Annotated in this window: 37 protein-coding genes and 11 pseudogenes (1 of these 48 running past the window's edge); 18 read left to right on the top strand and 30 right to left on the bottom strand. The window is 68.3% G+C overall.

Annotation, left to right across the window (positions count from 1 at the left end):
- From R2D22_RS00240 to R2D22_RS00225, 4 genes and pseudogenes are all read left to right on the top strand, one after another.
- Positions 1-99 carry the 3' portion of a hypothetical protein gene (locus tag R2D22_RS00240; RefSeq protein ID WP_318099985.1) on the top strand. It extends 78 nt beyond the left edge of the window, so 99 of the gene's 177 nt are visible here — the last part of the coding sequence; the start codon falls outside the window, past its left edge; its stop codon occupies positions 97-99.
- A gap of 511 nt (positions 100-610) precedes the next feature.
- Positions 611-721: pseudogene (locus tag R2D22_RS00235) on the top strand (IS5/IS1182 family transposase); the annotation flags it as partial.
- Positions 722-1,039: 318 nt separating this feature from the next.
- Positions 1,040-1,660 (top strand): flavodoxin family protein, encoded by a 621-nt coding sequence (locus tag R2D22_RS00230; RefSeq protein ID WP_318109511.1) that lies wholly within the window; start codon positions 1,040-1,042, stop codon positions 1,658-1,660.
- A gap of 95 nt (positions 1,661-1,755) precedes the next feature.
- The gene (locus R2D22_RS00225; RefSeq protein WP_318099983.1) at positions 1,756-2,286 is read left to right on the top strand and encodes a nucleoside deaminase; all 531 of its coding nucleotides are present in this window, start codon (positions 1,756-1,758) and stop codon (positions 2,284-2,286) included.
- 31 nt (positions 2,287-2,317) lie between these two features.
- Here R2D22_RS00225 and R2D22_RS00220 read toward each other — a convergent pair whose 3' ends face one another.
- On the bottom strand, positions 2,318-3,271 hold the full coding sequence (locus R2D22_RS00220) for a helix-turn-helix domain-containing protein (RefSeq protein ID WP_318099982.1): 954 nt from the start codon (positions 3,269-3,271) through the stop codon (positions 2,318-2,320).
- Positions 3,272-3,362: 91 nt separating this feature from the next.
- On the opposite strand from R2D22_RS00220, the gene R2D22_RS00215 reads away from it, so the two are divergent.
- On the top strand, positions 3,363-7,586 hold the full coding sequence (locus R2D22_RS00215) for a S8 family serine peptidase (RefSeq protein WP_318099980.1): 4,224 nt from the start codon (positions 3,363-3,365) through the stop codon (positions 7,584-7,586).
- Between the two features lie 473 nt (positions 7,587-8,059).
- Here R2D22_RS00215 and tnpA read toward each other — a convergent pair.
- Positions 8,060-8,421 (bottom strand): annotated as a pseudogene (gene tnpA / locus R2D22_RS00210) (IS200/IS605 family transposase); the annotation flags it as partial.
- 35 nt (positions 8,422-8,456) lie between these two features.
- On the opposite strand from tnpA, the pseudogene R2D22_RS00205 reads away from it, so the two are divergent.
- The 3 genes and pseudogenes from R2D22_RS00205 to R2D22_RS00195 all read left to right on the top strand — a co-directional run.
- Positions 8,457-9,452: pseudogene (locus R2D22_RS00205) on the top strand (RNA-guided endonuclease InsQ/TnpB family protein); the annotation flags it as partial.
- Positions 9,453-9,495: 43 nt separating this feature from the next.
- A protein-coding gene (locus R2D22_RS00200) for an IS5 family transposase (protein ID WP_318099972.1) occupies positions 9,496-10,340 on the top strand; the annotation gives its coding sequence in 2 pieces (ribosomal slippage) (positions 9,496-9,826 and positions 9,826-10,340; 846 coding nt in all).
- Between the two features lie 71 nt (positions 10,341-10,411).
- Positions 10,412-10,768: a hypothetical protein gene (locus R2D22_RS00195; protein ID WP_318099978.1), complete on the top strand. Its 357-nt coding sequence runs from the start codon at positions 10,412-10,414 to the stop codon at positions 10,766-10,768.
- Positions 10,769-10,849: 81 nt separating this feature from the next.
- Here R2D22_RS00195 and R2D22_RS00190 read toward each other — a convergent pair whose 3' ends face one another.
- Complete coding sequence (locus tag R2D22_RS00190) at positions 10,850-12,043, bottom strand: barstar family protein (RefSeq protein WP_318099976.1); 1,194 nt, start codon at positions 12,041-12,043, stop codon at positions 10,850-10,852.
- 104 nt (positions 12,044-12,147) lie between these two features.
- Here R2D22_RS00190 and R2D22_RS00185 point away from each other — a divergent pair.
- Positions 12,148-12,431, top strand: a pseudogene (locus R2D22_RS00185) (HNH endonuclease); the annotation flags it as partial.
- Positions 12,432-12,480: 49 nt separating this feature from the next.
- On the opposite strand, the gene R2D22_RS00180 reads toward R2D22_RS00185, so the two are convergent.
- The 3 genes from R2D22_RS00180 to R2D22_RS00170 all read right to left on the bottom strand — a co-directional run bounded on the left by R2D22_RS00180 (position 12,481) and on the right by R2D22_RS00170 (position 16,940).
- Complete coding sequence (locus R2D22_RS00180; protein ID WP_318099974.1) at positions 12,481-14,667, bottom strand: HEAT repeat domain-containing protein; 2,187 nt, start codon at positions 14,665-14,667, stop codon at positions 12,481-12,483.
- Between the two features lie 220 nt (positions 14,668-14,887).
- Positions 14,888-15,732, bottom strand: a protein-coding gene (locus R2D22_RS00175) for an IS5 family transposase (RefSeq protein WP_318099972.1) whose coding sequence is annotated in 2 segments (ribosomal slippage) — positions 14,888-15,402 and positions 15,402-15,732 — 846 coding nt in all. Because the reading frame shifts where the segments join, the coding sequence is not laid out codon by codon here.
- A gap of 316 nt (positions 15,733-16,048) precedes the next feature.
- Positions 16,049-16,940, bottom strand: a protein-coding gene (locus R2D22_RS00170) for an IS5 family transposase (protein ID WP_411976954.1) whose coding sequence is annotated in 2 segments (ribosomal slippage) — positions 16,049-16,601 and positions 16,600-16,940 — 894 coding nt in all. Because the reading frame shifts where the segments join, the coding sequence is not laid out codon by codon here.
- A 228-nt stretch (positions 16,941-17,168) separates the two neighbouring features.
- On the opposite strand from R2D22_RS00170, the gene R2D22_RS00165 reads away from it, so the two are divergent.
- Entirely contained in the window at positions 17,169-19,172 is a 2,004-nt protein-coding gene (locus R2D22_RS00165; protein WP_318099971.1) for a tetratricopeptide repeat protein, read from the top strand.
- A gap of 709 nt (positions 19,173-19,881) precedes the next feature.
- Here the strand turns inward: R2D22_RS00165 and R2D22_RS00160 are convergent.
- Positions 19,882-20,412 carry a hypothetical protein gene (locus tag R2D22_RS00160; protein ID WP_318099969.1) on the bottom strand — a complete coding sequence of 177 codons (531 nt, stop codon included), beginning with the start codon at positions 20,410-20,412 and terminating at the stop codon, positions 19,882-19,884.
- 332 nt (positions 20,413-20,744) lie between these two features.
- Here R2D22_RS00160 and R2D22_RS00155 point away from each other — a divergent pair, with 332 nt between their 5' ends.
- Together R2D22_RS00155 and R2D22_RS00150 are read left to right on the top strand one after the other, a co-directional pair.
- Complete coding sequence (locus R2D22_RS00155; protein ID WP_318099968.1) at positions 20,745-20,900, top strand: hypothetical protein; 156 nt, start codon at positions 20,745-20,747, stop codon at positions 20,898-20,900.
- A 155-nt stretch (positions 20,901-21,055) separates the two neighbouring features.
- Positions 21,056-21,295 (top strand): hypothetical protein, encoded by a 240-nt coding sequence (locus tag R2D22_RS00150; RefSeq protein WP_318099967.1) that lies wholly within the window; start codon positions 21,056-21,058, stop codon positions 21,293-21,295.
- Here the strand turns inward: R2D22_RS00150 and R2D22_RS00145 are convergent.
- The 6 genes from R2D22_RS00145 to R2D22_RS00120 all read right to left on the bottom strand — a co-directional run bounded on the left by R2D22_RS00145 (position 21,261) and on the right by R2D22_RS00120 (position 26,861).
- Positions 21,261-22,337 carry a hypothetical protein gene (locus tag R2D22_RS00145; protein ID WP_318099966.1) on the bottom strand — a complete coding sequence of 359 codons (1,077 nt, stop codon included), beginning with the start codon at positions 22,335-22,337 and terminating at the stop codon, positions 21,261-21,263. The genes R2D22_RS00150 and R2D22_RS00145 overlap by 35 nt on opposite strands.
- Before the next feature lie 607 nt (positions 22,338-22,944).
- On the bottom strand, positions 22,945-24,012 hold the full coding sequence (locus tag R2D22_RS00140) for a CU044_5270 family protein (RefSeq protein ID WP_318099965.1): 1,068 nt from the start codon (positions 24,010-24,012) through the stop codon (positions 22,945-22,947).
- On the bottom strand, positions 24,009-24,641 hold the full coding sequence (locus tag R2D22_RS00135; RefSeq protein WP_318099963.1) for an RNA polymerase sigma factor: 633 nt from the start codon (positions 24,639-24,641) through the stop codon (positions 24,009-24,011). The genes R2D22_RS00140 and R2D22_RS00135 overlap by 4 nt, the downstream gene beginning before the upstream one ends.
- Before the next feature lie 80 nt (positions 24,642-24,721).
- The gene (locus R2D22_RS00130; protein WP_318099961.1) at positions 24,722-26,035 is read right to left on the bottom strand and encodes an MFS transporter; all 1,314 of its coding nucleotides are present in this window, start codon (positions 26,033-26,035) and stop codon (positions 24,722-24,724) included.
- A gap of 159 nt (positions 26,036-26,194) precedes the next feature.
- Complete coding sequence (locus tag R2D22_RS00125; RefSeq protein WP_318099959.1) at positions 26,195-26,377, bottom strand: hypothetical protein; 183 nt, start codon at positions 26,375-26,377, stop codon at positions 26,195-26,197.
- Positions 26,378-26,717: 340 nt separating this feature from the next.
- Entirely contained in the window at positions 26,718-26,861 is a 144-nt protein-coding gene (locus R2D22_RS00120; protein ID WP_318099957.1) for a hypothetical protein, read from the bottom strand.
- Between the two features lie 533 nt (positions 26,862-27,394).
- Here R2D22_RS00120 and R2D22_RS00115 point away from each other — a divergent pair.
- Positions 27,395-27,580, top strand: a pseudogene (locus R2D22_RS00115) (SpoIIE family protein phosphatase); the annotation flags it as partial.
- On the opposite strand, the gene R2D22_RS00110 reads toward R2D22_RS00115, so the two are convergent.
- Together R2D22_RS00110 and R2D22_RS00105 are read right to left on the bottom strand one after the other, a co-directional pair.
- Positions 27,495-30,056 (bottom strand): DEAD/DEAH box helicase, encoded by a 2,562-nt coding sequence (locus R2D22_RS00110; protein WP_318099955.1) that lies wholly within the window; start codon positions 30,054-30,056, stop codon positions 27,495-27,497. The pseudogene R2D22_RS00115 and the gene R2D22_RS00110 overlap by 86 nt on opposite strands.
- A gap of 294 nt (positions 30,057-30,350) precedes the next feature.
- Positions 30,351-31,406 carry a hypothetical protein gene (locus R2D22_RS00105; RefSeq protein ID WP_318099953.1) on the bottom strand — a complete coding sequence of 352 codons (1,056 nt, stop codon included), beginning with the start codon at positions 31,404-31,406 and terminating at the stop codon, positions 30,351-30,353.
- A gap of 207 nt (positions 31,407-31,613) precedes the next feature.
- Here R2D22_RS00105 and R2D22_RS00100 point away from each other — a divergent pair, with 207 nt between their 5' ends.
- On the top strand, positions 31,614-33,845 hold the full coding sequence (locus R2D22_RS00100; protein WP_318099951.1) for a hypothetical protein: 2,232 nt from the start codon (positions 31,614-31,616) through the stop codon (positions 33,843-33,845).
- Positions 33,827-34,659: pseudogene (locus R2D22_RS00095) on the top strand (IS5 family transposase). Before R2D22_RS00100 ends, R2D22_RS00095 begins: the two are co-directional and overlap by 19 nt.
- Positions 34,660-34,826: 167 nt before the next feature.
- Here R2D22_RS00095 and R2D22_RS00090 read toward each other — a convergent pair.
- The 5 genes from R2D22_RS00090 to R2D22_RS00070 form a co-directional block, all read right to left on the bottom strand.
- Positions 34,827-35,957 (bottom strand): AAA family ATPase, encoded by a 1,131-nt coding sequence (locus tag R2D22_RS00090; RefSeq protein WP_318099949.1) that lies wholly within the window; start codon positions 35,955-35,957, stop codon positions 34,827-34,829.
- Positions 35,954-38,263 carry a transposase gene (locus R2D22_RS00085; RefSeq protein ID WP_318099947.1) on the bottom strand — a complete coding sequence of 770 codons (2,310 nt, stop codon included), beginning with the start codon at positions 38,261-38,263 and terminating at the stop codon, positions 35,954-35,956. Before R2D22_RS00085 ends, R2D22_RS00090 begins: the two co-directional genes overlap by 4 nt.
- Positions 38,260-38,964 carry a TnsA-like heteromeric transposase endonuclease subunit gene (locus tag R2D22_RS00080; RefSeq protein WP_318099945.1) on the bottom strand — a complete coding sequence of 235 codons (705 nt, stop codon included), beginning with the start codon at positions 38,962-38,964 and terminating at the stop codon, positions 38,260-38,262. Before R2D22_RS00080 ends, R2D22_RS00085 begins: the two co-directional genes overlap by 4 nt.
- A gap of 169 nt (positions 38,965-39,133) precedes the next feature.
- On the bottom strand, positions 39,134-39,517 hold the full coding sequence (locus R2D22_RS00075) for a hypothetical protein (protein WP_318099943.1): 384 nt from the start codon (positions 39,515-39,517) through the stop codon (positions 39,134-39,136).
- A gap of 34 nt (positions 39,518-39,551) precedes the next feature.
- Positions 39,552-40,160 (bottom strand): TniQ family protein, encoded by a 609-nt coding sequence (locus tag R2D22_RS00070; RefSeq protein WP_318099942.1) that lies wholly within the window; start codon positions 40,158-40,160, stop codon positions 39,552-39,554.
- A 185-nt stretch (positions 40,161-40,345) separates the two neighbouring features.
- Between R2D22_RS00070 and R2D22_RS00065 the strand changes: the two genes are divergently transcribed.
- From R2D22_RS00065 to R2D22_RS00055, 3 genes and pseudogenes are all read left to right on the top strand, one after another.
- Positions 40,346-42,652: a DEAD/DEAH box helicase gene (locus R2D22_RS00065; RefSeq protein WP_318099940.1), complete on the top strand. Its 2,307-nt coding sequence runs from the start codon at positions 40,346-40,348 to the stop codon at positions 42,650-42,652.
- Between the two features lie 923 nt (positions 42,653-43,575).
- A complete protein-coding gene (locus tag R2D22_RS00060; protein WP_318099938.1) occupies positions 43,576-44,343 on the top strand; it encodes a hypothetical protein in 768 nt (255 codons plus the stop codon).
- 572 nt (positions 44,344-44,915) lie between these two features.
- A pseudogene (locus R2D22_RS00055) lies at positions 44,916-45,447 on the top strand (hypothetical protein); the annotation flags it as partial.
- Between the two features lie 550 nt (positions 45,448-45,997).
- Here the strand turns inward: R2D22_RS00055 and R2D22_RS00050 are convergent.
- The 10 genes and pseudogenes from R2D22_RS00050 to R2D22_RS00005 all read right to left on the bottom strand — a co-directional run.
- Positions 45,998-46,681 (bottom strand): annotated as a pseudogene (locus tag R2D22_RS00050) (helix-turn-helix domain-containing protein); the annotation flags it as partial.
- 21 nt (positions 46,682-46,702) lie between these two features.
- Entirely contained in the window at positions 46,703-47,236 is a 534-nt protein-coding gene (locus tag R2D22_RS00045) for a DUF6879 family protein (RefSeq protein WP_318099935.1), read from the bottom strand.
- Positions 47,205-47,470 (bottom strand): annotated as a pseudogene (locus R2D22_RS00040) (hypothetical protein). The gene R2D22_RS00045 and the pseudogene R2D22_RS00040 overlap by 32 nt, the downstream one beginning before the upstream one ends.
- A gap of 1,627 nt (positions 47,471-49,097) precedes the next feature.
- Positions 49,098-49,864: pseudogene (locus R2D22_RS00035) on the bottom strand (IS5 family transposase).
- A gap of 1,157 nt (positions 49,865-51,021) precedes the next feature.
- The gene (locus R2D22_RS00030; RefSeq protein WP_318099934.1) at positions 51,022-52,434 is read right to left on the bottom strand and encodes a serine/threonine-protein kinase; all 1,413 of its coding nucleotides are present in this window, start codon (positions 52,432-52,434) and stop codon (positions 51,022-51,024) included.
- A 311-nt stretch (positions 52,435-52,745) separates the two neighbouring features.
- Positions 52,746-53,122: pseudogene (locus tag R2D22_RS36050) on the bottom strand (restriction endonuclease).
- Positions 53,123-54,311: 1,189 nt separating this feature from the next.
- The gene (locus R2D22_RS00020) at positions 54,312-55,061 is read right to left on the bottom strand and encodes a hypothetical protein (protein WP_318099931.1); all 750 of its coding nucleotides are present in this window, start codon (positions 55,059-55,061) and stop codon (positions 54,312-54,314) included.
- Between the two features lie 960 nt (positions 55,062-56,021).
- Entirely contained in the window at positions 56,022-56,276 is a 255-nt protein-coding gene (locus tag R2D22_RS00015) for a hypothetical protein (protein ID WP_318099929.1), read from the bottom strand.
- Between the two features lie 295 nt (positions 56,277-56,571).
- A complete protein-coding gene (locus tag R2D22_RS00010; protein WP_318099927.1) occupies positions 56,572-56,931 on the bottom strand; it encodes a TIGR02391 family protein in 360 nt (119 codons plus the stop codon).
- The coding region (locus tag R2D22_RS00005) for a helicase associated domain-containing protein (RefSeq protein WP_318099925.1) at positions 56,922-57,671 on the bottom strand (750 nt) is incomplete at its 5' end. The genes R2D22_RS00010 and R2D22_RS00005, both read right to left, overlap by 10 nt.

The following is a 57,671-nucleotide window of genomic DNA, read 5'->3' as shown; positions in this document are numbered from 1 at the left end:
CACCTCACCCTGCTGCGCGCCCACCTGCTCACCTCGCACCGCTTCAGCGCCCTTCTGGCTACGATGCGCCGGTTCGGTGTCAGTGAGGGTTGGCGGTGACGGCCCGTCAGGCTGGTGGGTTTGTGCTGGTCAGGTGGTTAGGGGCGGAGTCTGCTGCTGACGCGGAAGAGGCGTCCGGATGGTTGCCGCTGTCATGGGGTGGTGCACCGTCACGGTCGCCACTGTCATGGAAGCGGTGCTTCTCACCGAGGCCGTGCGCGCGGCGCTGCGGGGCCCGATCGGTGCCGGGGCGGCAGCAGACCGCCTGACGCAGGCCCTGGGGGTGCCGCTCCTGATCCTCCGGCCGCGGGTGACCGCGGCGGCCGTCGGCCACCTCGTCCGTGCCGGCCTGCTGTCTACCTCGGCGGCGACACGCAGTTCCCCGACGTCCACCTGGACCAGGTGGCCGCGCTCGCCCGCCGCCGGACCTGCTCGCCTTGCTCGACCGGCACGTCCCCCTGGGCCCGGACCAGGCCGCGCGCCGGCTCGGTGTCCGCCGAACGGACTTCGACCTGATCACCGGCCGGCTCGGGTTGTTGGCCCCGGTCGGCTCCGTGACCGTCGACTATGCGAGGAAGAGGACAACGCCGATCACCGACGGGTGCGAGCCCGCGTCGAGCACGCCTTCGCGCGCATGAAGCACTACAAGATCCTCCGCGCCTGCCGGCAACGCGACAACGGCGGGCCGGCCGGAGCGCGAGCATCGTCTCCTCTTCTGGTGACGGGACATGCCCGAATGATGCGTACGCTTTCACGTTCTCGTCGGCGTGCGACGCGAGCGACCCCAGCCAGATCAGCAACTCCGCGCGCAGCGAGCGCTGACGGATCTCGTTGGGCGGGTGCCCGTACGCACCGATGGCCGCGGTGCGCGGATCGGAGAGGATCGCGGCGATGTACTGCGCGGCGGGTACCGCGGCGGAGTAGATGGCCGATGGTTCCGGAATACTCCCAGGCGGGGCGCAGTTGGCACCGGAACACCCCTGACGACACCGGAGCAGACATGACCCTCGACGCCGCGAGCGGCACGGACCGCTCGTTCCTCTTCGTCCTCGGCAGCTCCCGCGCCGACGGAAACTCCGAGATCCTGGCCCGGGCGGCCGCCGCGCACCTGCCCTCCGACATCCCGCAGCGCTGGGTCGACCTGAACCGGCTGGACCTGCCGGACTTCCAGGACGGGCGGCACGAGGTGGCCGGTCGGCAGGCGGACGAGGTCGAGGAGTTGCTGCTGCGAGCCACGGTGCAGGCCACCGACATCGTCATCGTCTCGCCGCTGTACTGGTACAGCCTCTCCGCGCAGACCAAGCGCTATCTGGACTACTGGTCGGGCTGGCTGAACGTGCCGGGCTCGGACTTCAAGGAGCGTATGGCAGGCGGCACGCTGTGGGGCGTGACGGCCATGGCGGACGACGCCCACGTCGTCGCGGAAGGCCTGGTGACCGGCCTGAGCCACTCGGCGGCCTACCTGCGGATGCGGTTCGGCGGCGTCTTGACGGGAACGGCCTCCCGCCCGGGCCGGGTCCGGGCCGACGAGAGCGCGATGACCCGCGCCAGGACCTTCTTCGCGAGCGAGACGCCACTCGCCCGCTTCCCCTACGAGGAGGCGGCCGACGCCGTCGCGTGACGGCCCGGCCCCGTCCGCGGTCCCTCCTGCCCGCCGCCGGGCAGAGCAGCCCTCCGACGGAGGCGTGAGCCCGGCGCCTCGGGAAGGCTCCCCGCATGGATCAGGAACTGGCCCGGCAGTGGCTCGGCATCGCCCTCGCGGAGGCGCGGGCCGGGCGGGACGAGGGCGGGATCCCGATCGGGGCGGCCCTCTACGCCGCCGACGGAACGCTCCTCGGCCGCGGCCGCAACCGCCGGGTACAGGACGGCGACCCGTCCCTGCACGCGGAGACCGCCGCCTTCCGGGCCGCCGGCCGGCAGCGCTCGTACCGCGGCACCACGATGGTGACGACCCTCTCCCCCTGCTGGTACTGCTCCGGCCTGGTCCGCCAGTTCGGCATCTCCCGGGTCGTCGTCGGCGAGGCCCGCACCTTCCACGGCGGCCACGACTGGCTGGCCGAGCACGGGGTGCGGGTCGCCGTCCTCCCTCAGGATCTGCAGGCACGGCCCTCGCTGGCTCCCTCACGGGCCCGGACGTGCGGCTGCCTCTCCTCCTCGGCATCGCTGGAACAGCGGCGGCCGACAAGGGAACGGGGAGCAACAAAGGTTCTTCGTCTGCTGGTGGTACAGCCGATGAACCCGCGCTGACCAGCGAGATCGGCTCCGGCTCAGCGGAGGGTCAGATCCAGCCACGGCGTGCCGCGACGACACCGGCCTGGAAGCGGTTCACCGCGCCCAGAAGGTCGTGCAGGCGGCTCATGCGCCGGCGCATGGTGCGGACCGACCAGCCGAGCTGGCGGGCTATGGCCTCGTCCTTGAGGCCGCTGACCAGCAGGGTGAGCACCAGACGGTCCTCCTCGCCGAGCGGGTCCTGGGCGGGGGCGTCGAGCGGCAGAGCCTGTTTCCAGCACAGTTCCCAGTAGTCGGTGAGGGCGTCCAGCAGGCTGGAGGGGCGGATGACCGCAGCGCGCACCCCGTCGAGGTCCAGGGAGAGCGGCATCAGCGCCAGCCGGCGGTCCGCGATGGCCAGTTTGATCCGCAGGCCCGGCATCACCCGGGCCTGCTCGCCACGGTTCACGAGTCCTCGGATGTCCTCGAGCACCCCCGGCCACTCCAGCGCCTCGGGGGCGTAGACCGCGCGGTAGCGCACGCCGCGCCCCAGCGCGTTGCTCTCCACCGGGTTGGAGGTGGTCAGCGCGTACGGCGGCCGATCCAGTGTCATGACGTCCTCGCGCGCCTCCTGTTGGAGGCGGACGAACCACCGGCCGAGCGCCTCGCGGCCGGTGGCGATCTCCACCTCGTCCTCCCCGGCGGTGCCGGCCTGGGCCGCCGTGAAGAGGCGGGACAGCTCGCCCGCCGCCGAACGGACCCGGTCCAACTCCGCGGTCCTGGTTCGCACCAGTGACTCGACCGCGGCTCCCGGCTCGATCGCCGCGTACCGGCGTCGGACGCCCGCGAGCCGCCCGACCAGGCCGTGGTCGTGCAGTCGGTCCAGCGCCCTGGCGACGCGGAGAGGGGAACAGCCGAGGTCGGCGGCGAGCTCGGTCGGGGCCGCCGTACGCCGGGTCAGCACAGCCCGGTAGACGCTCTCGTCGAACGGATCGATGCCTGCCGCGGTGAGCTCGTTCGTCATGTGCGGATCCTGGCCCACTTGTGCCAAGTGCAGCAATGGGCCGCCAAGATCCGTTGTACGGAGCGTGACTTCGGCGCTAGGACTTCTGCCCATGGCCAAGAACCCACGAAGAAGCCGGCGCCTGGCGGCGGCCACGGTCACCACCGTCGCGCTGGCCGGGACGCTCACCGCGACACCCGGCACCGCGACCGCGAAGTCACCCGACCCGAACCAGCGGGTCATCGTCGAGCTGTCCGGAGACGCAGCCGTGGCAGCCGCCCCAGGCGGCTCGCTCATCTCCCTGACCGCCGGCACCGCCTCCGCCGTCGGCGACGCCCGACGGGCCCTGGCGGCACGGCAGGACGCCTTCGTCAGGACGGTGGGGAAGGCCGGACTGCACCCCGCCTCGCCTCGCAGACTCGGCCTGCTCGTCAACGCCGTGGCGATGACGGTGCCCGCCTCCGAGACGGCGCGGCTGGCCGCGTTGCCGGGCGTCGTCGCCGTCCGGCCCGACACCCGGATACAGGTGCGCACGGACGTCAGCGTTCCGCTGACCGGCGCGCCCGAGGTCTGGAAGCGCGAAGACCCGGCCGGTGTGAAGGCCACCGGCAAGGGCACCGTGGTGGCGGTCCTGGACAGTGGCGTGGACTACGACCACCCCGACCTGGGCGGCGGCTTCGGCAAGGGGCACAAGGTCGTCGGCGGCTTCGACTTCGCCAACGGCGACGACGACCCGATGGACGACAACGGTCACGGCACCCATGTCGCGGGCATCATCGCGGGCAAGGCGGTCAGGAAGGGAGGCGTCACCGGCATGGCGCCCGACGCGCGCCTGCTGGCCTACAAGGTCATCGGCGCCGACGGCAGCGGCTACACCTCCGACATCATCGCCGGCATCGAGGCGGCGGCCGACCCGGTCAACCCCCAGCGGGCCGACGTCATCAACATGAGCCTCGGCGGCCCCGGTGACGGCACCGACCCGCTGGGCCGCGCGGCGACCGCCGCCGTGCGGGCCGGAGTGGTCGTCGTCGCCGCGGCCGGCAACGACGGTCCCGGCAGCGGCACCGTCAACACTCCGGCGTCGGCCGACGGCGTCATCGCGGTCGGCGCCTCCACAAGCGGGCTGCGGATACCCAGCGCGTACCTGGCGGGCAAGGAGCCCGAGCTGATCCAGACGTACAGGGGCGTCCTGTCCGCGAACCCGCCCCGGGAACCGGTCACCGCGCCGCTCGTGGATGTCGGCGCGGGCACGGCCGAGGACTGGAAGCGGGTCGGTGACGTACGGGGCAAGGTCCTGAGAGCCGACATCCTCGTCGCGCCCAGTACGGATGTCCTGAGCCAGAGCGACATCGACTGGGCACGCGAAGCCGAAGAGCGCGGCGCGCTCGCGGTGCTCGGCGGCCTTCCGGCCGGGGGCGGACCCGTGCTCGCCGCCACCCCGGGAACGGTCGGCGCCACGACCACCCCCGCCCGCCCCGACCTCACCCGGACCGCAGCCTCCGGCGACTCGCTGCGCATGGACCGCCTGGTCGTCATGGGCATCGACACGACCCAGTACACCCAGCTGAGCCGCGAACTGGCCGCTGGGAAGGTGTCCGTCACCCTGCGCGGCACCGACTCCACCGACCAGATCGCCTCGTTCTCGGCGCGCGGACCCGGCATCGGCTTCGGCCTCAAGCCCGACCTGGTCGCACCCGGCGTGGAGATCCGCTCCACCATCCCCACCTCGATGTACGCACCCGGTGTCTACCGCATGTCGGGGACCTCGATGGCCAGCCCGCACGTCGCCGGAGCCGCCGCCCTGCTGCGCCAACTGCGCCCGGACCAGGACCCCGACGAGATCAGGTCCGCACTGGTCGGCACCGCGAAGCAACTCGCCGGCACCGGCCCCACCGCCCAGGGCAACGGACGGCTCGACGTGGCCGCCGCAGCGTCGGCCACCCTCAGCGCCTCCCCGACGACCGTGTCGTTCGGCCTCGCCGACCTGGCGGACAAGACCGTCGGCGGCACCGTGCAGGTACGCCTGGCCAACCCCGGCAGGACACCGCTGACCGTCACCCTCAGCAGTACCGGGCCCACCGCCGTGTCTCCGCCGCGGGTGACCGTCCCTGCCGAGGGGTCGTCAACCGTCGACGTCACCCTGCGTGCAGACCGCCCGCCCACCGACACGGAGATCAGCGGCCGGATCACGGCCACCCCCGTGAGAGGCCCGGCCCTCCGGGTGCCGTACCTGCTCGTCGTCCGGCACCTGGTCGTCCAGGCGTCCCCCGATCCGAGCGACGGCCGCTCCATCGTGCACATCGCCGCCCCGGCCGCCCTGAACGCGCCGCCGGAGATCAGGGTCACGCCGCCGCATGGCAAGGCCTTCACCCTGCCCACCACCATGAACGGCGCCGGCTACTACCAGGCCGACGTGACCGGGAAGGCGGCCGGTGCCTACCGGTTGGCCGTGCGGGCCACGACCACCGACGGCCGGCGGATCACCGGAACCGGCGCCTTCGAGGTCACCCCCGCCGACAGCCGCGGCAACCGCTGGGAGCCCATTGGCCCGAACAGCGAGGCCGGTCACGTCGCGCTCTCGCCCGCCCGGCCGAAGCAGGCCGTCGTAACCCAGTTCCGCAAGGCCGCCCCCTGGCTCACGACCGACGGAGGCGCCAACTGGCGCCAAGTGGGCAGGCTGCCGATCGCCGACGGCAACGGCACCGGAGCGGTCGTGGTCGACGCCCGCGGCCCCGATCGCTGGTGGTACGCCGTGAACACGGCCGCCGACCCCACCCGCCGGGGCACGATCCTGCGTACCGACGACAACGGCCGCACCTGGCGCAAGCTCGACGTGCCCGACGCGCACATCGACGAGTTCGTCGCGGACGAGCAGACCCGTACCCTCGCCGCGATCGTCGACGACACGCTGCTGGTCAGCACCGACGCGGGCGACAGCTGGGCGACGTACCCCACCGGCGTGACCGGTGACGTCCGCGACACGACCCTCGTCGGCGACACCCTGTACCTGGCGACCTTCGACAGCGTCTGGCGGATCGACGGCGTCGGCAAAGGCGACCCCGGTGCGGCGCACCTCGTTCTCGACGAGCCCGTGAGTACCGTGCGCGGCATGGCGGCCGACTCCACCGTGGTGGCGGCTTACGTCCCCGGTACGGGCGTCCGCGGCTCCTACGACAAGGGCCGCACCTGGTCCACCCTGCTGCCCCTGGCGGAGGGCGGCAACGGACTGTCCGCCTCCGGCGGCGACCTGTACCTGCGCGCGCTGTTCGGCGCCGGGCAGGTGAGCCACGACCACGGCAAGACCTGGAAGCCCGTGCCCGCCCCCTCGAAGGCCGCCATCGCGATGGACTACGACCGCTGGGCCGACGGCTCGGTGACCGTCTCCAGCGAACAGGACGGGCTGTACCGCGGCTCCGCCGACGGCACCGGATACCGGAGGATCGGTGTCCAGGGCCTGACCACCTTCGCCCTCGCGGCCAGCGGCGACCAGCTGCTCGCCGGAACGGTGAGCGGCACCTACCGCACCGCGGTCCCTGTCGCCGGCCCCGAGTGGGGCCAGTCCGGGGCGGAGGGTAGGACCGGTCGCCTCACCTCGCACATCGCCGTCTCGCCCGAGGACACCAAGGTGGTGTGGCAGGTCCGGCGCACCGCGACCGGCCTCTTCGAGGTCTCCCGCAGCGGTGACGCCGGCCGGACCTGGCAGGTGAAAGGCACGTCGTCGGAGATACCGACCGCGATCCTGGTCCACCCGGCCGACCCGGACCGGGTGGCGATCAGCTTCAAGAGCATTTTCGGCGACGGGCTGTTCGCGACGTCCGACGGCGGCAGGACGTGGAAGAACCTCTTCCACGAGAGGTCCTTCGATGCCATGGCCGGTGACCCGCGCGACCCGCGGCGCCTCTGGCTCGGCAACGCTTCGGGCCTCTACCGCTCGGACGACGGCGGCGTCACCAAGACCAAGGTCGCCGAGGGCCCCGTCTCCGCGATCGTGATGGATGGCCGACGCCTGGTCGTCGGCGGATCGTCCGTCCGGGTCAGCACCGATGGCGGCAGGACCTTCCGCACCGCCGACACCGGCCCGCTCGCGGTCCACGTCGCGGACCTGCTGCGGGTGAACGGAGCGCTCTACGCGGCCACCGCCGGCTCCAGGGAGTCCGGACTCGTCCAGGGCGGCCGGGGTGTACTGCGCAGCACCGACAACGGCCTCACCTGGGAGAACATCTCAAGCGGCCTGCAGAACACCGACACCACGAGGCTGGCCGCCGCCCCCGACGGCCACACGCTCTACGTCGGCACGGTCGACGGCGGGGTGCACCGCCTGAAGCTACGCCGCTGACCCACCGCGCGCTTGACGCGTGTGACCGCATGACCGGCGCGAGCGTCGACCAGGCCCGGAACTCCCGGGTCCGGTCGACGCTCGCGCGCGTGGCCGAGCGGGAGAATCTCCCGCAGGCCCCTCTTTCTGTCCTCCTGGAAGGAGCCCAGCTTCTTCGGCGAGTAGCTCACCAGCAGGTTCTTCGAGTGCTGGTGGTACGCGCCTCGCATGGCCTCTGACCAGTGGAAACGGCCACGATTCGACCCGGCTGCAGGCGGCTGGTCCGCGTATGGCCCGGATCTTGGTCGGCACGGAGTGGGTCCCTGACCGATGGCTCATGGCGGCGGCGAGCCGGCACACAAACGAGGGACGGGCCGACAGGTCTCCACGGAGCATGCCTCGATCCAACGGGCTACCGGGTCTAATCGCGGTGCATAGGGCTTCAGCCCGGTGGTGAAGCGATTCTGAGAACTGCTCTGACCCGCAGGCCGCAGTGGACGATTCTGTTGTTCGATGTACTGACGGACGATGGACAGCGGAGCTCCGCCGACCGATCCGGCGAAGTATGAGCCGGACCACAGACGCTGAGCCCCGCCAGTAGTGCCGGACCAGTTCCGGGTACTCCTGGCGGAGCCTGCGGGAACTGACGCCCTTGAGGCTGTTGACCAGCTTGGACAGTGCGTTCTCGCCGTTGAACTCGATCAGCTCCACCTCGAAGATCTCGCAGACGCTGCGCCTGATCTCTTCCATGCGCTTGAGGTGCACGTCGTCGAAGACCATGTGCCGGTACTTCGTCACGAAAACCAAGTCGGCGTGGAGCGCGAACGTAGTGCCTGCCTGTACTGATGTTCTGCATGCTGGCCGTGAACCAACTGCCGTACGGTGATCGGCGTGCAGCTTCGGTACTCCTTCCGTCTCTACCCGAACGGGCCTCAGCGCAGTGCGCTGGCCCGTGGGTTCGGGTGTGCGCGGGTGGTCTACAACGATGCTCTTCGGGCCCGTGAGACCGCCCGTGCCGGCGGTGAGGCATTCCCGAAGACCGGGGACCTGTCGAAGCTGCTGATCACCGAAGCGAAGAAGACCGAGGAACGCGCCTGGCTCGGCGAGGTCTCCGCCGTGGTCCTGCAACAGTCCCTGCGGGACCTGGACACCGCTTACCGGAACTTCTTCGACGGATTGAGGCAAGCGCCCACGCATGGGTGCGCCCCGGTTCAAGTCCCGCAGGGATAACCGGCAGGCCGGCCGCTTCACCGCCAACGCCCGATGGTCGATCACGTCCGGGGGTGATCTGCGCCTCCCGAAGATCGGGGACGTGCGGGTCAAGTGGTCCCGCGAACTGCCGTCCACCCCATCCACGGTGACTGTGCTTAAGGACGCGGCCGGTAGGTACTTTGCCTCGTTCGTGGTCGAGACCGACCCGAGACACTGCCCGCCACAGCGGCGTGGTCGGCATCGACCTGGGCCTGATCCACTTCGCGATCCTCTCCGACGGCACCAAGATCGCCGCCCCGGTTCCTGCGCCGGGCCGAGAAGAAGCTAAAGAAGGCGCAGCAGAACCAGAGCCGGAAGGCGAAGGGATCAGCGAACCGGGCGAAGGCCCGGATCAAGGTCGCACGCGCCCACGCACGGACCGCCGATGCGCGGCGCGAGTTCCACCACCAGCTCTCCATGAAGATCATCCGCGAGAACCAAGCGGTGGCAGTGGAAGACCTGGCGGTCAAGGGACTCGCCCGCACCCGCCTCGCGAAGTCCGTACACGACTCCGGATGGTCGGCATTCGTGACGATGCTGGAGTACAAGGCCGCCCTGTACGGGCGCACCTTCCACCGCATCGGCCGGTTCGAGCCCACGTCACAGGTCTGCTCGGCCTGTGGCGTCCAGGACGGCCTCTAGGCCGTTTCTTTCGGATCATCTGATCGTTGGCTGATGTGTGTCGTTGACTGATGCCCAGTGGGCGAGGATCGAGCCGCTGCTGCCGGATCGGACACCGAAGCGGGGAGGGCGATGGCGTGATCACCGGCAGGTGATCGACGCGATCGCGTTCAAGTACCGCACCGGGACGCCGTGGATGGACCTGCCCGATCACTTCGGTTCGTGGAAGGGCGCCCACAATCGGCTGCGGAAGTGGGCCGCCGACGGCACCTGGGAGAAGGTCTTCACCGCCCTGCTCGCCCAGGCCGACGACGAAGGCGACCTCGACTGGGTCGTCGCGGTCGATTCGACCGTCGTCCGCGCTCATCAGCACGCCGCCGGGGCCCGTCAAAAGGGGCCTCGGCCGGCGAGCCGGACGACCATGCCCTCGGACGGTCCCGCGGCGGACTGACCACCAAGGTCCACCTCGCCGCGGACAGCCACTGCCGGCCGCTGGCTTTCGTCCTCACGCCAGGCCAGGCAGGTGACGCGCCCGCGTTCCCCGAGGTCACGGCCCGGTTACGGGTGCCTCGGCCGATCGGCCGTCCCAGGACCACGCCAGAGATGGTCTTGGCCGACAAGGCCCACTCGTCCCGCGCGATCCGGGCTCTCCTCCGCCGACGCGGGATCCGGGCGGTGATCCCTCAACCCATCGACCAGGTCGCCAAGCGCAAGAGGAGAGGCCGGTCCGGCGGCCGTCCACCGGCCTTCGACCGCGAGGCATACAAGCAACGCAACACCGTCGAGCGGTGCATCAACAAGCTCAAGCAGTGGCGCGGCCTGGCCACCCGCTACGACAAGACCGCCACCATCTACCTCGCCGGACTCCACCTCGCCGCCATCTTCATCTGGTCGGCAAGGTGATCCGAAGGAAACGGCCTAGAGGGCTGAGCCGCCTCCACACGGTAGTCCTTCTCGACCGCACTCCGATCCGGTTGCCCGAACTCCTCGCCCGACTCCTGGCCGATCTCGCCGACCAGGCGCCGCCCGGTGGGTGGGCGGCCAACGCGCCCCGCCGCTGGTTCTTCCCCGGCGTCCGGCCCGGCCGGCACATCTCCGCCAGTGTCCTGTCCCGGCGCTTGGCCGCCCACCACATCCCCATCCGCGCGAGCCGCACCACTGCACTGGTCCAACTCGCCCAGGACTTGCCGCCCGCGATCTTCGCGCCCATGCTCGGCCTGCACCCCATCACTGCCCAGCAATGGCGCCGCCGCGCCGCCACCGACTGGACCGCCTACTTCGAAGCCCGTAGCACCAGTCGGGCACCGGGAGGCGATACGACCGGGGCTTGATGGCCTGGCCGTTGCCCCACGCCGTTCCTTGTCCAGGTCAGGCGCTGTCTTCAAGGGGTCTGGGATTGTCCGTCGCCTCCCTCACTGGAGCACGATGGTGACGCCTTTCTCGCGCAGGAGGTTCACGGTCTCCTCGAAGTAGGACCGGCCGCTGCGGTGGTGCAGGATGTGTCCGGCGAGGGCGTGGCGGGCGATGTCGGCGTGGTGCCAGACGAGGGTGAATGGGGGGACGACGGAGGGCCCGCCGCACAGGTAGTCCTGCACCGAGTCCAGGTCTCTGCCGTAGTTGGCGCCAGGGCCGAGCAGGGCTTCGCCGAGTGCCAGGAGCAAGCCGGTCCTGTCGGTGACGTGCTGTCCGTCCAGGTGGTACGTCCCGCCGGACAGGCCCTCCGGCCCGTACGGGCCGACGCGGGTGAGGTCCAGCCACTCGGACCGGCCCTCGGCGTCGAACTGTGCCCACTGGTTGGGCCGCGTGGGAACACCGTCGGACCAGATCTCCCAGACTGCGCGGACGGCCAGGGTGGGGCGGTCGTCACCGGGGTCGGTGATGGTGACGTCGATCAGGGCTCCGCCGAGGACGGATGGGCGTGCCTCGACGGTGTCCAGGTCGAGGTGGTACCCGGTCATCGTCCGGCCGTGGTGGTCGAGGCGCCAGAGCGTGATCGGGTCGCCGTCCTGCGGAAGGGGACGACACAGCAGGGCCAGAAGCGGTGTGGCGGGTTCGCAGCCGATCAGGTGCACGGGCTGGGTGGGTCGCTGCGGGCGCGGGGTGAACAGGCCGTCAATGGAACGGCAGCTGCCCGATGGGCTGTCCCCCCGGATCGAGGGGAACCACACGTCGAACCGCGGACTCGAAGGCAGGCGCTTGCTGCCCCAGTAGTCGTCCTCCCTGACGCCGGTGCCCACGACGATGTCCCAGCGCCCGGGATCGCCCGGCGTGGGCCACCGGGCCAGGACAGTCGTGTCCTCCAGGTCCCAGAAGCGGGCCGGCCCGTCGTGCGAGGGATGCACAGGCTCGATCGAGAGCATTCCGTCCCCCAGCAGCCGCACCGGTTCGGCGCTGTCCGCCACGGCCTGGACCAGCAGGCTCTCGCGCGGGCAGCCGCGCAGCGTCAGGACCTCTCGCGGCAGCGGAGGCGCGTCCATGAACAGGCCCTCGACCTCGGCGCACCGCCCCCACAGCACGCCCTCCTCCTCACCGTCGGTGTCCTCCCGCACCAGGAGATACCGGACCGGGAAGTCCCGCTCCCACCCCACATGTTCCTCAGACCGCACGCTTCTCCATTGCTACCAGGCTGTCTTGGCGCGCCAACCCTACGGCTCGCTGACGCCGTAGCCCTCCGAATATCGCGTGCTTGGAATGACGCTCCCCGCCAGTCGGCGCCTCCGCCTGGACCCCGGCCAGGCGCGAGGCATACGCCAACGACCAGGAAGCCTTCGCCTCGCTGGTCGCGGTCAGCGCACGCAGCAACCGGTCGAAGGGAGACCAGGATCCGGGCGGGTGGATGCCGCCGAGCCTGAAGCGCACTGCCGGTACGTCGGTGAGTGGACCGGCACCAAGGTGCGCTGGGGCCTGTCGGCGGACCAGGCCGAGGTCGACGCGCTGACGGTGTACGCCGAGGCGTGCGAGACCACAGTCGTCCACTACACCCCGGCGCCGTAGCGCGGCAGGTGTGCAGGGCTGGGCCTCAGTGAGCCCTGCACACCGCACATCATGCCTCCCCGGCCAGGTTGTGGTCCGGGAGGTCCTGGAAGCGGGTCAGGATGGCACGGCAGGCGTGCTGGAAATCCAGGTCGCGGGTGATGTCGCCTCCCCAAGGATGTCCGCCGCGCTGTGACTGTGCCATCGCGGCCTTGATGTGGGGTAGTGCGGGACGCGCGGCCGGGCCCATGCGGTTGAGGCAGGCGACGACGTCGCAAGCCGTGGAGTCGTTGTCCCTCCAGGCGTTCAGCAGTGCCGGCACGACAACGGCGGCCTCGCCAGTGCCTCCAATGTCCCACAGTGCTGACGCGACGTGGACGAGGGTCCACGAGTCGTTCAGCACAGCAGAATCGTTCTGCTCGTTGCGCGCGTTCTGCTCGAGCTGGTCCTTCAGGATTTGTCGCAGGCGCGGCAGTATGGCTGCGGCGGGGGAGCCGATCCGGCCGGCGAGGTCGATCGCGTCGAAGTTCCGGCGGTCGTGGAGGAGGTTTTCCAGCAGCGGCACGACATTGACCGGGAGGTGTTCGAGTTCCCAGACGGCGCCCGCCGCGGCGGTGCGGACGGAGTCGTTGTCCGCGTCGGTGAGGGGGCGGACGGTGTCCAGGGCGGATGCGGCGCGGGTGCCGAACGAAGCGAGCGCATTCAGGACGGGCACCGCGGTGGGCCATTGATTGTGCCGGACGGCGGCCTGGATGGTCTCGGCGAGTGCGGGCACGGCCGCCGGATCACCGAGCTTGGCGAGGGCGGAGGCGAGAGCCGTGGGGCTGACGTCGGGCCACTCGCGGGAGTGGTCGACGTCGGCGAGGCGGCGGACGAGCCGGGGCGTGAGTTCCGCGGCGGACTGGGGCATGTGGCCAACCGCGTTCATGGCGAGCCAGGTGTCGGTGTCGGTGTCCAGCGCGGTCAGCAGACTGGGCAGGGCACGCCCGTCTCCGAGGCCGGCCAGCGCCACGACGGCCTGCTGGTGGGCCCGGCGCAGAACGCGGTGCGGACTTGCCCACGCATCGGGCTGGTGCGTGGTGACGTAGTCGGCGAGGGCCTCGCGGGCCGGTTTGGCGAGGGTGGCCAGGTACCCGAGTGCCTCGGCCGCGGCTGCGGCGGTGTAGGCGTCGTGCGGCAGCAGGCAGTCGCCGATGAGCCGCACCAGACCGGTGTGATCACCCCGCAAGGACGTGATCAGACTGCGCGCCATGTCGATGGCGTCGTACCGGGTGCCCGGGTCCGCGCTGCACAACTGCTCGGTGAGCAGAGCCGTACGGTCCTCGACACGTGCGCCCAGGGCCGCGTGGAAGGCCACCAGCAAATGGGTGGTGGGGGCGTGAATGCGTCCTTGCCGTTCGAGCTCGGCGAAGGCGGCCGCGACGTGCTCGGGGACGTTCGGGTCGGGTTCGGGCTCGGCCTCGCACGCACACGGGCGTGAGAGCTCCCGGTCTCCTCGCGTGTGGTCCTGTTCGGGCTGGGGTATTGGTGTGACCTGGCGGAGCAGTTCGATCGCGGTCGGCACCGTCTGGTCGTCGATGGACTCGGGAGCGCAGCGAGCCCGGTGGACGAGCGCTGCCAGACGAGTGTTCGGATCGGTCGTGTCGCTGTCGGCCAACGCGTCCAACCACGTCCGCACGGGTATGGCGGCTGCGGGAAGACGAAGTGCCAGGTCGGCCATCGTCCGCACCACCAGCACACGCTCGAGGACCCCGCGCTCATCCACGAGTCGGTCCCGCAGGAGCGCCACCGCGCGTTCGGCATCGTCCAGGAAGAGCCCCAGACCCTCGATTGCCGCACCTCGCACCAGCGGGTCGGGGTCACACGCGTAGGCGACGAAGGCGCTGGCGTGCTCGCGCATCAGGTTCGCAGTGTCCGGGTAGATCGTGGAATCTTCACCGTCGTCGCCGCAGATGACGGCGCAGATCTCTTCGGCGTCGATAGCTTCTCGCCCGATGCTGAGCAGCAGCGCCACGACTTCCCCGCGGTCGGGGGTCGCAGGGTCGTCCGCCATCGCGAACAGGAACGGCAGGGTGGCCACCGTGCTCGAATACACGCTTCCCTGATGGAGCACTGCGCCATAGAAGTTGCCGAACGCCTCCTTGCGCACTTCAGGGTCTGGTGACGCCATGCCGCGCAGCCATCCTGGCACGTCGCCGGCCGCGCCATAGGCGTGCCACAGGGACGCCCAGTCGATGTTCTCCAGCTCGTTGATCATGCCCGGCACTATGCCGGGCGGCACTGACACTCCGGTGGATCCGACCACGACGCTCATCCCACAACAGGCAGTGAACGGAAGGTGGAGGCACTGACGCTCATCCGCCAGCTGCCGGGCCTCGCGGGCGTTGTCCGCCTCAGCGCCCTTGCAGTTTCGTGTCCTTCGCAGCGATGTCGGTGGCGAGCAGGAATGCCGCCATGCCTAGGCCGTTTCCTTCGGATCACCTTGCCGACCAGATGAAGATGGCGGCGAGGTGGAGTCCGGCGAGGTAGATGGTGGCGGTCTTGTCGTAGCGGGTGGCCAGGCCGCGCCACTGCTTGAGCTTGTTGATGCACCGCTCGACGGTGTTGCGTTGCTTGTATGCCTCGCGGTCGAAGGCCGGTGGACGGCCGCCGGACCGGCCTCTCCTCTTGCGCTTGGCGACCTGGTCGATGGGTTGAGGGATCACCGCCCGGATCCCGCGTCGGCGGAGGAGAGCCCGGATCGCGCGGGACGAGTGGGCCTTGTCGGCCAAGACCATCTCTGGCGTGGTCCTGGGACGGCCGATCGGCCGAGGCACCCGTAACCGGGCCGTGACCTCGGGGAACGCGGGCGCGTCACCTGCCTGGCCTGGCGTGAGGACGAAAGCCAGCGGCCGGCAGTGGCTGTCCGCGGCGAGGTGGACCTTGGTGGTCAGTCCGCCGCGGGACCGTCCGAGGGCATGGTCGTCCGGCTCGCCGGCCGAGGCCCCTTTTGACGGGCCCCGGCGGCGTGCTGATGAGCGCGGACGACGGTCGAATCGACCGCGACGACCCAGTCGAGGTCGCCTTCGTCGTCGGCCTGGGCGAGCAGGGCGGTGAAGACCTTCTCCCAGGTGCCGTCGGCGGCCCACTTCCGCAGCCGATTGTGGGCGCCCTTCCACGAACCGAAGTGATCGGGCAGGTCCATCCACGGCGTCCCGGTGCGGTACTTGAACGCGATCGCGTCGATCACCTGCCGGTGATCACGCCATCGCCCTCCCCGCTTCGGTGTCCGATCCGGCAGCAGCGGCTCGATCCTCGCCCACTGGGCATCAGTCAACGACACACATCAGCCAACGATCAGATGATCCGAAAGAAACGGCCTAGCCAGCCCCACCACAAGAATCACCAGGCAAAGAGACAGGCTCTAGGTCACCACCTCCGGTCCTTCAGATTCGCGTTCGGGCTCGCCCCGACGAGCTTCGCGGCATGCCTGGAGACAGGTGGCTCGGCCCTGGAGCACGCCCTGGCGGATGAGTCGACGCTTTGTGGCATCCCTCGGCGCCAGGTGACGGTCTATCGGCATCTGTTCGTCGCGAAGAGGTCCGGGAGGTGCTCGGACTGCCGGGTGCGGGCAGTCGAGGCCTCGTCCGGGCCCTGAGTTAGGACTTCTCTGGCGTGCGGGCGTCCTCAGTCTTCCGAAGGCGCGTCCAGATCAAGATGGCTGCGAGGTGGAGTGCGCCCTCGTAGGCCATGGCGAGTTTGTCCGTTCGCATGGCCAGGCCGCGCCACTGCTTGAGACGGTTGATGCACCGCTCGACGGTGTTGCGCTGCTTGTATGCCTCCGCGTCGAAGCTGGGTGGACGACCGCCGGCCCGGCCTCGCCGGAGACGGTGTCCGACTTGGTCAGAAGGCTGCGGGATGACGGCCCGGATGCCTCGGCGGCGAAGATGCCGGCGGATTGCGCGGGATGAGTAGGCCCGGTCCGCAAGAACGACATCGGGTCGGGTTCGTGGCCTGCCCAGGCCGGTGCGCGGGACTCGGATGCGAGCCATGACCGCCTCGAAAGCAGGCGCGTCGCCAGCCTGACCAGCGGTGACATGGATGGCGAGGGGTCGTGCCTGGCCGTCACTGGCGAGGTGAACTTTCGTGCTCAGGCCGCCTCGGGAGCGTCCGAGTGCGTGGTCGGCAGGTTCAGCCCTGTCCGCCCCCTTTCCTTGCTCCGGCCGCGTGCTGGTGAGCCCGGCAGACAGTGGAATCCACGGAAACCGCCCACTCCACTGCGTCAGCCGCGTCCGCATGGGCGAGCACAGCAGCGAAGATCCGTTGCCAGGTGCCGTCGGCAGCCCACCTGATCAGGCGCTTGTGAGCGGTCTGGAACGCACCAAGTTCGTGGGGCAGGTCCCGCCAGGGCGAGCACGTGCGGTACTTCCACGCGATGGCCTCCAGGGTTCGGCGGTGGTCGGCCCACCGCCGGCCACGGACCGGATCAGCCGGCATCAGCGGCTCGATCCGGTCCCACATCGCATCAGTGATCACTAACCGGACAGACATATCCGATCAACTGATCAACCCATCAAAGAGACACGCTCTAGCTGCGGCATGGCCACCACCCTCGCACGTGGCCCGATCAACGTGAAGTCAAAGAGACAGGGCCTAGCCGAACTGTGCGGGCATCTGCCGCTCGCTCTGCGAATCATTGCAGCCCTGCTACGCGATGACCGGCGCGCCCTCGCTCGCCACGTTCACGACCTGGCCGATGCACGTACCAGGCTCCAAGCCATGCAGTTCGACGACGTCGATGACCAAGGACGCCCCCTGGCCGTAGACGCATCCATTGACCTGTCATACCGTCACTTGAGTGCTGATCAGGCCCGGGTCTTCCGACTCCTGGCATCCGCGCCTGGTCCGGACGTCTCCACAGATGCAGCCACAGTCCTGATCGGTCAATCCTCCCTGCAGACCCGCAGGATCTTGACCGAACTAACCCGCATGCATCTTCTCCTGACATCACCAACAGACCATGACCGCTGGGCGATGCACGACCTGGTGCGCCTCTTCGCCGATGAGCGGGGCAGGCGTCACGCCGAGGACGACCAACGCGCCGCTGCTGTGACATCCCTCATGAGTCACTACTGCACGACCGCCGAGGCGGCCGACACACACCTCCAAGGACAACCTGACCTGCCCATCTCGGACCTCTTCCCAGACAGGGATAGTGCCCTGAGTTGGCTGGAGAGCGAATGGCCCAATCTCACCGCAACAGTCATCTCGGCGCAAGCGTACGAACATCCTGCTGCTGCCAGCCTCGCTCCAACCCTGTACAGATTCCTTGAGTTCCGGGATCTCTACGCTGACATGCTTACTGTGAATAGTGTGGCGTTGAGTACTTGTCGGAGGCTTGGTGACCCATTGGGGGAGGCGAAGGCTCTGAACGGAATAGGTGTTGCCCTGCGTAACCAAGGGCGCTTTGAGGAGGCGATCGACTCCCACATCGCCGGCGCCGATATTTGCAGAGATATCGGTTACCAGCGTGGCGAGGCTGGGGCCGTGAACAATTTGGGAAACGTCCTGGAGGATGTTGGCCGCCTTGAGGAGGCGATCGATGCCCGCACCACGGCAGTCAACCTCTTCAAAGCTATCGGAAACCGCTTCGGTGAAGGAGAAGCCCTAAGTAACCGCGGCCTCACCCTGGAGGCGATGGGACGGACCGAGAGGGCGATCGACGACCATGCGACTGCCGTGGAGATCTTTCAAGAAATCGGTGTCCGGCATGGTGAAGGTAAGGCGCTGTTTAATCTCGGGGACGCTCTACAGGAAGTCGGGCGCTACGAAGAGGCTATTGATGCCCTTACGCCTGCCATCAGCCTCCTCGAAGAAGCCAACGATCACCTCTTTCAAGCGGAAGCGCAGTGCCTCCTCGGGCTCGTCCTGCATAAATTCGACAAATTTGAGGAGGCGATCCACGCTCACACTGCTGCAGCCAACCTCTTCAAGAAGCTCGAAAAGCGTGGCGATGAAGGCATTGAACTCGTCAGGCTCGGGCTGGCCCTACGGAGATTGGGGCGCCTGGAGGAGGCCATCGACGCTCACACCAAGGCGGCTGCTCTCTTGGGGGAGGTTGAATCCCTCCGCTTCGAGGCGTTGGCGCTGCACGAATTTGGGGTATGTCTGGAAATAGCAGGGCGTACCGAGGAGGCTTTGGCGGCATACACCCGTGCCACAGTATGCGACCCCGAGAATCCTCGGATCCTCGCGGACCGAGGGCACTTCTATCGGCTTACCGGCCAGCATGATGAAGCCTTGGCAGACTTGAATCGCTCTATCGAACTTGCTCCGCAGAATCCCAGCGCTATCACTAATCGGGGGGTCACTCTGCGTGTGATGGGTCGGTATGAGGAATCCATCAACGACTTCAATCGCTCCATCGAACTCGATCCGAATTCCGGCTGGACTCATTACGAGAAGGGGGTTGCGCTTCACGCCCTGCAAGATCCCGAATGTGAAGTGAGCCTAGGGCTCGCCATTGAGCTTTGCTCCGCCAAGAATGGCGATTCATCGCCAGATATTGCAGATATTGGAAACCTTCTACTTGCTCACTGCGCGATGTCTGAATGGGGGAAGGCGGAGCAGTACTTGACCGCCTTCATTCGCGGCAGTAGCGCACCTGGAGAAAAGGTCGAACTAATAGCCTGCATGGATACTTTGATTCATATTCTAGATTCTGATGGAGAGCGCATACGCGCATTTCAGAAACGGCTAGAGGACGCACTCGGCACGCGATAGAGGAGATGGCCTCGCGGACACCTCCGGTGCCTCCGTACTGAGACCCGCGCGCCCAGACCGGGGGCAGCCGAGACGATACTGGCAAGCTATGGGGCGCGGCGTGCGACTGTGCTGCGAGCACCTCCAGCGCCTCAGTCCGTCGGCCCTGTTCACCGAGCAGGCGTGCCCATGCCCGCGCGCAGAACCACTCCCCATGGCCGGCCTCAAACTCCACCATCTCGGCTTGGCCGAGTTCGAGAAGCCGGGAGGCCAGAAGCGGCGGGATGCAACCAGACTGCGTCCGGGCCCGATAGTCAAGATCAACAGCGTCCACAGCGACGTACCGTAACCCCTCCCCCTGACACCACCTCCGGCTACGACCATCTCGTACTTGGAGGACGCTCCCTGCCACGTCGCGCCTCCGCCCGGACCCGGCCTGGCCTGCGGTGCACGCCAACGACCAGGACACTTTGATCGCGGTCCACCGCGCGCAGCAACCGCTTGAAGGGCGAGAAGGATCCGTACAGTGGTTGGGGCCCCGGCAGCAACCATCCGCCGCCAGCAGCACCGGCCGGGAGCGGTTTCCCACGGCCATGCATGTCACCCCAGAGACCAGCGCCGCCATTGCCCCGTCCACCCGTGCATGAGGGTGCTCCGACGCGCCAACATGCGCGGGTTTCGGTGTTTGGTGACAGCGAACCTTGATCTGGTTCGACGATGAAACACCGGCCTATCGGAAGGGAGGCAGCCAAATGCGCATGCCCAACTGCCGGTAGCCTTCAGCGTCGTCCCGGATCGCCCGCCAGTTCCTCCGGGTGAACTGTAGAGAGGTTGACTGGCCGGGGTGACGCTTGCCCAGGGCGGTACAGATCTCCGTCAGGTCGGGCGGGAACGCCAGAACACCCCTCACGTCGAATGCCTCGTAAACCACGAGCGTGTACCAGTCGACGCCGAAGATGCTCCGCACACAGTGCTCGTTCGGCCAACAATCGAGAGGGTTGGAGAGGTACTTGACCTGGACAAACGTGCCGTCGGTTGCGACCAAGTCGTAGTTCGCCTGCACGCGGGATTCGGCGAGCCGGCCTCCCCAAAGAGCCAAGACCAGATGCTCGGCGACCTCGGCCAGGGGGTCCCGGTTCGATTGGCCGAGCCCGATGGTTTCCAACAACTCTCGCCGCGCCGTCCGATAGGACGCCAGAGCGCTCAACAGCGCGGGGGTGGCAACGGCTTTCGGCTCACCGTCAGGGTCGCGATCGGTCACACGATCACGATGACGCACCGGGCCACCACTTCGCCAGCCGCTCGGCGGGCAGGCCACGGACGCCGACAACGATCCTGACCCGGCAACCGCTGCGCCCGTGCAAGCAGAACCTGATTGGTGGGACACGCGACGGCGGTCCCAACGACTCCCTGCAGCCTCATCATGATCGACGGGCAGGTGGTCAGTGTGAGCGAGCCCAAGTGGAGTGCCTCTCAGGGTGAGAACGACTCCCACTTCAGGGCTCCGTCCAACGAGGTCCTGGTCGTTCGGCAGCACACCGGTGACGAGAACGGTTGCACCAGGTTCGCGACCGCGTCGCTGAGCGTGGAGGGATGAAGCCTGGAACTGACGGCCACCACTGGACCCCGGGTCAGCGAGAGAGCAACAGTTACTCCAATGCTGGCCCGTCCGAGGCCATGGTCGGTCGGCAGCACTACGGGGACGAGAACGGCCAGACCAACTATCAGTACGCCACGATCGCCGGCTAAGAACCCGTCCACCCCCGGGCCAGACAGTGGGTGACGTTCATCGGGGTCGCCCGGCCTCGCCATGGGGGTACCGAATTACCTCGCGCCAAGCACCTGACGGGCCCGCCCCGTCCGTCGACACTCCGCCGACGGACCGGGCGCTGCGGGGTCAGGGCGTGCGGACCGCATCGCCGGAGGTGAACCACTGCACGCCGCACGCGCCCCAGGATCCGGCCGGACTGATGGTCGGCGACGCCGCCGTGAAGCTGCGGGGCTGGTTGTCATCCGTCCTCAACGGCACGACCAAGCACTCGGTGCACACCTCGAAGATCCGGTGCGCCTGCCCGGCCTTCGCGTACACCGCGTACCGGGACCGCCTGGTCAGTCCTTGCCGACTTGCGCGATGGCCCTTTTGACCTTGGTTACCTGCGCGTTCAGGATGGTCGGATCGATCTTGCCCTCCCCTTCATACGTCTTCTGCTCCGAACTGGTGAGAACGATGAGTACCGTCCCGACGCGCACCACGTTGTACTTGGTGTCCGACTCTTCCCCGAAGGCGAGTGATTCATCGCCGACTTCCGGATCAAGTGCCTTGCTGACCGGTTGGAACTCCCAGCTTCCGTCGATCGAGAAGTTCGACGTGCAAGCTTCCAGCGTGTTGCGGAGATCCTTGAGTACGCCGCTTGCTTCATCCGTGCTGGCGTAGGAGTCGAGGTAGACCCGGTATCCGTAGTAGTCACCGCCACGTGTGTCGCGCAGGGCGCCTTCCAAGCGGGCGTGTCGCGGGCGCCGGGGTTGGGCACTGTAAAGATCCACTATTGGTTGGCATGCGGCCGGGTTGGCCTTCGGGTCCGTGATCTTCAGCTCGTTCCACGGTGGCGTAGGAGTGACGTCCGGCGGTAGATCTGATTCCTCAAGCGCCGCGAGCTTCAGGTCCTCCGCTGACAGGACCGCTGCTCTCGCAAGTCTGGAATCGCTTGCGTCGTGCTGGGTTGTGGACTGGGTCTTCGGCGCGTCGTCAGTGTTGATCAGTCGTACGCCCCCGTACACACCGAGCGCGATCAGGACGATCAGCAGTGCGGCCGCGAAGGCGAGGGCGCCCCGCGCGCCGGGTGTGTTGTTGATCGTCAAAGGGCCCAGCGCTATCTGGCTGTGCCGTACACGACTGCCTGTGATGACCACGCTTCCGGTGGTCTGCTGTGCAGGTGCGTGAAGAAGTACAGTGAGCCGGTCAGCGAACTCAGAGTCGCTGCTGATTTCGTCGGCAAGGGCTGCTTGGACATCACGTTGGGCGGCGGGATCGTCGGGAGAGGAGCTCAAGCCGTCCAGAGCCGCACGGCCGCGAGCGGAGCGGTTCAACCTGTCTTGCGTGAGCTGGGATGCCGCCGTGTTGGCCGCGCCCCCCAGGACGGAGAACAGGGCCTGCGTAGCCATTGCCGCCAAGTCATTCTGGTCCACTCGCTACCCCCCGTGTGTCATCGGCCCCAACATTGTCGCCATGTTCGCGACATGTCGCGACGGCTTCACCAGACAGTCGCGCCTCAAGCTGGGGGAGAGGTCGGTACGGGGGCCGAGGGCGCGCAGGCTCAGGCCGGAGGCGCGCTGAAGCTGCTGAGGACTGAGGCGAGGTCCTGGGCGAACGCCGTGCCTGGAGGCCCGTCGGTGCGATCTATGGTGTGAGCAAGGCCAGCAGTGTCATCCGCGACGTGCGGGCTGCCCGTGGCTGTTGCGATCGGCTGGCTCCCGGTCCCGACACGTGCCCTGGACGGGGCGCAGGACGAGCTCGAACGCAAGTGGCGGGGCGACGGCAAAGGGACGCGAGGAGCGCGAACGGATCGATGACGCGCTGGCCGTCCAAGGCATGATTCTCTGGCGCAAGGGCCGTGTCGACGAAAGCGTCCCCGCCCTGGGCGAAGCCAGTCAGCTGCTGGAACAGCCCGCCCGCGCCCATCAGCGGCAGTGCCTCGGTCCCACCGGCGTGAGATGGATCATCGCGACACGGCTGTCCGCTGGGCAATGGAATGAGAGCCTCGGCCCGATCGAAGTCAGGCCGAGGCCTTGAGGGTCAGCCGGTGTGGCCCGGGGCCTCGCCGGGCTTGTTCGTGATGCCACGGGTCAGGACGGCGGTGGTCGCGGTGACCTGGCCGGACTTGGCCCACTCGGTGTCCTCGACCATGACGCCCCGCTCGCCGAGGAACTCCAGGGTGTTCCTGTCGAAGATCCACTCGGTGCGCTCGCCGGCGTGGACGCGGGCGACAGCGACGCCGTGGCGGCCGGCCGCGTCGACCGCGTCGTCGACGACGGTGACGCCGGGGATCCGGGCCGCCGCCTTGTACAAGGCGGCGCTGACCTTCGGCGGGGCCAGCTGCTCGCGCAGCAGGTCGCCGATGGTCACGAACGCCTGCTGGTCCGGCCCCGGTCCGGAGCCCTTCGTCTCGTCGTAGATCTTCTTCAGGAGTGTTTCGGGGTCGGTGGGCAGCGACTCGAGGTAGCGGTAGGTGGGGTTGTTGAGGGTGGGAGCGGGGTTGCCGAGGGGTTTGTCGGAGACGGGCCGGCCGCTCTTGTCCAGGTCGCCGGCCAGCGGGATCTCCTTGCCCTTCTCGTGGAGCAGGCCGGGGCGGCTTCCGTCGACCGAGAGCCAGATCTTCCGGCTGTGGGGCGTGTCCAGACGCATGACGGGGTCGACGTCGCTCTGGCTGGACCAGGCGACCGTGCTGGCGACGTAGACGTACTGGTCGTCACGGACGGCGGGCGCGGGCTTGGACGCGGCGACGGTGGCGATGCGGTCCAGAAGTACCGCGGCCGGCGTCGCCTGCGGCGCGCTGCCGCCCGAGCCGGGAGCCACTGCGGCGTTCGGGTCGGCGCCGGGCTCCCGGTCGAGCAGACCGCTCGTCGCCAGCGTGACGGCCAGGGCGCCCGCGGCCAGCGGGACGGCGGCGATCGTGAGGCGGCGGACCCCGCAGCGGGGCTTGGCGGCGGCCGGGGGAGTGGCGTCCTGCCGGAACTCGCGCAGCAGCTGGTCCTTGAGGGCCTGGTGGTGGCGGCCGGGCCGCTCCCGCTCGGGCGGGACCGGCAACAGCCGGGCCATCTCCTCGCGTTCAGCCGGGGTGGGCCGGGACGGGGTGGAACTCATCGGGCTTCCTCCTGGGTGGGCCGGACCGCAGGACCGCGGTCACCATCTGTCTGTCCGCGGCCCGGATCCGGGTTCCCGCCGAACGACGAGAGGCCGGCTCCGGCGTACTTGTGGAGCTTCTTGCGGGCGCGGGACAGGCGCGACCGGACGGTCCCCACCGGGATGTCCAGTGCCTTGGCCGCGGCCGCGTAGTCCAGGCCCGCCCAGACGCAGAGGGCGACCACCTCGCGCTCGGGGCGCCGCAGCCGGGAGAGCGCCGCGCGCAGCGCCACCACCCGCTCGGCGTCGTCGATCCTGCCGACCAGTTCGTCGGCGAAGTCGGGGAAGACCTCCTCGCGCGGCAGCCGGTTCATGGCCGCCTCGTGTCGCCGGGCGGCCCGGCGGGTGTTCCGCGCCACGTTGGTGGCGATCCCGAGCAGCCACGGCCTCAGGGACCCGCCGTCCGGATCCACCGACTTCCGTAGCCTCCAGGCTTCAAGGAACGTCAGCGACAGCACGTCCTCGGCCACGGACCAGTCTCCGGTCAACCGGAAGGCGTGGTTGTTGACCGCCCGCGCGTAGTCGTCGAAGAGGGACCCGAACGTATCGGCGTCTCCCGCCCGTATTCGGGCACGCACACTCATCTCCATATCTCCGGACTGTCCGGCCGGCCGGAGCCGGTTCCCCGAACGTGACGCACACCACAGCGGTCTCGGCAAGCGCTTCGGAGTCAGCGTCGGGTGTCGCGGCCGGCGCGCAGGGGGAGCGACTCCGGGCGGCGGGTGCGGAGGGGGCTGAGGAGGCCGAGGGTGAAGATGGCGAGGCAGAACAGGCCGCCCCCCACGGCGACGGCCGGCACGCCGTAGTGGGAGGCCGCGACGGTGAGGACGGCCGCGCCGATCGGGCCCGAGGCCATGTGGACCGTCCAGAAGGCGGAGGTGACGCGGCCGAGGAGGTGGTCCGGGGTCACCTGCTGACGCAGGGTCATCGAACACACGCCGCCCAGGGTCGTGCCGAACACGAACGTCGCGGCCGCGAGCGCGATCACGGGGACGCTGCGGCTGTTGCCGATCACCGTCACCGACAGGCCGATCATCAGGACCGCGCCCAGCCAGCAGGTGCCGAAGCCGAGGCGGCGGCGCAGGAGATCGGCCAGTACGGCCGCGGCGATCGCGCCCAAGCCGCTGACGGCGACGACGGAGCCGAGTACGGCCTCGTCCTGCCCCAGGTCGTGCCGCACCCGGTAGATGAGGAGATCTGTGGCGCCGAGCGTCAGGAACGTCAGCAGGGTGAGGAGCACGGTCAGGGTCCGCAGCGCCGGGTGGCTCCAGATGAAGCGCAGGCCCACCGCGAACATCTCCCGGAGCAGGCCCGCGGCCCCGCCCTGCCCGGGGGTTCCGTCCGGTCCCGGCTTGCCCGGGGTCTCGCGGGGCGAGAACGTCACGAAGCAGAGGCTCGCGGCGGACACCAGGAAGCTCGCACCGTCGATCGCGAGCGCCCAGGCGGCGCCCACTGCGGCGGTGATCAACCCGGCCAGGATCGGACCGAGGATCGAGCCGACCGCGAACGTGCCCAGGAGGCGGGAGTTGGCCACCGTCAGGTCCCGGGTGTCGACCAGGTCGGCCACGGCTGTCACGTAGCCGACGTCGAACACCGTCGTCAGACCCGCGACGACCGCCATCAGCACGTACAGCAGCCACACCTGCTGCCCGGCGGCCCAGATCCACGGCAGGGCGCAGAGGGCGACGGCGCGCACCAGGTCGCAGACGATCATGGTTCTGCGGCGGTCCGTGTGGTCCACCACGTAGCCCGCGAACGTGCCCGTCACGATGCCGGCGGCCCCCGCGACCGCCGTGATCGCGCCCATCTGCACGAGGGAGTCGGTCGCCTCCAGGACGAGCAGGGGCAGGGCGAGGAGGGAGATCGACCCGCCGAGCACGGAGAGGCTCTGCCCCAGCCAGAAGACGTTGAAGTTCCTGTTCCGCCAGAGGGTTCGCCCCTCCGGCCGCGCCGACGTCTGCGGGACTTCGCTGCGGTTCGGCACATCACACCTTGACTGTCGGCACAGGAACTCCGGCCAGCCTAGGCGGTGTCTTCAAACGCTTGCGTGGTGGATCACAGTGTCGTGATACGTCGCCATGAACTGTTGGCCGCCGAGTGGGAGTTCGTCCGGCAGTTGCTGACCGGAGGTTCCCTGCCGCGCTCAGAACGGCGGTTCGTCGCTGATGGTGTTCAGTTCGGTGCGCAGACGGCGGTCCTGCTCGGTTTCCAAGCCTGAGATGTCGCAGCCCCGGGCCTCGAGGCAGTTGAGCGCGTTCACTCGGCGGTATGGATCCGTCGCGGTGGCGAGGAGTCGGTGGGCGCAGTCGGCGAGTTCGCCGGCCACACGCACACCGTGGCAGTGACGGTCAGGGTCTGGGGCTCCGGGCCCCGGATCCTGTGAGGGGTGAGTGGGATGAGCAGGGCGAGGTCGACTTCGTCACGACCAGCGGAGTTGTCGCGGTGTGGATGATGAATCTGGGCCGTTCGGACCATCTGATCCGGCTGGGCATGCCGGGGTGGTGGCGGTTGCGTGTCGGGTGCACGGCTCTGGCCGGGGGTAGTCCGGGTGACGCAGGCCGAAGGTGATGCCCACGGGGTGGAAAAGTACGTGGTCGACTTCTGGCCGAAGGGCTGACACGCACGCGGCCGGCGCCGGGTTGCGGCGCCGGCCGCAGGGCGGACAGTCAGTTGATCTTGACGATGAAGCCGTCCTCCTGGCCGTCGATGATCCGGTTGGCGTTGTAGAAGCCGCTCAGGAGGTTCCCGGCAGCACCGTTCTGTGAGCCGATCACCGGCAGGACGGAGAAGGTCTTCTTCTCGACGTGCACGTCGAACTCGGCAGGTGCGGACCCCTGCTTCCCTGGTCGCGCCGGGCCGGCCCGCTTGCGCCTCTTGCGTTCGTGATTCCGCTCTCGCCCCGAGGCCCCGCCCGACCGAACACCCAGACCGCCCCTGGAAGAGGGAGGTGCCCCTGTGCCGTGGGAGCCCTCCTCCCTGGGCCGGCGTCGGAAGATCGACTGCGGGGCTGTTGGGGCGCGTGCGATCAGGCGGGGCGGAGGCGCCGCGGTCGACTCCCGTGTCGTTCGGGCGTATCGGCACTGGGCTGGGGCAGAGAGTGGCCCCTGCGGGCCGGCCGGAACGCAGCATCCGGGCAACCGTGATCAACGGCCACGAACCGCGTGGCGGATGAGTGGGTCGGTCGCCCTGCTCTCAGCCAGTTCGCTGAAGTGGCAGGCAGAGTCCGGGTGTGCGCGAAGGACCGAGGCAACAGCTGCCGCGGCGTGTCCTTGCAGCGACTGCAGCCACCTGGTGATGTTGTCCTGCGGGTGGTGTTGGTTCCAACCCGCATCCCAGATACAGCGCGCACATAGCCGTCCGGTACCGCTCCGCCCGGCTCGGCCGGGACATCGGCGGCGACTGGTACGACATCATCCCGCTCCCGGGCGGCCGGGTCGGCGCCGTCATCGGCGACGTCCAGGGCCACGACACGCACGCGGCAGCCGTGATGGGGCAGCTCCGGATCGTGCTGCGCGCGTACGCCGCCGACACTGCGTAAGCGCTGCCAGACCCCTGTGGAACGCCTGCTGCGCTTTGCTCGGTCCCTTCGCCCCGCGACTGGTCGAGGAGACAGGGGCGGTTGAGGATGCCTGATTGGGCTGCACGCCCAGCACGGTCAGCCGCTCCTGCTGCTCAGGCGACAGCCGCGCCCAGGTAGCAGGCTGCTTCTGCTGCTGGAGCCACTTGCCGACGTCGTCGCCGTCGAAGACGACGCCCGGAGCGATGTAGGGCAGGACGCCGTCGGCGTCGACTAGATCGGCGAGCACGCGGTAGTGGCGTTGCCAGTCGAGCGGCCATGGGCAGTTCCAGTCGGGGTCGATCTCGGCGATCTGCTGCGCGCGTACGGCGGCCCGCTCCGCGCCCTTGCCCAAGCCGCCCTTCCGGCGGAGGTTGGCCATGTGCTGTCCGATGGGCACCATCGCCTTGCCCTCGCCCCACAGGGCGTCCTGACGCGGCGCGAGGTGCCCCATGGCCTGCCGGTAGGACCGGAGCGCGGCGAGCTTGTTCTCCCATGCCTCCTCACCTGGCTCCCATACCATGCCGGCCTCGGGCGCGTCCAGGAGCGTCTTGCGCCGGTCCTCGAGCTCCCCGGCTCGCAGGGCCTTGCGCTGCTGATGCACCCATCGCTCAAGCGGAAATGCCTTCGTCGCTCCGACCTGGACCTCTACGTCGTAGGGGACGGCGTGGAGGCCGGTGATCTCGTTCTCCTTCCGCCAGCGGATGAGGGCCTGGTAGCCCTCCAGCCACACCAGCGATTCCGGCCGGTACACCCGCGTACGCAGGAACGCCGCGATGGTCGCCGCGTCCCGGGGAGAGGAGAAGTGCAGCAGAGCCGACTCGGCAGTGGCGTCGGTGCCCTCGTCGTGCTCCTGCCCCTCGCCGTCACCCGCGCCGGCGCTGATGATCCGCCCGTCCTCGTCGCGCAGGACGTGCGTCTTCTTCTCGCACGAGCTGAGGGTGAGTGCGCGGGAGGCGAGCTGCTCGACCAGGCGCTCGTCATGCGAGCGCAGGCCCTGGAGTACGGCGACGAGGGGCTTGAAGCTGGCGGAGGCGACCATGTCCTCGGGGTCCTCGCCCGGCTCCAGGAACACCGGCACGATGATCCTGGCCACCTTCGTGCTGCCGTCGCGGTTGAGGCGGAGCGCCCGGCCGATGTTCTGCACGATCTCGACCTGGGAGCCGCGGGTGTCGGCGAAGCACACGGCCTCCACACCCCGCTCGCCGGTGATGTCGACGCCCTCCCCGAGGACGCGCACGCTGGCGAGGAACGCCCGGTGCACGCGCCGCCCGGCGGCGTTGATGCCGTTTGCGAACTGGCGCAGGATCTCGCGTCGCTCGGTGACGAGGTGGTCGCCGCACAGCCATGCCGACCACACGCGGTCCGGCGGGACGTGGCGGCCGGCTTCCAGCTCGTAGAATTCCGCGTTGATCGACGACGCGGGCAGCTTCTCCGCCTTCGCCAGGTCCTCGTCCGAGGCGTCGTTGACGTACAGCGCGGCAGCGGTCTCCGGGAGCTTCTCCGCGAACGCCGCGGCTTCCTCGACCTTCTGGTGGAACGTCATGACCGTACGCAGGTTGTACGCCGCGGCGTGCTCCAAAAGTGCGGTCTGCAGGAGCGCCAGGCGCCGGCCCCGCTGCGCCTCTGCGGACTCCCCGAGGACGGGGGAGGGGTCGCGGATCTCCAGCACGTCGATCTCGAAGCCTGCGAGGATTTCCCGTTCGATCGCCTCGCTCAGGCCGAGCTCCGCGATCCACGCGCCGTAGGTCCCGTTCGGGTCGTCGGCCATGGTCGCAATCTCCGCTTCCCGGCCGTCCGTCCCCCTCTGCGGGCGGGGAGCGGCGAGGATGCGCGGGGTCGCGGTGAGGTAGAGCCGGAAGTCGGCGGGGATCCGCTGGTTGTCGTGGATCGCCGCCCATGGCCGACCTAGATCGCCTGCGGTTGAGTGGGCTTCGTCCACGATAGCGAGCGAAAAGCCGCCCATCCGCTGGCTGTACAGGCGCTCCCCGCCTGCCAGAGCGGCCTCCAGCGGCCCGCACTCCGGTGCGTCGATGTCCTCGCGGTCCACGAGAGAGGCGTACGTGGCGAGCACGACCACCGGGCCGGATCCGGCCCACAGGGCGAGCTGGATGGGATTGGTAGTGCTGCGCACCCCGAGCTGGTTGAGCACGGGGTCGTTCTCGAGCGAGCACACCGCGACCATCGGGGCCCGGTGACCCACCAGACGCCATGCCTGGGCGGTCTGCACGAGCAGGTCCAGGGTCGGCACCATCACGAGGATCCGGCCGTTCCGGAAACACTCAAGCGCACAGGACGCCGCGGTGATGGTCTTACCGGATCCGGTCGCGGACACGATTGTGCCCCGCGCCCCTTCCGGAGGCACAGGTGATCTTGCAGGAAATCCCACCCATTTACGAAACGCTGACTTCTGGTCGACCTGGTGTTCCCTGAGCTGAACCCCGAACATCTGCTCTGGGTTCTCGATTGTTGGCGGCAGCCATTGAAGCTGCGGAGGTGTGGTTTCGTAGATTGAGTGAGATAAGAGGTCGCTGCAGGCGCAGGCTTGTGGCCAGTCCAATGTCCGTCGAGTGCGTTCACTGACTCTGGACCCGATTCTTGTGACCTGGAGGTCCGTGAGTTGCTGAGCAGTGCGCATCCATCCCGAGACTCCGAAGGGATCGCATCTCGATGTCGGGTTTGCTGCGACGCGAGGTACAAGTAGCGGCCGTCGGGGGCGTCGTGGGCCGGGTGGCTAGCGTGATCAGAGGTAGGTGACGAGGATGCTGCTGACGGTGTTGGTGACCTTGGCAGGGAGGCGATCGAGGCGGCCAGCTTCTGCGTCGTGTACGTACGCGGGTACCGCTTTGCGTAGCCCTTGAAGGACGTCTCGGAAGTAGGGGCGAGGAAGGTGTCCTCGGTCTGACGGCAGGAGGGGGTGGACGCAATCGTTCCGGGGGAGTGTGGAGAGCTCCACCCTTGGGGGTACACGGCCGAACTGAGTCCCGCGCAGGGATGAGAGCTGGTCGAAGAGTTGTTTCGCAACGCGTGCTGCTCCGTACTGAGGCTCGCTGAGGAACGCCTGCAGGGTGCCGACACACTCATGGAAGTTCATGTCCCACAGGGCACCGTCGGGTGTCTCCGGTGCAACCAGATCTTCCAGGGGTTGAGATCGTTGGAAGGCTGCTATGGCACACGCGTTGGTGTCGGTTGAGTAGCTGTTGCAGAGGTACTGGGCGCCGAGCGCGCTGAGCACAGAGACGCCAGCGCGGGCACAAGTGGCACATTCGAACGTTGAATGGGCGCGGCACGCGAGCCCGTCTCTGTATTCCTCGTCTCCGCAATACAGGATGTATGCGGCCGGAACTTGAAGGCTCTCGGCGGCCCGCGCGAGCAGTTTAATCTGGGCGCCGGTCTTGTTGGTCTGGTCAAAGCCTATCTTCCAGCGGGGGCCATCCTTCTTCAGGTTCTTGGCCTGGCACAGCATGCCGAAGCAAGTCCCACTCCCGCGGTCGATGAACCACCACAGCCAGTCCGCACCGATACGAGCCTCCTGAGCCCTGTTGAAGGTGATGGGCTGGAGGTACGGCGCGGATTGCTCGCATAGTCGAGCGGTAGCGGCTTCCTCGTCCCATCGCCCGTTGACGGTGAGCCAGAAGCGGGTGGTCTCATCGACGGCCTCACGTCCGCGGACAAGAGCTTTGCGTAGGTCGGTGTTGATGACGTTCTGCCTATCGATCGTTTTGCCGGATCCTCGGCTGGCACTCCTCGCCTGCCTTTCTGCTTCACCAGCGGCCGGACAGCGTTCATAGATGATCAAGAATAGGCGTTGCGGGTGCGTGGTTGCGAAGAGGAGCCGCTTGATCGTGCTCTGGGTCAGGTTGTGTGTGCTTGGGGTGGGGGAGGGAGCGGGAACCGTGGAAGCACCAGTAGCAGACCTTGGATGAGAGACACTGGGTGGGTGTCTGAGTAGTCGTTTGCCTTTCTGCCTCTGTCCTACGCGGCCAGGCCGCCCAGAGTGGTCCTGGTGGCCCCGCACGATGATGACAACTGGGCGGCTTGGGCCGCGGCGGGTCTGGCACGGCTGTCCAGGGTGTGGGGGTGCAGCGGCATCGTGGTCATCCCGTCTGCCGCCGTCACGCACCCGGCTGTGGAGCGTTGCTTGACGCGTTTCAATCCTGATCACGTGCTCGCCTACGTGCCGTCGTGGGCTACGGCCGACGGGGTGCGGCCGGGCACCATCAATGGGCTGATAGCTGGTCGAGCAACCGAGGCTGCTGGCGAGCAGTTCGAGGAGATGCTGCGTAAGGAACCGTGGAACGCGCCCATCGTTCAGGAGGCCGAGGCAGCAGCCGACGAACTGCGTGAGCTGTGTGGTACGAACAGGCGCGACGAGCATGTGCAGAGCAGCCACCTGTTCGACGCCGACGTGCACGACCTCACGCCACTGTCTGCGGTCACGAAGGCAACGGTCGTCGGTGTCCCTCGGCGTCTGGTGACCACGGTGGAAGCCCTCGCCTATGCGATGCACGTGGGTATCGGTGAATCCGAAGCGGAAGGCCAGATCACGGCCGGCCAGTGGCAGGAGGTCGCCGCCCGCGGCAATGAGTCGCCTCTGCTCTCGCAGCTGCATCCAGGTGCACTTGGGGATTCTTGCCCCGCCCGCTCGCATGAGGCGGCGCTGTGCGTCTCGGTCTCAAGAGCGTTCCAGCGACGGGAGCCCGTTGTGGTTCTGGGGGACCGCCCGGAGGACTTTGCCCTTGCTGAAGTACTGCGCCAGATCCGTGGCGTGGCGACGTGGATTCCGTGGGCTGAGCCTGGCCTGTACGACATGTGGTTGTTCTCGCCGCGTAAGCACGTGCTGGTGACGAGTGCGTCGCTGACCGTTGAGGAGACTCGGCAGCAGACCGAGGAGAGGTGGCACAAGCGCTCCTTCAGGTCGATTCCACCGGAGGAGGAAGAACGTCCCTTCAAAGCAGTGCACCCTGACGCCATCGACATCGACCACCCGTTGATGGTGGTCCTGAAGGACAGCTGGGACCAACCGCGTTCACTACCCGTCACCAGGGAACCTGATGGCACCCTTCAGGCCTCTCTCTCGCTGGCCGCAGAAGTCCCGAACGGTCTGGATCCCGACAGGCACCGCTGGCAGGTCACCCTTACCGCCCCCAGCCACCCCGTGCCGCCGCTTCCTGTACTGGGTTCGCACGCCGTGATTGCCACAGGGCAGAACCCGTGGGAGACCTTTGCTCGAGCCGCGGACGGAGGAGTCACCTACTGGTCGCACCGTTTCGACTTTGTCCCCAGCGGGGCTTCCCTGGCAGGTTCCCTCGCCTCCCCACGGCTGGCTTGGCCAGGTATCAAGAGCACGCTGAACGTCACCGCATCTGCCCAAGGTGCAGACGTCCGCCCGAGTCCAGCAGGGAAGCGGGCAGCCATCACCGAACGCCTCCTTGGTTCCAGAACAGCGCTGGAAGAACTTGCCGCCAGCCCTGGGTGGGCCCTGCTGCGCATGTTCATGTCTCCAGCCGTCCCCGGGGGCTGCCCGGTGGGCAGCTGGTGGAAGCTCAAGTCGGCAACGGTGCTGTCCTGGGAGGCCATCGCCGGCCTCGATGACCATGGATGGGAGCCGACGGCGCGGCGAGAGCAGGTGGATCAGTGGACGTCCCAAGGCGTACTGCGCCGCGGGCTGATCCTGGGCTGCGGCCACTGCCCGATCCTCGAGTTCTATCCTCTGTCGGAGATCAGCCAGAGCTACCTGTGCCGGCGTTGCGGGGGGACCAACCAGCTGACATCTGACCGGTGGAGACCTGCGGCACCAGAGCCTCAATGGTTCTACGACCTGCATCCGGCAGTCCTGGAACTCGTGGAGAACGACGGGGACGTCCCCCTTCTGGCCACACGGTTCCTCCGCAGCGAGCACTGGGCGCGTCAGGCACTGGTCTGCGAGGAGTTCGAGCTCCTTGTGGACGGCAACCCTTGTGTCGAGATGGACTTCGCGCTCGCCACCGCCCAGGAACTGTGGCTGGGGGAGGCCAAGAAGAACGACTCGCTCGCAAACACCCACAGAAAGAGGAAGGATGAGGCCGCCAAGCTTCTTCAGGGGTGTGCCCTGGCCGGTGCGGCCGGCCTGGTCCTGGCCACGGTGCAGGAGCAGTGGGCGCAGACGACTGTGGATGCTGTAAGGGATGAGGTTCTAGGGCGTGTCCGCAATGTCGATCGGTCGTTACTCCGTTCGTGGTGCGACGTCATGAACTGACTGATCAGGCCTGGGAAGTGATCGGGCCGTTGCTGGCTCCGCCCCGGATGGGTCGTCCGGTGCGGGACCGGCGGCAGGTCCTCAACGGAATCCTGTGGAAGCTGTCCACGGGTGCGGCCTGGCGGGACCTGCCCGAGCGGTACGGGCCGTGGAAGACCGTCTACGAACGGTTCCGCCGCTGGTCAGCGGACGGAACCTGGGACCGGCTCCTGGCCCACGTCCAGCAGCACTCGGACGCGATCGGCGAGGTCGACTGGTCGATCGTTTGCGTCGACTCGACCATCGTGCGGGCCCATCAGCACGCCGCCGGGGCCCGAAAAGGGGGCCCTGGACCGGCGAAGCACTCGGCCGGTCCCGCGGCGGACTGAGCACAAAGATCCACCTTGCCTGCGACGGACAGGGCCGGCCGCTCGCCTTCACGATCACCGGCGGGAACGTCAACGACTGAACGCAGTTCGAACCGGTCATGGCCCGCATCCACATCAAGCGATACGGGCCCGGCCGGCCCCGCACCCGACCGCTACGGGTGGTCGGCGACAAGGGCTACTCATCCCGCAAGATCCGCTCCTACCTGCGCAGACGCGGTATCGCCTGCACCATCCCCGAACGCGTCGACCAGATCAACGGATGCCTCCGGCGAGGCGAGAGCCTGTGCCGTCTCGACCGCGAGGTCTACCGGCGCCGCAACGTCGTCGAACGCTGTTTCAACCGGCTCAAGCAGAACAAGGCCCTCGCCACCCGCTACGACAAACGAGCCCGCCACTACAAAGCCCTGGTCACCCTCGCCTGCCTGCGACTATGGCTCCCTAGCTGACATTGCGGACAGGCCCTAGGACGCCGCGAGGCGGACAAGCCCGTGCCCAAGGTCAGCCTCCTGACAGGTCTTGGGACGTCACCGAAACTGACCCCTCTCATCCCGTGACGACCTGCTCGCAACCTTCCTTTCATAACCGGTAGCTTCACAGTGCGCTGTACCTCACCTCAGTGCCCGCGGCCGATGTGGATGGCGTCGAGTTCGGTGCGGGTGATGTTCTCGGTGCCGGTCAGGATGGCGAGGGTGGCTGCTTGGCAGATCAGTTGGGACAGGGCGAGGAAGTATCCGCCGGTGCGGTTGTGGAGGTACTCGTGGTGCTCGGTCAGGGCATGCTTGTTCAGGTTGTGCAGGCTGAGGTGTTTCTCGTACCCGGCCAGGACTTGCAGCCATGATTCTTTGTCCTGTGCGTTGAACGGGATCGGATCGAGCCAGGTGATGGGCAGCAAAGAATGTGCCTGGTCCTTCTGCTGCGCGTCTTGCTGGCCGGGGCTGTGGGTGGCACGGAGTGTGAGGCGCCTCTGTATGGCGACTTCGTGCCGGTCGGCGATCGCGCGGGCTTCGTGGACGATGTCGCTGGCGCCGGTGCCGCAGAAGATGGTGGTGATACCGAGCCGGTTGCGCAGGTAGTCGAAGTAGTGCAGGACCGGGGCGAGCTGGTGGGGCTGGACGCGTTGGATGTCGTCGACGAGCAGCAGCCGGGTGAGAGCGTTCTCCAGGACGTAGTTGACCGGCACCGACAGGTCGGGATAGCTGCGCCAGCGCAGGAGGGCGTTCTCGTTGAGGGGCTCGGGGTTGAGGCCGAGGAAGCAGGCGATCTCCCACACCCAGTTGACCTTGCTGTCGGTGTCGGCCGGCGCGAGGATGTGGACGACCGGGATGTGCGCGCCCAGCTCGCCTCCGGTGCGGTCCTCGATGTCGCGCTGGACCGTGCGGCCGATAGCCCTCAGCAGCAGGGACTTGCCTGTGCCGCTCATTGCGTCGATGACTCGGTCCAGGATCCCCTCCCGCCGGTCACTGTTGACCATCACGGCTCTGAACGACGCCAGCAGGACCTCGTCGTAGCCTTGGTGGGAGACCAGCTTCAGGTGGGCGTGGTAGGCCAGGCGGGGGTCGCTGAGGCGCTCATCCTCCGTCGGTAGCGGGGGGTGGTCGGCCAGGTCGGGCTGGGCGATGTCTTCGCGCGTGAAGCTGTTCCACCCCTGGCGGCGGTAGATCCATTCCGGGCGCATCGGCGCCAGCTGCGCCCGCTGCAGCGCCCGTTCTTCCTGCTGTTTCTGGAGCGCCGTGGTCGCCTTCACATCTCTCCTTCGACGGTTTCGGTGCTTCCTGGCAGGCCCAGGTCGAAAGCGGGGTGGTCCGGGGCCTCATCGAGGTCGTCGTCAGGCGCGGTGTCCGCGAAGAGGGCAGCCAGGCCGTCCCTGTCAGACGGCGTGGAGACGGCGCCAGTCGGCGCGGCGGTCGGCCGTGCCGGGATCGGCAGGGATTCGTAGGGAGTGATGGAGTCCAGGTCGATCTCACCGATGCCGGCGTACGGGTTGGCCGCAGGCTCGTCGACGTCCAGCTCCGGGCCCTGGAACGGGATCCACGGCCCGGTTCGGGTGTGGCGTGGGGGAGCGGTGCGGGTGCGACGGCGGCGTTCCTTCACGGCGAGGGCGATCGCTGCCTGGTGCTCCTTACGGCCGCCATCAGCCAGGACTACAGCGGTGGCCTCCTCCCAGTGATCCACGGTCCAGTGGACGTCGGTGAGCAGCCGCCGGTGGACGAAATCCGCCTTGATCCACCGTCCCGGGCCGCGGTGGTCGTACAGCCAGGCGACATCGGGACGGTAGGGGTTGAAGCGTGCTTCCCACCGGCCGCCTTTGCCCGGTCCGGCCAGCCCGGAATGCAGCCCGGCCATGAGCCTCAGCTCACCCACCTCGTTCTGGTACGTGCGGTTCTCGATGTCGAAACCCTTGTCGGTTACCGTCACCCAGGCCGGCAGCAGCAGCTGCCGGTTGTCCGTCGGTGACAGCGGCCTGGGCCGGTACCCGGCGCCGGGAACAATCGCCGCGTACATCTCGTTCGGAGACAGCGTCATGCCTGGCAGCTCCGGGTGCTGCAGCCCTTCGTGGGGCAGCTGCTGATATTCCAGGGCCACCCACTCGTGCGCCATATGCTGCACCTTGTTAATGGTCCACAGCGGCTGGCGCTCGACGCCCCGCCCGCGCACCGCGTGACTGCGCCCGGTCCAGCCGGCGACGTGCTGGCTGAAGGAATCGGCGAACGAGGAGAAGACCCGCTCGACGATCGGCTTGTCGTCGGGCTCCTCTTTGCGCGCATAGAGGAGGGTGATGCCGAGGAAGTTGCAGACGTCCTCGAAGTGCTGGCTCAGATACTGACTGCCCTGGTCGACGATGATCGTTCTCGGATGGATCACCGGGCGGGCCGCGGAGGCCTCGGTGAAGCGGGGGTCCGCCTCACGCAGCTTGATGAACGGCAGCGCCGAGGCACTGGCCGCGGTCAGAGGGTCCCAGCCGGGCAGTGTCGGCATGGGTGCGTATGCCTGGGCGAGCAGGAGGACCAGGTCGAACGTTCGTGTCGCCCGGCCACCGACCCGCTGCCCGGGTTTTCCCTCGCCCGTGACGACGGGCACGATCATCAGCGCGACGATGCTGCGGGTCGCGACATCGATCAGAATCGTCATCTCCGCCGACACGACCTCCCCGCCGTCACCCAGAACCTTGATCCGCAGCGGAGTGGTGCCGATCTGCATGATCTGCCCGGGCCGCACCGCGTATGACGGGGTGTAGGGCTTCTTGGGCTTGCTCGCCTGGGAGGCCCGCTGCCGGGTCGTGCCGAGCAGGATGGCAGACAGGCCGAGCTCGTTCATCCGTTTGTAGAACGTCGAGCGTGGCAGCCGCAGCCGCTTCGCCTCCTGCGGATCCTCGAGCTCTTTCGCGTACCGGGTCTCGACGCGTTCCTCGACCAGATCGAATGCCCGCTCGATCCTCCCGCCCGACTGGCGCGCCAGGATCGCGGTCACCTCCTGCATGATCTCCAGCAGACGCGGGTCGGTCCTTCCTCCCGGCGAGGGAGCTCGCCCCTTGCGCCCATCGATGATGAGGACCAGCGGGTTCTCATCCGCCTGCTTCCATCGGCGCCGCTTGTCGTCCAGCGTGCGCCAGCTGATGCTGATGTCCAGCTCGTCGAGCTCGGCAGCCTTGCGTTTCAGCCGCTGCTCCATCGTGGTGCTCGCCGGGTCGTAATCCGCCCGTGGAACGCGCCGGCCGGGCCGGATTCCGGTCTCGACCTCCTTCATGTGCCGGTGCCACATCAGCGCCCGCTTGCGGTCCTCCTTGCCGACGACCAGCAGCAGTCTTCCCAGAGGCGGCAGCCTGGTCCGTTCGACGGCATTTCCCGCCTCGTCCAGGACGGCAAAGTCCGCCGACCCTGCCATCTCCCCGTACGAGGCCTCCACCAGCGCAGCAGGCTCCGGCAGAGGCTGGAGTGTGACATAAGGGCCGGTGAAAGCAACGACACGGAACTCCCGCCCCTGCCAGCGCACCCGGTCTTCGAGGCTGACCCGGTCACTCTCGAACCAGCCCCACAACTTCCGCTGAGTCATGCCGCCCCCTGCGCCGTCCACACCAGCGGGCCCCGAGGCAGCGGCTGGTCCCAGTCGAACAGCAGCCGCCGCTGCCACATCAGCCCATACACAAGATCAATAGCGATCAGGTCCGGGACTCCGCACGCACCCACCCCCTCGAACAGAGGCCGCCTGCGCCGAAAAGCATGGAGAACGGCCTGTTCCTGTTCCGGGTCCACCCCGTCTGCGAAGCGGTAGTCCGCGAGCCACATCAGGTTCTCTAACTGGGTACCCTGCGGGACGGAACGCATCTGAACCTGCCAGCCCGCGGCCTGTGCGACCTCATCGAGCGCCGCCAGACGCTCCTGCCACTGCGGCCCGATCCCGCGCGGCGGCCGCACGACCACGACACACCGAGAACCGTCCCGCATCCTTGCGACGAAATCGGGCCGCCACCGGTACCGGGCCCGCCCCGACTCCCAGTGCAGCTCCACCGGCTCCCCACTGAAGCGGACAACCTCCGGGTCGAAGTCCAGCTCCACCGTCACCCGCAGCCGGCGCAGCGACCCGCACACCACCTTCGACCGAAACGACGACGGCCATGCCGTGATCTTTCCCTGTCGGCCGTGATACGCCACCGGATCCGTCGGCGGCTGTCTCTCCTCCAGCGCCACACCGGCCAGGGCTGCCGCCGACGACGCTGTCAGCTCACCCCACTCATCAAGATGCCAGCCACTCACGCTCCGCATGCCCTCTTCACCCCGCCCCGCTCCGCATGGCCATCACTCGTGCTGTATCCGAGCCCTGTCTCATGCGACCGCGCACGCTCCCACGGACCGCGACGGCCCGGCCCAGGACCGGTACGGCAAGGAGTGGGGGAGCGCCTGCAGCCGGCTTGCCAAGGCCGGGTCAGGACAGGCACGAGCGCGCCTCCAAAGGCCCTGTCGGCAAGGCAAGCCGGCTGTGCCCCCGGGCAAGCGGCAACCGTCCCCGCCCGGGCCTGGCGGCCGGTTCCGCTTCCGCGTTCGCCGGTACCCGATGGCAGTGCAGCCAGTCCAGTAACGGGCCACTGCCCACCTGGACATCCAGCTCCCACGACTCCATCAGCGCCTCGACCCTGCCGAGCCACCGGCTACGGGCATCGGCGTCGCGGACGTCCGACTGCTCGAACTCGACCATCAGCTGCGCGAGTCGCGCCGCCTCCGGGTAGATCACCAGCGGCATTACCCGGGTACTGCGGTCCTCCAGCCCGCACGCCCACGCCCGGTGGACCCAGCGCAGCACCGTGGGCATCGTCCGCCACCAGTCCGCCACCACCTGAAAAGCATCAGCGAACAGCTCCCCCCCCCGACCGGCCGAACTGCTTGTGAAGCCGGGCACGATCCAGATGCGCGTCGACGACCTCAGGGAGCTCCTTCAAGGACAGCCCGTCCAGCGGCTCCGTCCTTGAGTCATCACACCACCGCCCGTGCCGGGCGCACACACGCCAGCTGTCCGACATCAGCCACCAGCTCGGTTCCCTGACCCCGCGGGCCTCCGCACATCTTGTGCAGTAGCGCACCAGATGCCCTTCGGACGGCTGCCACGGCCACTTCCACACCGCGTCCCCGTCACCCGGCAGCCGGTGACGCGTCGCAAGCCCAGGCAGAGCCCGCTGCAACACGGCCGCCGGGGTACCGGCCAGCACGGCCAGATACTCAAGTCCCGGCCCGTTCACATACATCTCCGTGCACTGCGGGTACTTCTCCACGCGCGCCGGATCAGTCGACGACGACCCCATGCCTTGGCCCACACGCTGCAGGAAATCCGCAAGGCCCAGCCCGTTGGCTTGAGCCAGCCGGTTCACGAACGAACCCGTCGACTCCCCAGGCAGAGGCCGGACCAGAAGCGGAAGAGACTGACGCGGACCGTAGAGCCCTGGCACCTGCAGCACCACGCCGTTCCCTTCTCCGCCGCCCACCCCGCACGCCTGCTTGCGCTCTATCGTCGCCAGCCGCCATACGGGCCGGTCAAGGCGCCTTCACCTCTTCAGGTGAACAAGGCGGCAACACCGCGACACCCTCCACGGCGCGGGTCTGAACCTTGATCCGCAACGAGACGACCCGCTGCCGGGAGGGCACCGTGGCCACGTTGACGAGCAACGGCCTCAAAACGCCGCTACGCGGCCACCAGACACTCGCTGTCGACGCCTGCATCGAAGAGTTCACCGACGGAGCGCGCCGCGTGAGCGTCATCATGGCCACCGGAACGGGCAAGACTCTTGTCGCCCTCAACACCGTCCAGGAGACCGCTTCCCAGGGCAACGCCTTGGTCGTGATGCCCACCCTGGACCTCCTCGAGCAAACGGCCGCCTACTGGCAGCGCGAAGGCCGCCAGGGGTTCTACCTCGGCTACTGCTCGCGCGACAGCACCCAGGTCCGTTCGCTGCGCGGAATCCTCGCCATGGTCCGCGACCCCGGTGAACTCGCCCGCCATGCTTCCCTGACCGACGGCGCGGTGAATGTCTTCTGCACCTACCAGTCACTGGAAAAGCTGGCCCGGGCCCACCGCGATCACCACCTGCCGCGCTGGGACATCATCGTCGCCGACGAAGCCCACCGCACCGCCGGCAACCGCTACAAAGCCTGGGGCGTCATCCACGACAACGACGTCCTGCCCGCCCGCCACCGCCTCTACATGACCGCCACCCCGCGCATCTTCGACGAGAAATCCGGCTCACACGTTGCGATCGGCTGCGAAGTGGCCTCCATGGACGACCACAGCCTCTACGGCCCCGTCGTCTACCGCATCTCCCTCGCCGAAGCGATCGACCAGGGCCTGCTGGCGGACTACCGGATCGTCGCCGTCGAGATCAGCGACGCCGACCTGCACCGCGTCCTGAGATACGCCTCCATCGCATCAGCCGGCGCCGAAGGCCTGCGCATGGCAGCCGCCCAGATCGCATTGCTGCGCGCCCAGCACCTCTACGACCTGCGGCGAACCTTGACCTTCCACCGCCTCATCGCATCCGCCAGCATGTTCGCCGAAACCCTCCACGAAACAGCAGCACTCATGCCCCCCGAGATGCAGGCACCTCTTCTCGTCGGCACGGTCAATGCCAAGCAGAGCCCGCCCGTCCGCCGACGATCACTCGTGGACTTCGGCTCCGTCCCCATCAACAGCACCAGCCCCCGCATCGCCCCGCACAGAGCGGTCCTGACCAACTGCCGCTGCCTGGGCGAAGGTATCGACGTCCCCAGTATCGACTCGATCCTCTTCGCCGACTCCAAACAGAGCTCCCTCGACATCACCCAGGCTGTCGGCCGCGCACTGCGCCAGAACCCCGGCGACGACAAGATCTCCACCATCGTCGTCCCCGTCTTCATGGAACCGGGACAAGACCTCGAGGAAGGCGTCAAAGGAACCCGCTACCGCCTCCTCTACCAGGTCCTCATCGCCCTGAGCACCTATGACGAGCACGTCATCCACCGCGTCGAATGGGCCACCTCCGACGAGTCCCAGGAGGACTTGGGGGTCGCCGCCCGACCCGAACGCGCCGACGAGATCATCCCGCTTCTCGACCTCCAGGCCACCGGGGCACCCAACCGCGTATGGCAGATCGGCTTCGAAAGCGCCCAGCGCTACTTCCACACCTACGGCCATCTCGACGTCCCCAGCCGCTACCTCGGCCCCGTCCGCTTCTACCTCGGCTGGTGGCTCGGCCGCCAGCGTTCCCTGCGCATCAACCACATGCTCCTGCCCGAACGCATCGAACGGCTCGACACCCTCGGCATGATCTGGCCCCACCCCCGCAGCAGCATCGAGTACAAACTACAGATCGCCCGGGACTACAAAGCCCGCCACGGCCACCTCGCCCCATACACCGAAGAATCCTTCGGCGGCATCCGACTCGGACGCTGGATCGCAGACCGCCGCCGCGAAGCAAACAAACGCACCCTGCCCTACGGCTACCAGCGCGCCCTCAACGAGATCTACCCCTGGTGGAACACCCACTGGCCGAAACACTGGCACCACACCTACGCCCAAGCCCTGGCAGCCGCACGCGCCGGCAACCTCCCCTTCCCCGACCTGCGCCCCGACACCGACGAGACCCCCCTCACCCGCTGGCTCGACACCCAGATCGACGCCCTCCCCACCCTCCACAGCGACCAGCACAAACTCCTCGGCGCCCTCCCACTCCGCCACCCCCTGGCCCTGCTCCTGCGGCGCCCCCGCGGCCACGCACAATGGGCCTTCGCCAGAGGACTGCTCGCGGCACGCGCCTTCTGGCGAAGCCACCAGCACCTCGACGTGCCCTACGACTACTTCTGTCCCAATACCGGACTTCACCTCGCCACATGGCTTGCAGAGAAACGCCGCGACCCACTCCGGCTCACCCAAGAACAACGCCACGCACTCGAAGCCCTCGACTTCCGCTGGATCCGCTGACCGACGCGTACAGCCGTGAGAGCCGCTCCTACAACGCGGGGTGGTTGCGGAAATTGCAGAACCACGTCGCGATTGTTCTCGACCAGTGGGTCCGCCGTCATCGTCCACGCGCTGTGGTGGGCCGTACGTCCGAACTCCAGCACATAGCCGTGTGGCCGTGACCACGTGCCGCCCAGGCCGAATCGGACGGGCCACGAGCCACGAGAGCGCGAAAACTATCGTCGCGCCGACGGCTACCCGCTGCCAGGACACCGGATCCTCTGTGGCCAAATGATGGCCGACGACCGCCAAGACGGAGCTAAGGAGCGTGAAGACGGCAGCCCGGAGCCACTGTCCGTTCCGCTGCGAAGACTGCGGACACGAGCGCATCCCTGCAGCGGCTTCGGTCATCGTGAGCCCTTCATCTACGCGATCGGCCGTCTTCGGACCGCAACTGTCAACAGGGGAGTAGATTCCCCGACCGCGCCCCGGCTCGCTGCGAGAAGCTCTGGGGAGTGGGGGATCGGCCGTCCCGACGGCAGCCGGTCACGGTGATGGCAATCTCCGCTCCTGAAAGCCGACTTCATTCGACCGAAAAGCCAGGACCCTCCGGGGTTCGCCTATTTTTGGGGGGACAGGCTCTGCAGGAGTGAGTTCCCGCAGGGGCGGTCGGATCACCGCTCGACCGCTCTCTCGGCCACGGCGAGGCACCGTGGCTGCCGAGCACCTGGCGCCGACTGACCTGGAACAGGATCCCGTTGATCACCGTGCGGTGGTCGCACCACCGGCCTGTGATTCGTTGGATCCCCCGGCCCACGTACCAACCGACGAGCCTGCCCGGGAAGTCGCATGATCTGCCGGACAGGCCCTTGCGTGCGGCTCTACGCTCATCCGGTGGCCGGAATCTCGCAACCGGGTGTCAGCAATGCTTTCCAGGGGAGATCGTGGACGTCACGACGTTAATCCTGTTGGGGGCGGCGGGTGGTCTGCTGCGCGGGGCGCTGGACCTGTACACCCGGTTCGTCTCCTGGCAGGCCGACCGCCGGATCCACCGGCAGTTAGCCGCGGCAGGGACGGCGGAAGTCGTAGCCCCGCAGTTCAAGGCCTACTTCGACCCCGCCGTCGATACCGTCGCGGCCATCGTGCACAGCGTGATGGGCGCCGGGGCCGCAGTGCTCTTCGGGACCACGGGACAGATCAGCGGCGGGTACGCCGCCCTCGTCGTCGGAATATCGGCACCCATGCTGCTCACTCAACTGGGCCGCATCCAGACCGTGAACGAGGCGGTGATGGGCGAACGGCAGCCGGCGGGGGCAGCTGCGGAAGCCGAGGCGCCCCCGACTGCGGCTGCCAGTGCCGTGGGCGCGGTCGGCGCCGGCGACTCGGGCGCCGTGGACTCCCCACCCCAAGTGGCGCAGCCGTCCGCGCCCTCCGCGGGTCGCGCGGTCCGGCCCTCTACCCCCACAGAAGGAGCGTCGTCCGTTGCGCGTGCGATGCCCGCGCCAAGACAGCACGCCCCGGCCGCGGACGAGCGTACGCCGGAGCCCGCATCCGGCGAGCTCCCCGAGGAAGCAACACGACTCCCCGATCCGATGCGCAGCAGCGACACTCCTCTCCCTGCGAACCCGCCCGACGGAACGGGGCCTGGCTTCGGCGATCGAGGCGCGCCACGATGGCGGCAGGGGCCCGCGCTGGGGGAGGAGGGCCTGTGAACAGCCATCCGCCCCTGCTGCCGGAAGACCGCCCCGAATACGAGCGGATCCTCGACGACGTGCTGCGCGGCGCCCACGAACGACCGGACCTCACAGCAGTCGGAGAACGGCTCACCACAGAACAGTTGCGGACCATGGCGCTGGGTTCCGCCATCCTCATCGCGAGCGCCGCGGCGACCGAGTACCGGCTCTACGTACAAGTCCGCCAGGAACACCGTGGCTTGGCATCCCCGTCGGCGCCCTCGCGCTCGGTGTCCGCCTCTGGCTCGGCCGGCTTCACCGGTTCCGGCACCCGAGCCGCCGACCGTCAGACCTCGGCGGGCCTGGGCCAACGGTTCGGCGCCGCTGTGCTGGGCGCCGGACAACCCGGTGGCCGCCGGATCCATGACGGAGTCCATCCGCGGCGGTGGGCCGGGGTGTCCTTCGGGCGCCGTCTGCTGGCAGCGCTGCTCGGACTACGCGTACTCCCGGAAGTACCGAGGCCGGCGGGGATCCGTACGCCGCGCACTTCCGGGCAGCGTGTGGTCGATCGCGCGCGGCCGGGCAGGCGTGAGAGACCAGCTCCGGAGGAAACCGGCGCGGGTGCGTTCGCGTTTGCCGCCGTCCTCGTGCCCGTGCTGGCCGCCGCCGCCGCGGCGATCTTCCTGGTGGTCGGCCATGTCCTGACGACGCTCAATCCAACGGCCTCGTTCGCGAGCACCTTGGTGGCCACGGGCTCGTGGTTCGCGGTGGTCACTGCGGCAGTCGTCCCCGTCGCTGCCGTCGGTCTCCTCATCACCGCCCTGCGCGACAGCTCGACGTCACCGGCGGCCGAGGAGGAGGTCGAGGATCTGCAGGAGGACGTGTCACGGGCCAGAGATGCCTGGCGTCACGCCCTGGTGGAACGCGGCATCCTGCCGTTCCTGCGGGACGCGCTCGCCGACCCGGGTGCCGGTCCTGCCCGACACGCCACGTACCGCTCGCCCAACCACATACCGACAATCGGCTACTCCAGGCCGGACTTCTCCGGGCCGGACCGCGACTCGGCAGCCGGGCCGCGCCCCCTATTCCTCCCCCGACTTCACCTCGCCGGACTTCGGAGGCTCGGAGCCCCGCTCGGAATGACGCGCCTATGGAACGAGCACGGCGGCTCCCGGGAGCCGCCGTGCTCGTTCCATAGGGCAGGCGGTAGTGCAGGTCTGGGGTCACCCCTGAGCAGGGGGTGGCTGATTCCAGGAAGCGTCATCACCGGCCGGCTGCCACGCTTCGAACTTAAGCGGAGCGCGGATCGTGCCCCCGCGTGGGGGGCCTCAGTGACCATCTGTAAGCCTGGACTGAAGCACGGATCTCGTTCGGTACAGGTGCGTCACGACAGCCGCCAGGCGATCTCCTCCCCAGTGGGAGCCAGACTCCAGCAGGCGAGGACTCCCGCTTCCACCACAAAGTCGAGTTCGAGGCTCAAGGCGGATGCAGACAGCCCGCAGATACGTCCCAGGTGCGCCAGGTCAGCGCCGCCTTCGCACCGAGGAGGCAAGGCAAGTGCGTGGAGATACACCGTCAGAAGCTGTCCGGCTGGCCCAAGTCCGCAAGTGCGCCCGTGTCGCGCGGTGCGCAGAGCCCAGTTGGCAGCGCGCCGCCGTGTGGCCCGGCCGGGCATCCCGACCACTGCATCTGTGAACCATCCTTCGTAGGGCATGTCGGGGGCGGTCCGGGCGGCAGAGAAGGGGATCACGCCGAAGGAGACGCTGACCAACGGCATCACGGTGAGCAGATGACGAAGCTGGCCGGCCATCGTCGCGGGGCTGCCGATCCGGTGGCGCAGGACCGCCTCCTCCAGGACGACAGCGAAGCGGTGACCGCCCTCGTAGAGGAAACGGGACCGGGCGACCCTGGACGCGACGGCCTCAGGGACATCGTTGGGCGTGCCCTGGAACGCGGTGATGGACCCCAACAGCGCCGTGGCATAGGCCGGAGTCTGGAAGAACCCGGGCACCACATTGGACGCGTACACGCGCTGGTGTGCCGCCCGCGCGACAGACGCGTTCACGTCCTCCTGAAGCCGGCGCATCCCGTTGCGATGGAGTCTGCGCCACTCCTGGTACATCGAATCAACCGCACGGGCGGTCGCGATCAAGTCCTCCACCTGATCGTCGGCCGATCAGGCGGCGCACCACGCACGGATATCGGCATCCGTCGGCATCGCCTTGGCGCCCTGGATACGGGACGTCTTGGCAGGATGCCAACCGCACAGGACAGACAACTCATCCCCGGTGAGCCCCGCGTCCCTGCGCAGATGGGAAAGGCGCACGGCGAGGGCCTCGCGTGCGGCCTGAGCGCTGGAAGACGGGGAGACGGGCATGAGCTGGCTGTCCTGCGGCGGTCAGACGGTGTACTTCTCGTGATCGACAGCGCGGTCCCACACGGCCTCGAACGCCGAAGCGCACAGAGCGATCACAGCAGGGTCCTCGCTGAACTCCTTGGGCGGGTTGGCCCAGTCGCCTTCACCTGTGAAGATGTTGAACTGCACGATCCGGTCGTCGAACAGCCAGAAGTCTGCGCCCGGCAACGCGATGTCCACAGCCTGGCGCCGCGGCAGCCACCGGACCAACTCGCCGGCACCGATGTTCAGCGGAGTGGAAGCGTGTTCCCACCGGATGTAGTCCGTCACCGGCTCGGAAACGACACGGGCGCGGCGCATCACTACACCCCTGCCGACCGCGTCCCGCACCAGGTCCAGCCAGCCGGGCCACCATCGGGCCGTGGGGTCGAGCTCGAGGGTCCCGGTGCGCTTGAAGCGCTCGAACTCCTCCACCTCGTCGGCCACGGAGTACATGTCGCGCATCTCCAGATGCACGGCGCTGCGGCGTGTGCCGGCCAGGAGGTCAGCGAAGCTCGGCACGCTGTTCCGCGACATCACACGCCTTCCTCAGGATAGGCACCATGCGGGCCGGGATACGGATCACAGTCTCGTGCTCGGGGATACCGACCTTGTGACCCTCGGCCCACTCCGTACCGCCGATCAGCGCCTCCAGGACCTCCTGGGCCTTGACGCCCTGGATCACCAGGTCAGCCGACTGCCGTTCCACCACGCGGTCGGCGATCCCTCGCCCCCTGTGTTGGGGTCGATCCCGATGAACTCTAGGTCCACAACGTGCTCCTAGGCCTAGTCGGTTGCAGGTTCTTGCATGCGACGCTTCCGCAGAAGAGCGGGGCGGTCAAGACCACGAGGAGGGGTGGAGGCTTGCCGGGCTGTGGATCCTCCGGCGCACGATGTGGGAGACCGGCCGATTTCCCAAGCACCCGGCACGGGAGGGCAATGGGCAGGTCCAAGCTCTCCACATGGCGCGCCGTAGTGGGTAAAGCATCGGTAGAGGCCCTTGCTCCCTGCCTTCTGGCCCCGGACAGTTGTCTCCATCGTCGACGTGTGTGAGGGCCTCAGCGAGCGTGAAGCCAGATGCCGCTGTACGTCACGATGGCACCGCCGAGCGCGGTCGCTGTGCCGCGGATCAGGTAGAGGCCGGCCTCGTTGCGCAATCGCCGTGCTCGTGCGGCCCATCGGCTTGTTGAGGACGGGGTGGAGGGTTCCGGGGCTGGGACGTTGCCCGTACGCTCGCCCTTGGACATGAGCCTCTCCTTCATCGGGGATGTTCGGTCTTCTGCAGACGGCTCCCTGCCCACCAGGGGGCCGTCGCCGTTTTCGACGACAACCATGCCGCTGTCCAGTTCTTGAGACGGATCCTGTACCCCAGGGGTGGACGGCAACAACAAAAGCACCCCGAAAGGGCCTCTGACCAGCGAAAACAAGGGTTTGTTGAAATAGGTTTCTGTGGGCTGCACCTGGTCTACGGCCAGCTAATGAGGGGTCAGGTGAGGCGAAGATTGGCCTCAGCGAGGCCGGCCGGGGTCATCTGGGTTCTCATGTGGTGTGATGCCGAGTCACCACGCGCTTTCCTGTGTCTAACTGCGCTTATTCGTGGCAGAGTTGGTGGATGCCTCGAATGCTGCGGATGCCCGGCAAGGATGTGCTGCCGCCTGGGCCCAAGCGCGAGCTCGTTGCAGAGCTCTACGTCCACTATCGGGAAGCCGGGCGGCCCCCGCTTCCGCAGATCGCGGCGCTTACCGCCACGATGCCCAACCCCCACAAGGTGAGCCGAGAAACCGTCCGGCGTCTTCTCACCGGGACGACCACCAGCCAATGGGCGGTCGTCGATGCCCTTTGCGGGCTCTGTGCCAACTGCAGGACAGAGACCCGGATGGCCGGCGCTGGCCCGAGCCGGACGACAACCGCTGGGACGAGGACGATCCGGTGACCTGCCGCGAGTACCTGCGCCAGCTGTGGAACAACGATAGCGACGGCCTCGAGCCGGACGAAGCACCAGCAACGCCCCCTGCCGCACCGGCGAAGACCGCCTCGGGCTGGGGTACCCCGCCACCTACCGGGGCCTCAGCCCGGCAGGCTTCCGGCGGGTGGGGTGGTTCTCCACTGCCTCCAGCAGAAGGTCCCTGGGCTACCAGCCCGCTTCCGAAGGCTCCCGCCCGGCCAACTGCCTACAGCGACGAGCCTCCCTTCTGAACTGGTCTCCACTGCCAGGTTCGCGCCTTGCAGAGTGTGTCTGCAGCAGCGTCGGCGATGCCGGGGACGTTGCTGACCGGCTCACGGACGGGTGGGCAGACGATCCGGGGGCGCTGTTCCACCGTCGCCGCCGTCTTTGTCGGAGTCGGCACCGCGAGAGCGTGACTGGCGGGAGGATGAGCGCTAGGGCCTGTCCGCAATGTCAGCTAGGGAGCCATAGTCGCAGGCAGGCGAGGGTGACCAGGGCTTTGTAGTGGCGGGCTCGTTTGTCGTAGCGGGTGGCGAGGGCCTTGTTCTGCTTGAGCCGGTTGAAACAGCGTTCGACGACGTTGCGGCGCCGGTAGACCTCGCGGTCGAGACGGCACAGGCTCTCGCCTCGCCGGAGGCGTCCGTTGATCTGGTCGACGCGTTCGGGGATGGTGCAGGCGATACCGCGTCTGCGCAGGTAGGAGCGGATCTTGCGGGATGAGTAGCCCTTGTCGCCGACCACCCGTAGCGGTCGGGTGCGGGGCCGGCCGGGCCCGTATCGCTTGATGTGGATGCGGGCCATGACCGGTTCGAACTGCGTGCAGTCGTTGACGTTCCCGCCGGTGATCGTGAAGGCGAGCGGCCGGCCCTGTCCGTCGCAGGCGAGGTGGATCTTTGTGCTCAGTCCGCCGCGGGACCGGCCGAGTGCTTCGCCGGTCCAGGGCCCCCTTTTCGGGCCCCGGCGGCGTGCTGATGGGCCCGCACGATGGTCGAGTCGACGCAGACGATCGACCAGTCGACCTCGCCGATCGCGTCCGAGTGCTGCTGGACGTGGGCCAGGAGCCGGTCCCAGGTTCCGTCCGCTGACCAGCGGCGGAACCGTTCGTAGACGGTCTTCCACGGCCCGTACCGCTCGGGCAGGTCCCGCCAGGCCGCACCCGTGGACAGCTTCCACAGGATTCCGTTGAGGACCTGCCGCCGGTCCCGCACCGGACGACCCATCCGGGGCGGAGCCAGCAACGGCCCGATCACTTCCCAGGCCTGATCAGTCAGTTCATGACGTCGCACCACGAACGGAGTAACGACCGATCGACATTGCGGACACGCCCTAGGACCACACAGCGGGGAGAGAGAACGGGCGGGTGTGTGGACGTGTGAGGTATGCGGCGCCAAGGTGCTTCAGGGCGACGGGGAGACGACGGGAGCGGCGGTGCGCAGGCATGCACGCTCAGCCGGGCATTCGCCGGCGAGTGTCAGCAGGCAGCGGCCAGGCGGGATTGTGCAGCGGTGGCGCACCCCTGAGGAGCGTGAGCAGGAGCGGGAGACAGCCGAAGAGGCTGCGGAGATCGCTTGCATGCGGGAGTTGAACTGGCGGGCGGCCGGGAGTACCGGCGGACGGACACCGCGCGAATTTTCCAGCTCCTCCAGGAACCCCGGCACTGTGCACCGGCAGCCGACTTCGGGTCCCATGCCTTTACCGACACACCCAGTGGCGGCACTCGCGGGCCTGGTAGTCGTCGTGTGTGCCTTTGTGCTCAACGGCTTGGGTGGCGAAGTGTCATGGTGCATGGACCACCCGGACAGCCGAGGCAACAATATGCGGGTTTCTGGAGACTGCGCTCGGATCCTGGAGAACGCGACCGCAATGGAGGCGTTTGCCGCGCACACCTGGGGCTGGGTCCTGCTGGCTGGCCTGGCGTCGTGGGGTGCCGCCGGAGTCTTGTGGTTCAGGCATCAAAGAGAGCAGCCCAGCCGCTTCTACTACACCGAACGCCGCGGGCGGTTGTACCTGCACCGTCGGCTGTGACCGGCCTGACAATGAGCCTGGGAAACCCCGTGGTTCCCCCGGCCTTCCGCCAGTCAATGACCTTGCATTCAGTTGTCCCTGGGGGCTCCCCACTCGCTGTCCACTCCTGCCGCGCCGTGCGGAAACTTGGTACTGCTGGCCGAGGTCGGACGAATCGCGCGTCTCCCGTGTGGCGCGGTCAGGTTGCGGTGAACCCCGTACAGGCGATGTAGCGGTGTGATCCGTCGCCGACCGACCACACCACGGTGTACGTGCCCTGGGCGTAGGAGGCGTCGGCCCCGGAGAAGTCTCCCGGCCAGGTGACGACTGCCGAGGTGTCGGACTGCAGGCTGGCTCGCGCCAGCCGCGACGTTCAATCGGGCACGTACACGCGCGCCAGCACGTCCATCTCCGGCTGGATGGGGTCGAAGTTGCCGTACTTGTTGCGCAGCGAGAGTTCCACCGCGTCCCCAGCCCGAACTTCCCCCGGGGCGACAATTTGCCAGGCCCCGTCGACTTCAGCCGGCTTTCGTGGAGCGCAGTCCACCTCGGTCGGCAGGTAGGCGAACGGAGGCGGCTGCAGCGAGACAGAAGCGGACGGCTCCGGCTCCTCGGCCGGAGCAGAAGAGGAAGGGGCTGCAGCAGCCGAAGGAGTGGGCGAGGTACTCGGGCGACGAACCTCCTGCGCGGACGGCTGCGCCGATGGAGCGACTGCGCGAGGTGAATTGCTTGGCGCTGCTGTCGGCGCCTGGCCGGGCATCCCGGAGGCTTTCACAGTGACAGCTCCGCCGATGGTTCCTGCGACGAGGGCGGCCACAGCGGCCGCCGCAACAACCCCAGGACGCTTTCGCCGCGAGCCAGCGGAGCGCCAGGCGGGATCGTCCTCGTGCGACACGTCCCAAGGGACGCTCGCCAGGTCGAAAGCCAGTGTTGGTTGCTCGCTTGCGGGTGTGACTGCGGTGGCCTGTGCGGCGAGCAGCGTCGAGCAGGCGCGGGCGAGCTCAGCGCCTGTAGGCCGGTTTCCAGGCTGCTTGGCCAGAGCCTGCTCGACCATAGGGAGAAGGTCGCCGGGAAGACCCGAAAGGTCGGGCTCGGCGGACATGATACGGAAGGCCACGGCATCGGGGGCGCCGGAGCCGAACGGGAGGCGGCCTGTGGCCGCATAAGCAACGAGTGCGCCCCAGGCGAAGACGTCTCCTTCAGGCCCCACCACGCCCGTCTGGTAGTGCTCGGGACTGATCCAGCCCGGACTGCCGGTGACGACCCCGGTCCGCGTCACCGATGTGCCGTCCAGGGCGTGGGAGATGCCGAAGTCCAGAACCTTGGGGCCGGAGGGAGAGAGGATGACATTGCCGGGCTTGATGTCGCGGTGGACGATCCCCGCTCCATGCACCGCAGCGAGTGCCGCCGCAGTCCCGGCAGCGAGCGCGTACAGAGGTGCGCCCTGCACGGGGCCGTGCGCATCGAGGTACTGGACGAGCGTCGGCCCGGGCACGAAGGGGGCTGCCAGCCATGGAGTAGTTCCATCGGTGTCGGCATCGTGGACCGGGACCAGGCACGGCCCTGTCACCCTTCGGGAGAGTCGGACCTCGCGTCGGAAGCGTGCCCGGAACTCATCGTTCGCAGCATGCGCAGGGTGGATGACCTTGACAGCCAGGCGTAGCCCAGCGGGATCGACAACCGCGAACACGGCACCCATACCGCCACTCCCGAGCCGGCCGATGACACGCCAGGCACCTATTCGGCGCGGATCTCCAGGGAGCAGCGGCTGGATGCGGCTGGACACGACCGCTCCTTAGGTGTGATCGGCTCGAGCGAGAGACCATGAAATGCTACCGAGCTCGGGATGAACCTGCTGTCGCGGTCCTGACCTCTCCATGGGGAAGCGAGGCATCCCAGGAGGTGCGCGCGCCGCTTCCAGTGAGCCCGAGGAGGTCCTCTCGGGTCAGCTCGGTGGTGTGCACCGACGCGTACGTGGAGCGTGAGGCGATGCTCGAGCACTGGCGCCGCCTTGCTGAGGCGACCTACGAGGTGTGCCAGCGGCGAAAGCCCCGGACGCGATCGCCTCCGGGGCCCGCTGTTGCGTGCTTCGTCTTGTCAGGACAGTGGGGTCGGGCGGCGGGGCGGGGGTACGGCCTTCAGGAGCTCCCAAAGCGGTCGCGAACCGCTCGCCCATTCGGCCAGCACGGTCCGGTCGACCAGGTGCAGTCGTTGGGAATGCGCGAACTCCATGGCGGGCTTGGAGAATTTCCCGTTTGTGACGAGGACGACGACGTCGCCCTTGTGCACCGGCCGGCCGGTGCCGTTGAGGACCTGCAGATCGGGTGTGCCGACCGCGGCCCCGGCCAGTCCGGCCTTGCGGTGTTTGCACTGGATGACCATCGCCGGCCGTACGGGTCGGTCGCTTTCACATCTGCACCGTTGTCTCCCGCGCCGCCGACCTGGACCGCGTTCGCGCACCCGTCCCGCCGCATCAGATCGCGCACCGCATGCTCGAACTCCCGGTGGTGCAGCGCATCGAGCTGCGTCAGCGCGTAGCGCAGGCCCTGTGCCCTCACCCGCTCCCACTGCGCAGCCCGCTGTCGTTTGACCACCCGGACCGCGACGGCTCCAACGACGGCCAGCAGCACAACGACCACGACCACCGGGTGGGCGCTCAGGAAGCGCACCAGGCTCATGAGCACCCCCCACACAAGCAGTAAACCGCCACCTATGACGACGAGCTGCTCCGTACCGGAGCTCTTGCGTGACCGTCGACGAGCAGGTCGCCGCCTCGCAGTCGGTCGTCGGCTCATCGCCCGCTCCCGCTGCGGTCCCACTTGATCGGGTACGACACCGTCGGCGCTGGCCGCGGAGCCGGTTTGGCTCCACCCGGCCACGGGATCGGGTACTTCACCGCAGGAGTGGAGCGGGTGACCGGCCTGGGCCAGCCGGGCCACTTGATCGGATACGTCACCGGCGACGAGGTCCGCGGGCTGGGTAACGGCTCCGTGCCCGCCCCGCTGCCCGCCGACGTACCGGTGTTCCCTAACACCGCCACGGCCACCACAATTCCCACAGCGATAGCTGTCTGCCGCGCCGTTCCCGCTGGCGCCCGCCAGTGTCCTCGGACGACTGTCCCGTCGCTTTTCGTGTACTCCCTGATGTACGGCACGTCGAAGAACCTTCCCCGGTCGTGCTGCGCCTCCCTGCGCAACCGCCCCATCCAAGCACCCGCCACTGACAAGCCGTCACCCCGCGATCACCAATCGTGATCTTGAGATGGAGCGCTGAAGAGAGCGGGGCCTCGCGCTGGTCGGCACAGACGAAGGCTGCCGTATCCGAAGTTGAGGAAGAACGGCCGGGCGGAGCCACGAGGAGTGGACATGGGCCAACATGCGGCCCGGTGCCGGTGGCGCTCCGAGGCGCTTATTCACCAGGCCGGTTTCCTGTGCCGTATGAGGAGTTCGGTGCAGAAGTCCTCCAGGAACTGCTTGCCGCCCGGTCCGGTGAGTTCCCATCCGCCGAAGCGGTCCAGGAGCAGGAAGTCCATGCGCTGCCGGTGCGATACTCCGCCCCACCCCGCCGCCGCCCCAGGACGTACCCGTCCTCGGGGAAGGCCCGCAGCCAGTACTGCGGCACCAGGTGGCGCTCCTTGGCCGTGTTCGCACCCATCCCCGGCCTCTACACCCCCACCGTACCGGCGGGCTCGGACCCCATGTGCGCGGCTGCGGCATCGCGCCAGGGATAGCTGTCCCAGCCGGCGTTCAGGACCGTGTTGTGGGCATGCGTGTGCCCCAACAGGGCCTCGCGCAAGGCGTAGGTGGAGCGCTCGGAGTCGGCGGCCCGCTCCAACAGGAGCCGGCTGACGGGAGCGTCGTCGATGGTGACCATGTCCTCCAGCTCGCTGATGCTGCACACCGTGACCGGCACCGTGGTGGCTGGCAACTGCGGCCGCTGCAGCGGCGCGTTGACGATGTGGAACGGTTCCATCGTGACGATCAGTCCGTGCACGGGCCGGTCTGTGGGCACATCGGCGAACTCCTTCTGTCCGCTGGCGATCAGCGCGGCGGTGTTGTCGATCTGCCCGTAAGCGCGGCCGAGCATCCGGTTCACCTCCTTGGCCCGCTGGTCGGTGGCCAGCCGCAGATGCCGGGTGGGCCGAACCGACTTCACCTCCACCAGCAGCACCAACTCGTCGGTGACGACGATCCAGTCGACACTGCGCGCCCGGTTGCGTCCGTAGACGATCTCAGGCCGGACCACGGCGTCGGACAGCAACTGCAGCTGGCGGCCGACGTAGGCCTCGAACAGGTTGCCGAGGTCCTGGGCGAAGGCGTCCCCGTAGCGGGCGACGCCGGTGTAGTAGATGCCCAGCGGGCTGGCCTTGGCCGGGATCAAGTGGCTGACGGGGGCGAGAAGACCCGGGACCATAGCCCCTCACGAAGGGGGTACCGCGCAGCGGGTTGTACTCGAAGCGGCGCAGGAGCGGATCAGTGGTCATGCAGGTCCGGGTGTTGTCCTCCCGGAAGGTGGCCGCGTCGGTCACGAAAAGCTGCTCAGTCACCGAGATGATTGTGGCGGCCGGGACCTCCGCACAGATACGACGCGCGTCTGCTTCCCGCAGCGAGTCCGGGTCGAACCGGCCAGCGCGACTGATCGCCGATGCCCACAGCAGCTGGGCGATCCCGACGTACTGAGACAGGCTCGCACCCAGCAACTCCTCCTCCCAACCCGGACGCAGACACCGCGCCTCACGCGTTGCCGCGGTCTGCGTGAGCATGGCCGCGGCCCGCGCCAGCTCCTGGAAGACCGGCTCTTGGAACGTCATCTGCTCCCCGGAGGTGCGCAGCAAGAACCGGCCCAGAGCGTCCTCATCGCTGTCATGGTCGTAGAGGTAGTGGTCCTCCAGCTGCGAGTACATGTCCAAGATCTTCAGCAGATCCGCATCGCCAGCGTCCTTGCGGTACTCGTTTCCGCACGCCAGCGAGACCCGGGCGGCATCAGCAAGCGCCCACGGCGTGTACTTGCGGTACGGACTCTGAAGCCACGACGACTCCAGCGAATACGCCGCCGAGGCGCGCGCGATCAGCGGCAGCAGGGCACTCGGCCGGTGCCTGCGTACCCGTGCCACATAGTCCCGGTCCCTTGTCGCCCCACTGCCTCGTGTCCGCATCATGGGCTCAAGGATCGCGCTCCCGACCGTACGCTGTCCTGCCCATTACCTCCCGGCCCCGCGCCCCCCCCCGGCGATCACACACTGTCTGGCTCACGCCCGGCCCCCGTTTGCTCGCGTAGTGTGCGGATCCACGTCTCCATGAAGCCGGCCGCGTCCCGCTGCAGCTTCTCCAGCTCGTCGTCGGTGAGGTCGTCGCCCCAGGCTTCCGTCCGCCGCTACTCGGCCTCTTCTCCGTCACGCAACTGCCGGACGGCCAGGAGCTGGCCCGCGCGACGGCCGACGAGCAGCAGCCCACGGCGCCCGCGAGCAGGGTCAGCACCAGGGGGATCGGGCGCTGAAAGGACGGCGAGTACGGTCACCGCGGCGACCACGGTGACGACGGCCGCCTCGCCCACACCGAGCCTGCCGGTGGTGGCCTCGGCCGGGGCCACCGGCCGGGCGCCAGCGGGTTCGGCGGTGGACGTGGGCATGACGGGGCCTCCAGACGATGCGGCGGGACGTCCGCGGTCCGGGGCCGTGCCCGGCGCGGTGAGCCGATGGTGGCAACGCCCGCCCCGCTCCCGCGACCTCCACAAACCCGTGCCCGGACCCGACGTTCCTTCCCTCTTGCAGCGCGAAGCTGCAGGCCAGCCGGGGAAGTGAGCAGATCCTGTCCACGGCTCATGGACCCGCTCCTCACACCCAGCACTGTCCTCCTCGGCGCGTCGTACGGCAGCCGGGGCTGCGCTCAGCGCAACACAGGTGCGAGTTGCACTGAACACGGCATCAGGGCGTGACGTGGGCGCCGTCGAGCCGTCGGTGCACCATCGACAGCGTCGTGAGCAGTTCCAGCAGTTCCTCGTCGGTGACCGTGCGGTGCAGCCGTGGCTCGTGCGCGGCCGGGTTGCGGTACATGCTGAACAGGCCCTTGACCAGGTTCGCCAGCCCCTTCTGCTCATCCAGCTCGGGCTCCGTGGCGTTCGCGCTGACGGCCACCCGGGCCGTGCTGTGGCCCGGCATGAGTACCGCGTCGACCAGGCGGGCCCTGGCCGGTGAGCTGCCGTAGCCGGTCGGCCACCGACTTGACCGCCGTGGAAGGGGTTCTTGGCCAGGATCTCCACCCGCCCGCCCGGGTTTTACCCCCACCGCATCCCCAGCTCGGACAGTTCCTCGACCCGCTCGGGCGCCAGCCGTGCCCGGCGAGAGCGGCTGTTGGCGATAAACACCCCGAGCGCGTGCTCGTCCCCGCCGACCTTCTCGACATGCCGGTGGGGCACTTCCAGGTGCCCTTCCCGTTCCCGGTACTGGCGGGCAGCAGCCAGGTTGGCTGCCCACACTTCCGCCCGCGTGCGCCGCGGCGCCGCCACGCCTCGCTCGCTGTCCTGAAGGGGGCCGAGTCCGAGTGTTTCCCGCAGCAGCCATTGCTGCGCCACCTCGAGGCTGTCCCACTGGCGCCTCTGCCGGCCGGCCCACTGTCCTAGGTCCTCTCCTTGGACCACCACCTGTCCCGGCTCATGGGGCAGAGCCTGCCCGCTCTGGATGTGGAGGCGGGCGAGGTGGAAGCACCGCTGCCAGGCAACTGACCAGGAAGGGCACCACGACGGGTCGATGTTCTCCAGGGCATGCCGCCGGGTAGTACTCAGCGCACCCGCTCCTTGCGTGTCCTTGTCCTGCCGCGCGGCCGCTCGCTGGTTCTTCAGCCATACCCCCACCGCGTACCCCTCCCACATGGCATCGGCCGGCGCCAACAGATGCCCGTGCTCATCCGCCCACCCGCCTGCCGCCGACAGCCCCTCGGCGAACGCGACCTCGGCATGCGACCAGATCATGCCGAGCTCCTCCAACTGCCCCACCCGCTCCCGGCTCAGCTCCCCACGCGCATGGGC

The sequence above is a fragment of the Streptomyces sp. HUAS YS2 genome, from assembly GCF_033343995.1.
In the GTDB taxonomy this organism is placed as follows: domain Bacteria; phylum Actinomycetota; class Actinomycetes; order Streptomycetales; family Streptomycetaceae; genus Streptomyces; species Streptomyces solicathayae.
This window is presented reverse-complemented; position numbering and strand designations above follow the sequence as displayed.

Bases quoted from the DNA above. Each gene is read 5' to 3' on its own strand.
- R2D22_RS00015 (WP_318099929.1), bottom strand. From the start codon at position 56,276: ATGCCCACGTCCACCGCCGAACCCGCTGGCGCCCGGCCGGTGGCCCCG.
- R2D22_RS00020 (WP_318099931.1), bottom strand. From the start codon at position 55,061: ATGGTCCCGGGTCTTCTCGCCCCCGTCAGCCACTTGATCCCGGCCAAG.
- R2D22_RS00045 (WP_318099935.1), bottom strand. From the start codon at position 47,236: ATGTCGCGGAACAGCGTGCCGAGCTTCGCTGACCTCCTGGCCGGCACA.
- R2D22_RS00075 (WP_318099943.1), bottom strand. From the start codon at position 39,517: ATGCCCACGGTGCTGCGCTGGGTCCACCGGGCGTGGGCGTGCGGGCTG.
- R2D22_RS00225 (WP_318099983.1), top strand. From the start codon at position 1,756: ATGGATCAGGAACTGGCCCGGCAGTGGCTCGGCATCGCCCTCGCGGAG.
- R2D22_RS00085 (WP_318099947.1), bottom strand. From the start codon at position 38,263: ATGACTCAGCGGAAGTTGTGGGGCTGGTTCGAGAGTGACCGGGTCAGC.
- R2D22_RS00155 (WP_318099968.1), top strand. From the start codon at position 20,745: ATGAAGCCTGGAACTGACGGCCACCACTGGACCCCGGGTCAGCGAGAG.
- R2D22_RS00230 (WP_318109511.1), top strand. From the start codon at position 1,040: ATGACCCTCGACGCCGCGAGCGGCACGGACCGCTCGTTCCTCTTCGTC.
- R2D22_RS00215 (WP_318099980.1), top strand. From the start codon at position 3,363: ATGGCCAAGAACCCACGAAGAAGCCGGCGCCTGGCGGCGGCCACGGTC.
- R2D22_RS00135 (WP_318099963.1), bottom strand. From the start codon at position 24,641: ATGGAGATGAGTGTGCGTGCCCGAATACGGGCGGGAGACGCCGATACG.
- R2D22_RS00110 (WP_318099955.1), bottom strand. From the start codon at position 30,056: ATGTTCGGGGTTCAGCTCAGGGAACACCAGGTCGACCAGAAGTCAGCG.
- R2D22_RS00180 (WP_318099974.1), bottom strand. From the start codon at position 14,667: ATGATCAACGAGCTGGAGAACATCGACTGGGCGTCCCTGTGGCACGCC.
- R2D22_RS00140 (WP_318099965.1), bottom strand. From the start codon at position 24,012: ATGAGTTCCACCCCGTCCCGGCCCACCCCGGCTGAACGCGAGGAGATG.
- R2D22_RS00165 (WP_318099971.1), top strand. From the start codon at position 17,169: ATGCAGTTCGACGACGTCGATGACCAAGGACGCCCCCTGGCCGTAGAC.
- R2D22_RS00220 (WP_318099982.1), bottom strand. From the start codon at position 3,271: ATGACGAACGAGCTCACCGCGGCAGGCATCGATCCGTTCGACGAGAGC.